General features: G+C 40.3%; 52 protein-coding genes and 2 tRNA genes (1 of these 54 running past the window's edge). 32 read left to right on the top strand and 22 right to left on the bottom strand.

The window, feature by feature from the left end; genetic code table 11:
* Positions 1 to 212, top strand: the end of a protein-coding gene (locus B879_RS03245) for an O-methyltransferase (RefSeq protein ID WP_040400186.1). Its footprint begins 571 nt before the window's first position; only the last 212 of its 783 coding nucleotides appear in the window; its start codon lies off the left edge, out of view; its stop codon occupies positions 210 to 212.
* On the opposite strand, the gene B879_RS03240 is transcribed toward B879_RS03245, so the two are convergent.
* Positions 205 to 789: a methyltransferase domain-containing protein gene (locus tag B879_RS03240; RefSeq protein ID WP_009183709.1), complete on the bottom strand. Its 585-nt coding sequence runs from the start codon at positions 787 to 789 to the stop codon at positions 205 to 207. The two genes, B879_RS03245 and B879_RS03240, sit on opposite strands and share 8 nt — an antisense overlap.
* A gap of 45 nt (positions 790 to 834) precedes the next feature.
* Between B879_RS03240 and B879_RS03235 the strand changes: the two genes are divergently transcribed.
* The 4 genes from B879_RS03235 (at position 835) to rplI (ending at position 2979) form a co-directional block, all read left to right on the top strand.
* The gene (locus B879_RS03235; RefSeq protein WP_009183708.1) at positions 835 to 1752 is read left to right on the top strand and encodes a DUF8428 domain-containing protein; all 918 of its coding nucleotides are present in this window, start codon (positions 835 to 837) and stop codon (positions 1750 to 1752) included.
* Between the two features lie 121 nt (positions 1753 to 1873).
* Complete coding sequence (rpsF, locus tag B879_RS03230) at positions 1874 to 2242, top strand: 30S ribosomal protein S6 (RefSeq protein ID WP_009183707.1); 369 nt, start codon at positions 1874 to 1876, stop codon at positions 2240 to 2242.
* Entirely contained in the window at positions 2242 to 2493 is a 252-nt protein-coding gene (rpsR, locus tag B879_RS03225; RefSeq protein WP_009035688.1) for a 30S ribosomal protein S18, read from the top strand. Before rpsF ends, rpsR begins: the two co-directional genes overlap by 1 nt.
* A gap of 42 nt (positions 2494 to 2535) precedes the next feature.
* Positions 2536 to 2979, top strand: a complete 444-nt coding sequence (rplI, locus tag B879_RS03220) for a 50S ribosomal protein L9 (RefSeq protein ID WP_009183706.1) — start codon at positions 2536 to 2538, stop codon at positions 2977 to 2979.
* Between the two features lie 73 nt (positions 2980 to 3052).
* Here the strand turns inward: rplI and B879_RS03215 are convergent, their stop codons facing one another.
* The gene (locus tag B879_RS03215) at positions 3053 to 3301 is read right to left on the bottom strand and encodes a hypothetical protein (protein WP_009183705.1); all 249 of its coding nucleotides are present in this window, start codon (positions 3299 to 3301) and stop codon (positions 3053 to 3055) included.
* A 190-nt stretch (positions 3302 to 3491) separates the two neighbouring features.
* Here B879_RS03215 and trhA point away from each other — a divergent pair, with 190 nt between their 5' ends.
* Both trhA and B879_RS03205 read left to right on the top strand, forming a co-directional pair.
* A complete protein-coding gene (gene trhA / locus B879_RS03210) occupies positions 3492 to 4136 on the top strand; it encodes a PAQR family membrane homeostasis protein TrhA (RefSeq protein ID WP_009183704.1) in 645 nt (214 codons plus the stop codon).
* A gap of 122 nt (positions 4137 to 4258) precedes the next feature.
* A tRNA-Gln gene (locus B879_RS03205) sits at positions 4259 to 4331 on the top strand.
* A gap of 83 nt (positions 4332 to 4414) precedes the next feature.
* Here B879_RS03205 and B879_RS03200 read toward each other — a convergent pair.
* Positions 4415 to 4702, bottom strand: a complete 288-nt coding sequence (locus B879_RS03200; protein ID WP_009183703.1) for an InlB B-repeat-containing protein — start codon at positions 4700 to 4702, stop codon at positions 4415 to 4417.
* Between the two features lie 483 nt (positions 4703 to 5185).
* Between B879_RS03200 and B879_RS03195 the strand changes: the two genes are divergently transcribed.
* From B879_RS03195 to B879_RS03160, 8 genes are all read left to right on the top strand, one after another.
* Positions 5186 to 9676, top strand: coding sequence for a T9SS-dependent choice-of-anchor J family protein (locus B879_RS03195; protein ID WP_009183702.1), 4491 nt, complete (start codon positions 5186 to 5188; stop codon positions 9674 to 9676).
* A 93-nt stretch (positions 9677 to 9769) separates the two neighbouring features.
* Positions 9770 to 10918 (top strand): 1-acyl-sn-glycerol-3-phosphate acyltransferase, encoded by a 1149-nt coding sequence (locus B879_RS03190; protein WP_009183701.1) that lies wholly within the window; start codon positions 9770 to 9772, stop codon positions 10916 to 10918.
* 90 nt (positions 10919 to 11008) lie between these two features.
* Positions 11009 to 13039, top strand: coding sequence for an ATP-binding protein (locus B879_RS21725; protein ID WP_009183700.1), 2031 nt, complete (start codon positions 11009 to 11011; stop codon positions 13037 to 13039).
* Positions 13040 to 13045: 6 nt separating this feature from the next.
* The gene (locus B879_RS03180) at positions 13046 to 15031 is read left to right on the top strand and encodes an ATP-binding protein (RefSeq protein ID WP_009183699.1); all 1986 of its coding nucleotides are present in this window, start codon (positions 13046 to 13048) and stop codon (positions 15029 to 15031) included.
* Between the two features lie 181 nt (positions 15032 to 15212).
* The gene (locus tag B879_RS03175; RefSeq protein ID WP_009183698.1) at positions 15213 to 16238 is read left to right on the top strand and encodes a PAS domain S-box protein; all 1026 of its coding nucleotides are present in this window, start codon (positions 15213 to 15215) and stop codon (positions 16236 to 16238) included.
* Positions 16228 to 16644 carry a response regulator gene (locus B879_RS03170; RefSeq protein ID WP_009183697.1) on the top strand — a complete coding sequence of 139 codons (417 nt, stop codon included), beginning with the start codon at positions 16228 to 16230 and terminating at the stop codon, positions 16642 to 16644. The genes B879_RS03175 and B879_RS03170 overlap by 11 nt, the downstream gene beginning before the upstream one ends.
* Before the next feature lie 32 nt (positions 16645 to 16676).
* Positions 16677 to 17267 carry a peptidylprolyl isomerase gene (locus tag B879_RS03165; RefSeq protein ID WP_009183696.1) on the top strand — a complete coding sequence of 197 codons (591 nt, stop codon included), beginning with the start codon at positions 16677 to 16679 and terminating at the stop codon, positions 17265 to 17267.
* Position 17268: 1 nt separating this feature from the next.
* On the top strand, positions 17269 to 18339 hold the full coding sequence (locus B879_RS03160; protein WP_009183695.1) for a Gfo/Idh/MocA family protein: 1071 nt from the start codon (positions 17269 to 17271) through the stop codon (positions 18337 to 18339).
* A 104-nt stretch (positions 18340 to 18443) separates the two neighbouring features.
* On the opposite strand, the gene B879_RS22570 is transcribed toward B879_RS03160, so the two are convergent.
* Entirely contained in the window at positions 18444 to 18602 is a 159-nt protein-coding gene (locus tag B879_RS22570; RefSeq protein ID WP_009183694.1) for a hypothetical protein, read from the bottom strand.
* A gap of 377 nt (positions 18603 to 18979) precedes the next feature.
* Between B879_RS22570 and B879_RS23130 the strand changes: the two genes are divergently transcribed.
* Both B879_RS23130 and B879_RS03145 read left to right on the top strand, forming a co-directional pair.
* Positions 18980 to 21379 (top strand): T9SS type B sorting domain-containing protein, encoded by a 2400-nt coding sequence (locus tag B879_RS23130; RefSeq protein WP_009183693.1) that lies wholly within the window; start codon positions 18980 to 18982, stop codon positions 21377 to 21379.
* Between the two features lies 1 nt (position 21380).
* Positions 21381 to 22421: a PorP/SprF family type IX secretion system membrane protein gene (locus tag B879_RS03145; protein ID WP_009183692.1), complete on the top strand. Its 1041-nt coding sequence runs from the start codon at positions 21381 to 21383 to the stop codon at positions 22419 to 22421.
* 100 nt (positions 22422 to 22521) lie between these two features.
* On the opposite strand, the gene B879_RS03140 is transcribed toward B879_RS03145, so the two are convergent.
* Positions 22522 to 23397, bottom strand: a complete 876-nt coding sequence (locus tag B879_RS03140) for an AraC family transcriptional regulator (protein WP_009183691.1) — start codon at positions 23395 to 23397, stop codon at positions 22522 to 22524.
* 310 nt (positions 23398 to 23707) lie between these two features.
* Here B879_RS03140 and B879_RS03135 point away from each other — a divergent pair, with 310 nt between their 5' ends.
* Genes B879_RS03135 through B879_RS03120 form a run of 4 tightly spaced genes read left to right on the top strand, consistent with a single transcriptional unit; the run spans position 23708 to position 27014 of the window.
* Entirely contained in the window at positions 23708 to 24469 is a 762-nt protein-coding gene (locus B879_RS03135; protein WP_009183690.1) for an SDR family NAD(P)-dependent oxidoreductase, read from the top strand.
* Positions 24470 to 24516: 47 nt separating this feature from the next.
* A complete protein-coding gene (locus B879_RS03130; RefSeq protein WP_009183689.1) occupies positions 24517 to 25374 on the top strand; it encodes a fumarylacetoacetate hydrolase family protein in 858 nt (285 codons plus the stop codon).
* Positions 25375 to 25383: 9 nt separating this feature from the next.
* Positions 25384 to 26214 carry an amidohydrolase family protein gene (locus tag B879_RS03125; protein WP_009183688.1) on the top strand — a complete coding sequence of 277 codons (831 nt, stop codon included), beginning with the start codon at positions 25384 to 25386 and terminating at the stop codon, positions 26212 to 26214.
* An 11-nt stretch (positions 26215 to 26225) separates the two neighbouring features.
* Entirely contained in the window at positions 26226 to 27014 is a 789-nt protein-coding gene (locus tag B879_RS03120; RefSeq protein ID WP_009183687.1) for an L-fucose dehydrogenase, read from the top strand.
* Positions 27015 to 27017: 3 nt separating this feature from the next.
* Here B879_RS03120 and B879_RS03115 read toward each other — a convergent pair whose 3' ends face one another.
* Both B879_RS03115 and B879_RS03110 read right to left on the bottom strand, forming a co-directional pair.
* The gene (locus B879_RS03115; protein ID WP_009183686.1) at positions 27018 to 28040 is read right to left on the bottom strand and encodes a DUF21 domain-containing protein; all 1023 of its coding nucleotides are present in this window, start codon (positions 28038 to 28040) and stop codon (positions 27018 to 27020) included.
* A 51-nt stretch (positions 28041 to 28091) separates the two neighbouring features.
* Positions 28092 to 29483: an MATE family efflux transporter gene (locus B879_RS03110; protein WP_009183685.1), complete on the bottom strand. Its 1392-nt coding sequence runs from the start codon at positions 29481 to 29483 to the stop codon at positions 28092 to 28094.
* A gap of 284 nt (positions 29484 to 29767) precedes the next feature.
* On the opposite strand from B879_RS03110, the gene B879_RS03100 reads away from it, so the two are divergent.
* Genes B879_RS03100 through B879_RS03090 form a run of 3 tightly spaced genes read left to right on the top strand, consistent with a single transcriptional unit; the run spans position 29768 to position 31746 of the window.
* The gene (locus B879_RS03100; protein ID WP_009183684.1) at positions 29768 to 30100 is read left to right on the top strand and encodes an arsenosugar biosynthesis-associated peroxidase-like protein; all 333 of its coding nucleotides are present in this window, start codon (positions 29768 to 29770) and stop codon (positions 30098 to 30100) included.
* On the top strand, positions 30100 to 31143 hold the full coding sequence (arsS, locus tag B879_RS03095) for an arsenosugar biosynthesis radical SAM (seleno)protein ArsS (protein WP_009183683.1): 1044 nt from the start codon (positions 30100 to 30102) through the stop codon (positions 31141 to 31143). Before B879_RS03100 ends, arsS begins: the two co-directional genes overlap by 1 nt.
* The gene (locus B879_RS03090; protein ID WP_040400169.1) at positions 31144 to 31746 is read left to right on the top strand and encodes a TIGR04282 family arsenosugar biosynthesis glycosyltransferase; all 603 of its coding nucleotides are present in this window, start codon (positions 31144 to 31146) and stop codon (positions 31744 to 31746) included.
* Positions 31747 to 31761: 15 nt separating this feature from the next.
* On the opposite strand, the gene B879_RS03085 is transcribed toward B879_RS03090, so the two are convergent.
* Positions 31762 to 31995, bottom strand: coding sequence for a hypothetical protein (locus tag B879_RS03085; RefSeq protein WP_157231506.1), 234 nt, complete (start codon positions 31993 to 31995; stop codon positions 31762 to 31764).
* 261 nt (positions 31996 to 32256) lie between these two features.
* Positions 32257 to 32330, bottom strand: a tRNA-Pro gene (locus B879_RS03080).
* Positions 32331 to 32606: 276 nt separating this feature from the next.
* Between B879_RS03080 and B879_RS03070 the strand changes: the two genes are divergently transcribed.
* Positions 32607 to 33023: a CBS domain-containing protein gene (locus B879_RS03070; protein WP_009183680.1), complete on the top strand. Its 417-nt coding sequence runs from the start codon at positions 32607 to 32609 to the stop codon at positions 33021 to 33023.
* Between the two features lie 407 nt (positions 33024 to 33430).
* Here the strand turns inward: B879_RS03070 and B879_RS03060 are convergent, their stop codons facing one another.
* The 8 genes from B879_RS03060 to B879_RS03020 all read right to left on the bottom strand — a co-directional run bounded on the left by B879_RS03060 (position 33431) and on the right by B879_RS03020 (position 42879).
* Positions 33431 to 33835 (bottom strand): DUF4174 domain-containing protein, encoded by a 405-nt coding sequence (locus B879_RS03060; protein ID WP_202949577.1) that lies wholly within the window; start codon positions 33833 to 33835, stop codon positions 33431 to 33433.
* Between the two features lie 69 nt (positions 33836 to 33904).
* Positions 33905 to 35158, bottom strand: a complete 1254-nt coding sequence (locus B879_RS03055) for a metallophosphoesterase (protein ID WP_009183677.1) — start codon at positions 35156 to 35158, stop codon at positions 33905 to 33907.
* A 491-nt stretch (positions 35159 to 35649) separates the two neighbouring features.
* Positions 35650 to 36489, bottom strand: a complete 840-nt coding sequence (locus B879_RS03050) for a transglutaminase family protein (protein WP_009183676.1) — start codon at positions 36487 to 36489, stop codon at positions 35650 to 35652.
* A complete protein-coding gene (locus tag B879_RS03045) occupies positions 36486 to 37229 on the bottom strand; it encodes a proteasome-type protease (RefSeq protein ID WP_009183675.1) in 744 nt (247 codons plus the stop codon). The genes B879_RS03050 and B879_RS03045 overlap by 4 nt, the downstream gene beginning before the upstream one ends.
* A complete protein-coding gene (locus tag B879_RS03040) occupies positions 37229 to 38209 on the bottom strand; it encodes an alpha-E domain-containing protein (RefSeq protein WP_009183674.1) in 981 nt (326 codons plus the stop codon). Before B879_RS03040 ends, B879_RS03045 begins: the two co-directional genes overlap by 1 nt.
* 25 nt (positions 38210 to 38234) lie before the next feature.
* A complete protein-coding gene (locus tag B879_RS03035; protein ID WP_009183673.1) occupies positions 38235 to 39662 on the bottom strand; it encodes a circularly permuted type 2 ATP-grasp protein in 1428 nt (475 codons plus the stop codon).
* 485 nt (positions 39663 to 40147) lie between these two features.
* Complete coding sequence (gene metG, locus B879_RS03025; protein ID WP_009183672.1) at positions 40148 to 42208, bottom strand: methionine--tRNA ligase; 2061 nt, start codon at positions 42206 to 42208, stop codon at positions 40148 to 40150.
* A gap of 38 nt (positions 42209 to 42246) precedes the next feature.
* The gene (locus B879_RS03020) at positions 42247 to 42879 is read right to left on the bottom strand and encodes a TetR/AcrR family transcriptional regulator (RefSeq protein ID WP_009183671.1); all 633 of its coding nucleotides are present in this window, start codon (positions 42877 to 42879) and stop codon (positions 42247 to 42249) included.
* A gap of 145 nt (positions 42880 to 43024) precedes the next feature.
* Between B879_RS03020 and ligA the strand changes: the two genes are divergently transcribed.
* The 6 genes from ligA to B879_RS02990 all read left to right on the top strand — a co-directional run bounded on the left by ligA (position 43025) and on the right by B879_RS02990 (position 49161).
* Complete coding sequence (gene ligA / locus B879_RS03015) at positions 43025 to 45481, top strand: NAD-dependent DNA ligase LigA (RefSeq protein WP_009183670.1); 2457 nt, start codon at positions 43025 to 43027, stop codon at positions 45479 to 45481.
* 3 nt (positions 45482 to 45484) lie between these two features.
* Entirely contained in the window at positions 45485 to 45997 is a 513-nt protein-coding gene (locus tag B879_RS03010) for a DUF6913 domain-containing protein (RefSeq protein WP_009183669.1), read from the top strand.
* Positions 45991 to 46845: a 4-hydroxy-tetrahydrodipicolinate synthase gene (dapA, locus tag B879_RS03005; RefSeq protein ID WP_009183668.1), complete on the top strand. Its 855-nt coding sequence runs from the start codon at positions 45991 to 45993 to the stop codon at positions 46843 to 46845. Before B879_RS03010 ends, dapA begins: the two co-directional genes overlap by 7 nt.
* A gap of 65 nt (positions 46846 to 46910) precedes the next feature.
* A complete protein-coding gene (gene xseA / locus B879_RS03000; protein WP_009183667.1) occupies positions 46911 to 48227 on the top strand; it encodes an exodeoxyribonuclease VII large subunit in 1317 nt (438 codons plus the stop codon).
* Complete coding sequence (gene xseB / locus B879_RS02995; RefSeq protein WP_009183666.1) at positions 48217 to 48417, top strand: exodeoxyribonuclease VII small subunit; 201 nt, start codon at positions 48217 to 48219, stop codon at positions 48415 to 48417. The genes xseA and xseB overlap by 11 nt, the downstream gene beginning before the upstream one ends.
* A gap of 27 nt (positions 48418 to 48444) precedes the next feature.
* Positions 48445 to 49161 (top strand): hypothetical protein, encoded by a 717-nt coding sequence (locus tag B879_RS02990; RefSeq protein WP_009183665.1) that lies wholly within the window; start codon positions 48445 to 48447, stop codon positions 49159 to 49161.
* 8 nt (positions 49162 to 49169) lie between these two features.
* On the opposite strand, the gene B879_RS02985 is transcribed toward B879_RS02990, so the two are convergent.
* From B879_RS02985 to B879_RS02965, 5 genes are all read right to left on the bottom strand, one after another.
* The gene (locus B879_RS02985) at positions 49170 to 49670 is read right to left on the bottom strand and encodes a UpxY family transcription antiterminator (RefSeq protein WP_009183664.1); all 501 of its coding nucleotides are present in this window, start codon (positions 49668 to 49670) and stop codon (positions 49170 to 49172) included.
* A gap of 175 nt (positions 49671 to 49845) precedes the next feature.
* Entirely contained in the window at positions 49846 to 53253 is a 3408-nt protein-coding gene (locus B879_RS02980; protein WP_009183663.1) for an efflux RND transporter permease subunit, read from the bottom strand.
* A gap of 7 nt (positions 53254 to 53260) precedes the next feature.
* Positions 53261 to 54388 (bottom strand): efflux RND transporter periplasmic adaptor subunit, encoded by a 1128-nt coding sequence (locus B879_RS02975; RefSeq protein ID WP_009183662.1) that lies wholly within the window; start codon positions 54386 to 54388, stop codon positions 53261 to 53263.
* Positions 54389 to 54414: 26 nt separating this feature from the next.
* A complete protein-coding gene (locus B879_RS02970; RefSeq protein ID WP_009183661.1) occupies positions 54415 to 55773 on the bottom strand; it encodes a TolC family protein in 1359 nt (452 codons plus the stop codon).
* Positions 55757 to 56377: a TetR/AcrR family transcriptional regulator gene (locus B879_RS02965; protein ID WP_009183660.1), complete on the bottom strand. Its 621-nt coding sequence runs from the start codon at positions 56375 to 56377 to the stop codon at positions 55757 to 55759. The genes B879_RS02970 and B879_RS02965 overlap by 17 nt, the downstream gene beginning before the upstream one ends.
* 230 nt (positions 56378 to 56607) lie before the next feature.
* On the opposite strand from B879_RS02965, the gene B879_RS02960 reads away from it, so the two are divergent.
* Positions 56608 to 57429: an alpha/beta fold hydrolase gene (locus tag B879_RS02960; protein WP_009183659.1), complete on the top strand. Its 822-nt coding sequence runs from the start codon at positions 56608 to 56610 to the stop codon at positions 57427 to 57429.
* Positions 57430 to 57671 lie beyond the last annotated feature (242 nt).

Below are 57671 nucleotides of genomic sequence, written 5' to 3'. Positions count from 1 at the left end.
GGACCATCACCTATTTAAAGATGGTCATGCCCTACCTTCATGACCAAAGTGTGGTGGCCATAGGGGACATACATTGGTCAAAAGAAATGGAAAAGGCTTGGGAGGAAATAGCTCAACAACCACAAGTAAGTTTAAGTCTTGATTTCTTTGAATGCGGAATATTATTTTTCCGAAAAGGACTTGCCAAAAGCCAGCATATTCTTTCTATATAGGCTTCTTCAACTGAAAAAACAATTCATTTCCCATCCTCGGAGCAATAGAGTTATAGCACGGCTCCAAGGTTAAAACCTCAAATTTTGGTTCAAAATATTGTAAGTAGGCTTCCTTAGTACCCCCAAAAGGAGGGCCCTGATGTTCAAACTCCCTGGAAAAAAGTACGCCTGCAACTTTACCTCCTGGAACCAATAAGTCATACATTTTATCAACATAGGCATGCCTCAAAGCTGGATCAAGGGCACAGAAAAACGTTTGTTCCAGGATAAGATCATATTTTCCTTGGTGATCAAAAAAATTTTCCTGAATTATTTGAGCTAATGGAAATTCAGGGTAAATTTCTTTGAATTGGTTCAAAGGAACCGGAGAAAAGTCAAGAATATGTACTTGTTGGAAGCCAGATTCAAAAGCGTAAGCAGCTTCATAAGCATTGCCTGCACCTGGAATTAATATCTTCAACTGCCTTTGAAAAATTTGGTCTAAATATTGCTTCAAAGGCTGAGAAGGGTATCCAATGTCCCATCCGGTTGATTTTTCTTTATACCGGTTGGTCCAATAAGCTTCATCTAAGTACATATACAGTGAATTTAATATTCGTGCAAAATTATTTATTTATACGCAATGGAATCAAATTTTCAAGAAAAACCGAAGAAATCCGAGAACAGTAAAAACATACTCATTATCGTTTTAGCTATTTTAGTAGTCATAAGTGGTATCAAATTGTACACAGATTATTTGGACAAAACCAAAAAGTCGGAGGAGATTTTGATTTTATCCGAAGAGAACAACGACCTGAACAGAAGAATTGACTCAATGACTTTTCAATTGGATCTAAGGATACAGGAAATAGAAAAATTAGGAGGAGATGTACAGGCTTTAGAAGAAATCAAAGAGCAATTACTGGCTGAAAGAAATACAGAAAGAAAGCGTACAGCCGAGGAAATTGCCTCCCTTAACAGGAGAATTAGTAGCTACGCAGGAACGCTTCGGGAAAAGGATGATGAAATTTTACGCCTAAGAGAGGTAAACCAACAGCTTTATGCGGAAAATCAGGATTTAAGGTCGACACAGGCTGAAATAGAAGAGCAAGTTGTCCAACTCAATATACGTAGGCAGGAATTAGAAGAAAAGGTAAATATTGCCGCTGTTTTGAAAGCTGAAAATATTTCTGTAGCTGCAGTCAACTCAAGAGGAAGGGAACGTGAAGATGGTTTTAGAAGCAGACAAATTGAAAAAATAAAAGTCTCTTTTAATTTGGCTGATAACAAAGTGGCTGAAAAAGGTCATAAAGACATTTATATACAATTGATTGCGCCAAACAATCAGCCTATCTTTGATGTAGCAAAAGGCAGCGGAACTTTTACGATCGATGGAAGAGAGGAGTTTTACACCGCACATCAAGATTTGTTCTTTGACAATACACTGCAATCCTTGACATACTTCTATGAAAAAGGTAGCAGATACACGCCCGGAATCTATGAAGTAAGGGTCTTTGCAGAAGGTTATCAGATTGGCAATAAAACCTTCGAGGTAAAATAATCAGGAAAAATAAATATTTAAAGGCAGGAAACCCCTTGATTTTCCAAGCTGGATTTGGAAATCAAGGGGTATTGTTATAATTTTGCGGTCTGTTAAAAATTACAGTTTAATCTATACAAACATGTTCCAAAAAAGTTACGAGACGGTATTCATATTAACTCCCGTTTTGTCTGAAGTTCAGATGAAGGATACCGTAGACAAGTTTGTTAACTTGTTAAAAGAAGAGGGGGCAGATGTTATCAATGTTGAAAATTGGGGTCTTAAAAAACTGGCTTATCCAATTCAGAAAAAAAGCACCGGTTTCTACGTTTTGGTAGAATTCAAATCAGAACCAGCCATGATCAAAAAATTAGAGGTTGAGTTCAGGAGAGATGAGAAAGTAATGAGATTCTTGACTACCCTATTAGACAAGCATGCCATTACTTACGCTGAAAGAAGAAGAAAAGGTGAATTTAACAAAAAAGCAGAAGCTAAGGAGGAGCAAGCCTAATGACACTTAGAAACGAACCTATCAACAGAGTTGAGAACAGAAAAAAATATTGCCGCTTCAAAAAGCATGGCATCAAGTATATTGATTATAAAGATCCTAACTTCCTTTTGAAGTTTGTAAACGAGCAGGGCAAAATCCTTCCAAGGAGATTGACCGGTAACTCTGCAAAGTACCAGAGAAAAGTGGCAAATGCTATCAAAAAAGCAAGACACTTGGCTTTATTGCCATTCGTTACTGACGGTTTGAAATAAGCCGTCCTTGTTCGCATCATTCATCATTTAAATTGCACAACAATGGAAGTTATTCTTAAAACAGATATCAAGGATTTAGGATATAAAAATGACTTGGTAGAAGTGAAACCGGGTTATGGTAGAAATTACCTCATCCCTCAGGGCTATGCAGTATTAGCTACTGTATCAAATAAAAAAATATTAGCTGAAAACATCAAGCAAGCTGCGCATAAAGCAGAGAAACTTAAAACTGAAGCTGAAGCACTTGCGGAAAAACTTGCTGGTATTACCTTAGAAATCAAAGCGAAAATCGGAGAATCCGGTAAAATTTTCGGTAAGGTAACCACCCTTCAAATTTCTGATGCACTTGCTGAGAAGGACATCAACATTGACAGGAAAAAAATCTCCATTAACGTACCTGTTCAGGGTGCAGGGGAATTTGAAGCTGAGGTTGACCTTCACAGAGAAGTGAAAAGCAATGTAAAATTCGTAGTTGTAGGAGAATAATACTTCCCTACCCTATACAAAAAGCCATCCCTTACAGGATGGCTTTTTCTTTTTCCTTGAATGAATTTTCTGATTAATTGAGCACAATTTTTTCTAAATCATCCACCAACTTCTTGGCAACAGCCCTGCTGTTTTCTTCACGCTTTGCTTTGAACAATGCTAACGCCTCTTTACTCTTTTCAATAACGCCTACTGGATTGTTATCAAATTTGTAACTGTTCCAGCACCAGGACAACTCAGCATGCAGCCTTTCATCCAACTTTAACTTGTCCAGTTTTTCCAAAGTGGACACAATGGTTTTTTCTGAAATTTTTACTGACATAAGAATATAAATTTTAACTAATTGGTTAAATCCTTTTCAATTTTTTAACAAAACAAGGTTTTTATTTTCATAAATACAAAAAATAAAATTCATTATTAACTGATTTTCAGTACACAATCGATTTCGAAGACCCGTTGAAAGGAAACTTTTTCTTCAAATAGTACTTATCTTCGTCTATACTTAAATGATCATGGAAAGAAAACAAAGTTTACAGGAAGAATTTGCCAACAGCATCACCCATGGGTTTGGTATTTTGTTCAGTATCATCTCCATATCCCTTTTGGTAACCTTTTCCATGTTAAATGGAACTGCCATCCATATTGTCAGCTGTAGCATCTTTGGAGCATCTATTTTACTCTTATATACCTTCTCCACCCTTTACCATGCCTTTCAAGAAGAGAAAATAAAATCCTGGCTCAGAACTTTTGACCACATAGGCATTTATTTCCTGATTGCAGGAACTTATACTCCCTTTCTTTTATTGGCGGTGGGAGGACTTTGGGGTTGGATATTTTTTGGTATTATTTGGGGACTAACTTTATTCGGGGTGGTTTTCAAAATATTCTATACCCATAGGTTTAAAAGAGCTTCATTAATTTTATATCTCGGCATGGGATGGATGGCGATATTTCTAATCAAACCTTTGCTTGAAAACCTTTCCCTGACCGTTTTGACTTTAATTGCTGCCGGCGGATTGAGCTATACCTTAGGGACTATATTTTATGCAAGACCACAGCAGAGATTTGCCCACACCATATGGCACCTTTTTGTTTTATCTGGGACAATTCTCCACTTTGTTGCCATATTATTTATGCTTACCGAAATTAATATCTAATTTTTATTATTGAATTTAAGAAGGTTAGATAGAATACTTAAAAAAACTTATTTATCAGATTTGCATAAAAAGTTAAGACATCATACCTTTGTGACACCTTAAAGAAAAGGGCCTTAGTAAACTGACCGATGGTGTAACTGGCAACACGTCTGATTTTGGTTCAGAAGAGTCTAGGTTCGAGCCCTAGTCGGTCAACAAAAAAAATCCACTGATCTTTCAGTGGATTTTCTTTTTTTGGCTGTTTATAGAATTGTTTTTTACCAGTAAGCTTTTCCGCATCATTTTCTAGTGAACACAGCAACAAGAGAAATATCTCTAGCAGGCATGGTGAAGGTGTAACTTTGCTCCCTACTAACTATATCCCCATCCTTCAACCAATGTGAAAATTCAAAACCGGATTCAGGTTCTGCCAATACCTCTACCCTACTCCCTTCCTTCAATTCTTTAGTTTCTACCCTTTGTGCTTGGGTGTTCACTTCTTCCATGTCAATGAGATCTATGCCACAGGAAGTCATCAAAATCATTAATGACAGGCATAGCATGGCTATCCATCTGCTACTTTTCATTTTTTAATACTTTCGGTCTATTCGGTAATCGATAAATGATTTGGCAGCAGTATCCAAAAACCAGGCCAAAACGAGACCTAAAAATTTGATAAACAATAACTTACTATATTGAAAATAATCTAAAAAACATCCAGATTACCTGTAAACAGCAGATAATACCAGAATATGAGAGTTTTTACCAGAAAATGTAAACGCTAATTACTTAAAAGAAGTAGAAAAAAATTTCACAATTTCGCCTATTTCTCCAGCCACTATCAAGCTGAAATCATATGTAAATAAAACACTAAAAATGAGGTGTATACCCATACTTCAGCGTGTATGAATTTTACAAAAACTCCTATCTTTTTTACATACTTTTTCAAGATATAATTTTACCATAGCCTAATTTTAACAATTAAATAACAATTTTATTTGGGCCAATACTTTCAGTTCATATACTTTTAAGGGCATATTATTATCCTTATTCAATTTCGAAAACTACGCATGAAAAAAATTTTACTTAAAATCCAATTTCTTTTGTTATTATCATTGGGCCTCTTTTTTTCAATTGAAGCCCAAATAATTGCATCATGGAATTTTGCAGATGAGCCCGGTAATCAAGAATTTACACCAGGTTCAGGGTCCGATGGAATTTCCGCCCTGAATTTTACCAGAGGTACAGACCTGAGCCCCAACGCAGGTGCTGGTTCAATGAATTCTTCTCAATGGTTAGGTGAGGGAGAACGTTACCTTTCCTTTGGTTTTGTGATAGAGGAAGGGAGGTCATTGAACCTATCCAGTCTTTCTATTGCATCCCGTTCTTCCAATACAGGACCCTCGACACTCGCCTTAAGGGCTAGTGTGGATAATTTTACCTCAGATCTAGCCACTTGGACACAAAGTGGCACTGCTAACACCGTCCAGACCATTGATCTTATTGGACTGACCGGGCTGAAAGGAACCGTCGAATTCAGAATTTTCAATACGAATGAAGTGTCTGCCAATGGAGGAACCCTTGCATCAGGAGGCACTTTCCGTGTTTTCAACCATAGTAGTGGCTCTGTTAATTTTGTGGGGGAAATTACTGACCCTGACTCTTCGGGAGAATCACCAACACTTGCGTTCTGGGATTTCGCGGGTGAACCGGGAAATCAGGATTTTACTACAGGAACTGGATCAAATAACGCCATTGCGCTTAATTTCACAAGAGGTTCAGGCATCACTCCCACCTCAGCAGCTAATTCCATATCGGGTTCAAATTGGGCAGTGGAAGCAAATCGCTATTTTAGCTTCGGTTTAGAAATTGAAGAAGGCTTTGAAGCTGATTTAAAAGATTTAGTGATATCCTCTAGGTCATCCGGAACTGGACCTGGAAATCTTGTACTCAGATATAGCATAGATGATTTCACCTCAGATCTAGCTACCTGGTCCCAAAGTGGCACCAGTTTCAATAATCAAATTATAGACCTGAGTAGCCTTATTGGTCTCCAAGGAAGAGTAGAATTTAGAATTTTTGTTTTGAATACCACATCTGCCGGGGGTGGTACCTTGGCATCCGGTGGCACTTTCCGGGTGGGTAATTTTTTAAATGATGGCATCTTTACACCGGTAAGTATCAGAGGTGAATTGCAGGAAACCCAACCGGCAGTACCTGTTGTTGTGGCCAATTGGAATTTTGCCGGGGAGCCTGGCAACCAAGAATCGACAGCTGGAAGCACAGATGCAGAGGGCATTCAAGTACAGGATTTTGCCAGGGGCGCAGACATCAATCCTGCTTCTGCAAGCAATTCTATAAGTTCGAATGGTTGGAATGCAGGAGAAGACCGCTTCTTTACTTTTGGATTTACAGTGGCACAGGACAAACTGGTTGACCTGAATGCACTACAAATTGGTACAAGATCTTCTAATACCGGTCCAAGAGACATGGCCCTTCGCTATAGTGGAGACGGCTTTACCAGTAATTTGGCTACCTGGACCAGCGAAAATGTATTCCTCAATCAGGTAATTGATTTAAGCTCACTTCAAAACCTAACAGGGGAAGTAGAATTTAGAATTGTTACCATAAGCGATGTCTCTGCTAATGAAGGGACCATTGCTTCGGGTGGCACTTTCCGGGCAACCAATTTCTTCCCTGATAATCTTGGCACCCGTTTCATCGGAATAGTTAAGGAAGCTGAGGGGGTTATCGTTCCAAACTTTAATTTTGATATTGAGGAACTTGATTTCGGTATCGTCAGCGTCCGGGAAGAAAAACCAATCCTCTCCTACCAACTTTCGGCCAGTAACCTCTCTGGCCCAGTGACGGTGAACACTTCGGCACCTTTAAGCTTGTCAAAAGATGGAAATGATTTTGCAGCTAGTATCGTGTTCACTACAGAAGAATTGAATGGTGCACAGTCTGTTTTTGTAAAACTGGATAATGAGTCTTCAGGCAATCTAAATCTGTCTATCTCACATGAAACCAATGGTACGACACCAGTTTCTCTTCCCGTTAAGGCTGCTGTTCTTGACCCATTCAATATTCAAGAAGACTTTAATAACTCCTGTCCTGAGGGTTTACCTTCTGGCTGGATAGGATTTTCAGTTGAAGGACCACAGGAATGGGAGTGTACGAATTTTGGAAGAGCAGGAACCACTTCTACTGCCAATGCACCATTTGGTCTACAGATGAACGGCTTTGCGGGGGGAACACAGGTACTCAATGAAGATTGGTTGATTACTCCTGCTTACGACCTGACGGAGTTTGATTTCCCATTGCTTTCTTTCTGGTCAAGAGCAGCTTTTGAAGGCCCAAGGTTGAGGCTTTTAGTATCTACTGATTATGAGGAAGGCGATCCACGAGCAGCAACTTGGAACGAGCTGCCTGATAGGTTTGCTACTCAAAATATTTGGACCTTCTCAGAAGAGATAAACCTTGATGTGTTTAAATCTGCCAATGTAAGAATTGCATTTGTTTATAATTCTTCCATAGAAACGGGTGCCACACGCTGGACTTTGGATGATTTTGCGCTGAGAAATTCCAGCACCCCTCCAGCTCCATTCTTGGTCAATGACATTGGCAATGTTGATTATTGGCATTTTGGAATTCAGCCTGTAGGCACAGTTTCAACAGAAAGCAGAGACTTCCGATTCTCCTTATCTGATGCCGTAGCACCATTAACAATAGAAGCGATAGAAGGCTTTGAATTCTCCAAAAATGGAACTGATTTCTTCGCTTCCCTAAGCTATACGCCTGAAGAAGCTGGATTAAATAATCTGGTCACTATCAGGTTTGCACCACAGACTGAAGGTGCTTTCAGTGGGCCTATCAAATTCACGAGTGGAGACCTTTCTATGATGAGAGGCTTCCTAACAGGTGCTACCCTTGAAAGGAAAAATACATTTGATGTTGTCACCTGGAACATTGAATGGTTTGGATCAACCCAAAACAACCAAGGCCCAAGCAATGTGGAATTGCAACTTCAAAATGTAAAGAAGGTTATTGAAGATCTTCAGGCAGACGTCTATGCTTTCCAGGAAATTACAAACCTCGAAAAATTTAATGAATTGGTAAGCAGCCTGGAAGGTTACGAAGGCATAGTTTCGCCAGCTGTCTCACAGGGACCCGATTCTTTTGAAACTGGGCAGAAATTGACTTTCCTTTATAAAACAGCTACAGTTGAGAAAGTCACTTCCAGGGTATTACTTGAAGGTGTGCAACCGGAAGACTTGGTAGGTTACCCGTCTACTCCAGATAGATTCTGGGCCAGCGGCAGGTTGCCTTTCCTGATGGAGGTAAAAACCAATATCAATGGGGTCAGACAAAACATCAATCTTATCAATGTACACACGAGGTCCAATGGAGGAGGCGAGAGCGCAGCGAATCCAAGATATGCCATGAGAAGATATGATGTAAACGTCCTTAAAGATTCATTAGACACCTATTACGCTAATGTGCCATTGATCATTTTAGGTGATTTTAATGATGACCTTGATGAAACTGTGGCTGATCAGACGGCCCCTACCGTAAATACATCAGAAACCTCGTTCATCAATTACATCAACGACCCAGAAAATTATATTCCAGTGACATTAAGTCTAAGCCAGGCGGGTTTAAGAACCTTCCCTACCTTTGAAAATGTGATTGACCACATGATCATTACCGATGAGTTAAGAGAAAATTGGCTTGTCAATTCAGAACGTGTAGTAGCACCATTTGAACTGATCCCTAACTACCTGAGCACTACTTCTGATCATATTCCTGTCAAAACCCGGTTCACCTTAACCTGTGACTTAGAGTTGGGTAATATTGTGGGTATTGACGAGGTCTGCGCAGGAAACAATGAAATACTGCTGATCCTGGTAGGTGGGAATTACAGTATAATTAATGGTTGGGAATTTTCAGAAGATAATGGCGAAAATTGGCATCCTATCGCCTCATCTGCTGGACTTTCAGAAATTATTGTAAATGACTTGAGCACCAACACTTTATTTAGGGCAATACTAAGTACTGACATATGTGGTCCAGAGCCAACAATGGCTTTCGAGGTAAAGGTCAATCGGCTCCCTGAGCCTATTATATTCTTTGAAGAAAGTTTCCTGATAACCATTGAAGGGAATTATACTTACAATTGGTTCAAAGATGGTGCATTAGTTGCTACTACACAGGAAAATAGGTTAAGGATTCAGGGAAGAGGGAATTATGAAGTCGAAATAGTGAATGAAAAGGGGTGCAATGCCTTATCTGAATCCTTTGCATTTCCACAGCAAAGACAGGCTTCTCAGGTTTTAATCTCTCCAAATCCAACCAACTACTTGGTAAACATCACACTTAAAAATGGTGAAGGCCTTCAAAATGTAGTTTTGATGTCTACTTATGGCCTCCAGATAGACCAAATATTAACAGAGGAAGGTTTTGCCACATTCGATGTATCAAATCTTGCCAAGGGTGTTTACCTAATTATGGTAACCGATCAATTTGGCAACAAAACCATCGATCGTCTACTCGTAAATTAAAGCCTTCGAAACCTAAAATTAAAAAGCTGCCTCCATAAAGGGCAGCTTTTTTATTAAAAAGTGCTTTCTTTGTATTGCACTAAACCAGCACAAATGTCACCCTTTGAAGATATCAGACCTTACTACGATACGGAAGTCAATCAAGCCATTAAGGAAATTATTGATCATCCCATGCTGAAGGCCATGATGAACTTTACTTTTCCTGACTTGGAAGACAGATATTGGAAAGATCTCATGCTTCATTGCCATTCCATTAGGGATTTTCAAATCAATTTTATTTATCCAGGGGTAAAAAAAGTATTGGAAAAAAGTTCAGAGGGCTTAACAACTTCGGGTTTTGAAAAGCTTGAACAAGACACATCGTATCTTTTCATTTCCAACCACAGGGACATTATCCTGGATACCTCGCTCTTGAATGCCTGTTTATATGAAAACGGATTATTCATGACCACCTCTGCTATCGGTGACAATCTGGTACAAAAAACCTTTCTAAAACATTTATCCAGACTGACCCGGAATTTCACCATCAAAAGAGGACTTCCAGCAAGGGAATTATTAGAAAGCTCAAAATTAGTTTCTGCCTATATACGCCATTCTCTGCTGAGGGAAAACAGATCGGTTTGGATCGCTCAAAGAGAAGGAAGAACTAAAGACGGCAACGACATGACCCACAAAGGTGTGCTTAAAATGATTTCCATGGCCTCTGATCAAGGGGAGCATTTTTTAGATTATTTTATGCGGCTCAATGTCGTACCCATCAGTATATCTTATGAATACGACCCAACAGATGTATTAAAGATGCCGGAGCTTTTGGCTAAGGCCAATCAGGAAACCTACATCAAAGCAGAAAATGAGGATTTTAGAACCCTTTTGAGTGGTATCATAGGCCAAAAGAGGCGGATACATATTCATGTGGGCGACGTACTTAACGATGAAATAGATCAAATAAAAAGAACTGTATCCGGGAATGTAAAGCAAATGCAGGCCTTGGCAGACCTGATAGATTTTCAGATCATTTCCGGTTACAAGCTGTGGCCTACCAAATACATTGCCTGTGACCTGTTGACAGGCACCGACCAATACGCCTCTTGGTATACAGCTGAGGAAAAGGCGCTGTTTGAAGCCAGGTTTAGAAGAGGAGTAGATCAAAATAATCCACTGGCAGTAAAAAGCTTTTTATCCATGTATGCCAATCCCGTGATCAACCAGAAACAAGTTTTGGAAAATATCAAATCAGCATAAAAGCATCAACTTTTAGTTTATGATTTTTTACCGATTCTTCTAATTGATGGGATAATTCAGTAAATTTTGTCCTGATTATTTTCAAATTCGATGGAAAACGAAGCGAAAGCGAATATTGCGGCAATTTTAGAACATCTACCCTTAGGTTTGGCCGTGAATCATATGGATTCAGGCGAAGCCTTATTTGTCAATGAGCGCTTTTCAGAAATTTATGGATGGCCGGTTGCGGACTTGATTGATATTGATTCTTTTTTTGAAAAGGTTTACCCTGACCCTGCTTACAGAGAAAATATCAAAAAAAAAATATTATCAGATATCCAATCCGGTATCCCGGAAAGAATGGCCTGGAAAAATATTCAAATAGCTACCAAATCCGGTAGGAAAAAGATCATATCCGCCAAGAACATTCCCTTGTATCAGCATCGATTGATGATTTCCACGGTTTGGGATAATACAGAAGACAGCATAAAAATCAAGCATCTTTTTGAGGAAAGAAACTTACTTAAGACATTGGTCGATATTCTGCCTGACTACATCTACATCAAAGATTCAAAAGGAAAGTTTCTCGTTAACAACAAAGCAAATGTAGTTTTACTTGGAGATCAGACAGAAGAACAATCCCTTGGAAAAACGGTATTCGATTACTTTCCTGAAGATCTTGCCAGGCAATACAACGAAGACGATCTCCAGGTAGTCGATAAAGCATCTTCTCTTTGGAATAAAGAAGAAAAAATTACCGATGCCCATGGAAATATAAAATGGGTCAATACAACCAAAGTTCCTTTATATAACCATGATGACCAGGTCGTTGGGCTGGTTGGAATTTCAAGAGACATCACAGAAGAAAAAATACGGGAACAAACGCTCACCTATAGAAGCAAACTTTTAGGGGCAATAACGGAAATTTCCCAAAGCTTATTTGCCAATGAAGAATGGGGAAGCGTTTTACCCTTCTGCTTAGAAAAAATCGGACAAACCATTCAAGCCGACCGGGTTTACTACTTTGAAAACTTCCAAAACCCCGAATTACCTGAAAAATTATTTTCCCGACAAATCTCAGAATGGACCAATGGAAGAGTCAGTGTACAGCTCGAAAATCAAGAATTCCAAGCGCTTGAACTTAGGCAACACCCTGAATTTTGGAATTTGGCTATTAACCAAAAACCATTTTTTTGCTTGACAAAAGAACTTACAGGTGCAACCAAAGAAATTTTTGCGGAACAGGACATTTTATCCTTCATAGTCATTCCTATTTTTCTAAAGGGAAAATTCATTGGGTTTGTAGGATGCGATGCCTGCCATGAGGAGCGCATATGGACAGAAGAAGAAATCGCTTTCTTACAGTCCATAGCCTCCAATATTTCTATTGCCGCGCAGCGGAAAGCCCACTTGGATGAACTAATGTCTGTCAATGGTCGGTTAAATAAAACCATAGCTGACCTAAGTTTTTCCAATCAGGAACTGGAACAATTTGCCTATGTGGCCTCCCACGATCTTCAGGAACCTTTGAGAATGATTTCCAGTTTTTTGACCTTGCTAGAGAAAAAATACACGCCCCTTTTGGATGAGAAAGGAAGGCAGTACATTTATTATGCTGTAGATGGTGCCAAAAGAATGAAATCCATCATTATGGATTTATTGGAATATTCAAGGGCTGGTAGACATGAAATCCCAAAGGAAAAGGTTGATTTAAATGTACTGATGGAAGAAATTCATACACTTTTGGGAAAAACAATAGAAGAAAGTGAAGCGGAGGTCAAACATGAGGAATTACCCACCTTAAACCTTCAAAAAATACCCATAAGACAAGTTTTTCTCAACCTAGTAGGGAATGGCATCAAATACAAAAAGAAAAGCGTACCACCAAAAATCCATATTCGGGCGCTGGAGAAAGACCAACATTGGGAATTCATCGTCTCCGATAATGGAATGGGAATTGCTAAAGCATACCATAATAAAGTATTCAACCTTTTCCAGAGGTTACATCCTAGAGAAGAAATTGAAGGGTCGGGCATGGGCTTAAGCCTTTGCAAAAAGATAATTGAAAACCTTGGGGGAAAGATTTGGATAAATTCTGAAAAGAATGAGGGAACTCAAGTTCACTTTACCATTCCCAAATAATCAGAAATGCTAAAACCAATTTTCAAAATATTTTACAGGTTTCCAAAAATCACTGGTGTTCTAGGGTTTTTAATCACTTTTCTATTAACGCAATTTATCACCCTAAAGGATTATCAATTAATCCTTTCCAAAGAAGAAATAGAAACCAGAGAAATCCTGAATACTGTTGAAAGGAACATCAGTTCTGGCCTTAACTATGCATTTGCCGCAACACGTACACTGGCCTTTTTGGAAGAAAATTATGGTACTTTAAACAACTTCGATGAGATTGGGAAGGAGATGCTAAAAAACCAACCTTATATTGATGCCATACAGCTTTTGGAACAGGGTGTGATTGTAGCTGTTTATCCTTTTGAAGGTAATGAGGTGGTCTTGGGAATGGACATCATGCAGACTGTGGGAAGGCAGGAAGCATTAATCGCCAAAACCAAAGATAACATCCATTTTGCAGGCCCCTTAGAGTTGACACAAGGGGGGCGGGGAATAGTAGGGAGATACCCCATTACAAAAGCAGGAGAGTTCTGGGGATATGCTGCCTCTATCATCCGAATGGAAAAATTTGAAGAAATGATGGGCATCACAGAAGATATGGACAAAAAGTTTCATTTTCAATTATCCAAAATCAAGCCCGATAGCGCCGAAGAGGAAAAGTTTTTACCCAGGTCAAATGAAACTTACTCTGGCGATAGCGAATCAGTTTTAATGGATATAGGGGACTGGACACTATCCGTGCAACTCAAAAAAAGTAAAGCCTTCGAAACAGTTTACCTGGCTGCAATTCTACGTCTGGTCTTAGCTACAATTTTAGGCTTTATAGCTTGGTACTTGGCCCACTTACCATCCCTTCTACGCAAAAAAATAAATAGACAAACCAGAAAACTCAGAAAAAGCAACGAGCGCTTTTATTATGCGACGCTGGCAACATCAGATGCCTTATGGGATTGGAATTTGAACACGGGTTTTGTTTACAGATCGGAAAATTTTGAAAAACTTTTCGGCCACTCAAGGAATAAATATACAGATAACAATGATTTTTGGAACGAACATATTCACCCGGAAGACTTAGACGATGTTCTGAAAAAATTAAAAACTTTGCTTGAATCGGATAACAATTATTGGAAAAATCAATTCCGCTTTAAAAAAAGTGATGGAACCTACGCCTATGTATTGGATAAAGGGGTAGTAATCCGTGATAAAAATGGCAAGGCAGTGCGATTGATTGGGGCCGGACAGGATGTTACCGAAACGGTTATGGCCCGTAAAAATCTGGAAAAAATGGGGCAAGAGCTTGAAAAGAGAGCACGGGATTTGGAAATTTCCAACGCAGAATTAGAACAATTTGCCTTCAAAGCCTCTCAGGATCTACAGGAACCTTTGAGGATGATAAGAAGTTTTTTAAAACTTATTGAGCGTAAGTATGAAAACTTGCTGGATGCAAAAGGCAAACAGTACATACATTATGCCATTAAAGGTTCCGAACAACTCAAACAAATCATATTGGATTTGTTGGAATACAGCAAGGCAGAAAATATGGGTCACAAAGAGCGATTTTCCCTCAATGAAACACTGAAAGAAGTTAAATTCCTTCTTAAAGCAGAAATCAGGGAATCAAATGCCAAAATACTTTACAGCGCTCTTCCTGAAATTTTTGCTGCACAAGTATCCATTCGTCAACTATTTCAAAATCTCATCAGCAATGCCATCAAATACAAATCAGAACTTGAAACGCCAATTATACACATAAACTGGCACGAGGATGAGGATTACTGGTTTTTCAATGTGTCTGACAACGGTATAGGCATTCCAAAAGAGTTTCATGACAAAGTCTTTCAGGTTTTTGAAAGACTTTATTCTCAGGATAAGTCTTCAGGAACAGGCTTAGGTTTGTCAATTTGTAAAAAGATAGTGGAAAACCATGAGGGCACAATCTCCCTTTCTTCGGAACCCAAGCAAGGGACATGCTTTAGTTTTAGCATAAAAAAACCAACTTGAAATCTTCCATCAGGCATTTTGAAAGATCAGATCAACTTAAAACATAAAAATAATTTATGTTAATTATTAACATTTTTTAAATTACAGATCCAAAAATAACGTATTCAAAAAAATTATTGAGAAAATTATCATTTCAAATTTAAAACTATTAAATTCTCTGCCCTTTAAGGAATAAATTAAAATGATTAAAGACACCACTCCCTATTCCATTTTACTGATTGAAGATAATGGAGGAGACCGGCTACTCATCACTACTTATCTAGAAGAATCTATCCTGCTTCCCAAGATCAAGGAAGCTTGTGATTTTTCTGAAGCCCTTCTTGCCTTGGAGGGTAAGCAAAGCCTTTATGATGTAATACTTTTGGACTTATCCCTTCCTGAAAAAAAAGGGAAGGAACTCCTAGAAGCCATCATGGAAAAAGCTGGAGATGTTCCTGTCATTATTCTAACAGGTTATTCAGACATTGAATTTAGCCGATTATCTGCCCAATTGGGTACTGCTGACTACCTTTTAAAAGATGATCTGACTCCTTCCATCTTATATAAAAGCATTGTCTACAGTATTGAAAGGAAAAAAGTATATAAGCAATTGGAAGATTCGGAAAAGAGATACAGAAACCTTTTCCAGCTTTCGCCAGTACCCAAATGGGTGTATGACCCAGATACTTTAAAATTTTTGGATGTCAATGAAGCTGCTATACTTCAGTACGGATATACCTATGATGAATTCATGAAGTTGACCTTAAGGGACATTCGACCGGAAGAAGACCTAGAAATATTGCAAAAGGAACTTGCTTTAAGGGAAAGGAAAAAAGGAATTTATAGTACTGGAACAACCTTTAGACATCAAAAGAAATCCGGTGAGATCATATTTGTGGAAATCAGATACAGCTATTTGGAATATAAGGGAAAGGGCGCTTTTTTAGTTTTGGCAAATGACATCACTTTTAGAAAACGTTATACAGATGCTATTGAAAAACAAAATGTCAAGTTAAAAGAAATTGCCTGGATTCAATCTCACATCGTGAGGGCCCCCCTTGCTAGACTAATGGGTCTGATCCATCTGATAGAATCTGGAGAACACGAAGAATTGCCATTAGAGGCTTCCGAGTTGAATCAATTGATATTATCTTCAGCCAATGAACTGGATAACATCATCAGGGAAATTACGCTTAAAACTGAACAGATCAATTTAGATGAGATTTGAAGTACTGATAGTTGATGATGAGGAAATCCTATTGATGATCTACCAAAGGTTGACGATTAAATCAGGATTAAACCCCAAGCCCTCTATTTTCACCAAGCCAAGTGAAGCTTTGGATTATATTTTTTCTATCAATCAGGAACCTGCAGCATTCTTGATTTTACTTGATATCCACATGCCTGAAATCAACGCCTGGAAATTTATGGATAAACTGAGGAGTAGCGGTAAAAATATTGATTTTTATGTTGCAATTATCACTTCATCTATCAACCAATTTGACAAAAACAAAGCCGCCGAATATCGGGAGGTGATCAAGTTCCTAGAAAAACCGGTAGATGAAAGCAGCTTTAAGTCCATTTTGAAATTAAAAAAAATTGAAGACCTGGTATCCCAATCAAAAAATTTTTAATTTCAACTGATCTCTCATCAGGCAAAAATCAAATGATCAGTTTAACCTTATTACATTTTGTATTGGCTTTTTTTCAAATTGATTTCAATTCGAAAGGAGATAAAATACCTGTAGGCCTAATTGAAACACCAATGGGCAATATCTACATCGAATTACATGAGGAAACTCCTCAGCATAAAAATAGTTTTATTGAATTAGCTGCTGCAGGTTACTGGGACTCCCTCACCTTTAACAGGGTAATCCCAAACTTTGTAGCGCAAGGTGGATGCCCTGACACAGAGGAAGGTTTTACAGATCCGGAATATTTATTGAAACCGGAATTCCATCCAAACCTCAAACATGTTTATGGTGCTGTTGGTGCTGGAAGGGATGATAACCCAGATAAGCTTTCTGCCAGATGTCAATTTTATATTGTTCAAAATCCTGAAGGCCTCCACCGTTTGGATGGGGATTATACAGTCTTTGGGCAGGTAATCAAAGGGATGGATATTGTCGATAGAATAGTTGCTGTAGGCAGAGATCAAAAAGATGCCCCTCATAATCCCATAACTTTGAAGGTTTCCATTATTTATATGGATCAAAAAGAATTTGAAGAATTCACCTATAGTTTAAATAGAAATTAACATGAAAAAAATCCGGGTATTGGTTATTGGTTGTGGCAACATGGGAGCATCTCACGCAGCGGCCTACCATCAAATTCCTGACTTTGAAATTTGCGGGCTAGTCTCAAGAGGAGACAGCAAAAATAAACTTAATGAAAAGCTGAATGCAAGCTATCCTTTGTTTGAGGACTACATTAAGGCCCTTGAGGATACCAAACCGGATGCCGTATGCATTTCTACTTACCCAGATACGCATGAGGAAATAGCGCTGCAATCATTAGCGATGGGCTGTCATATTTTTATAGAAAAGCCCCTTGCTGATACTGTTTCAGGCTCAGAAAAAATCATTTCCAAGGCCCAAGAGACGGGAAAAAAGGTAGTTGTAGGTTATATTTTAAGGCACCACCCTTCCTGGGAAAAATTTATTGAAGAAGCCCAAAAATTAGGTAAGCCATTGGTTATGCGGATGAACCTGAACCAACAAAGCCATGGTTTCATGTGGGATGTGCACCGCAATTTAATGAAAAGCCTTAGCCCGATTGTAGACTGTGGTGTACATTACATAGATGTCATGTGTCAAATGACAAGGTCCAAGCCATTGAGCGTTTCAGCCATTGGTGCAAGATTGACTGAAGAAATTTCTGAGAATAACTACAACTATGGACAGTTACAAATCCGCTTTGAGGATGGCTCAGTGGGCTGGTATGAAGCAGGCTGGGGCCCGATGATTTCTGATAATGCCTTTTTTATCAAGGATGTTTTTGGACCAAAAGGGGCTGTCTCTATCGTGGCAAAATCTGCCGGTGCGGCCGGTAAATCAGATGATGTAGATTCCCATACCAAAACTGAAAGCATAAAAGTTCATTATGCTGATCTGGACGATAAAAACAATTTTTCTAAAGAAGATCTTTGGATAGATATGACAGATGAGCCTGATCATCAGGAATTATGTAACCGAGAGCAAAGGTATTTTTTGAAAGCCATAAAAGAAGATCTTGACCTGACAGATCATTTGGAAGATGCACTGAATAGTTTAAAAATAGCTTTCGCCTGTGATGAATCCGTCAAAACTGGAAAAACGGTGAAACTGTAATCACAGAAAAACGAACATCCCATCTTGAATCAAATCAAGATGGGAGGTTTGATCATTTTGCTGCGGTAAATTGAGGAGCAGGAACATTAGAAGGTGGACGAATATCAAAAGGTTCTGATGAAGAACTTGGAACAGGCAAATTTGAAAACAGCATCCCCATTGTTTACAGAATCCAACTGCTCATCATCAGCGCTATCAGACAAACAACTGCCTAAAAGTACAACTACCAATAAGCTTAATAAACCATATCTTTTTCTAAACATATCCAAAATAAAGTTTTGTATTCATATGGGTATGAAAGGACAATTTAAATGCCAGATTAAACATTTGACGATAAAAAAGTTCACCTTTTTGTAAAGCTTACAACCTAACCAGAGTCACCATTAATCTTCCAAACATCAAACAAATCGCTGTTTTTGTATGATTTGAAGAAAAAACTTAAAAAATTTCAAAAATTTGTGCACATTTTTTTTTGCATTTCGTCACCAAAAAAAATTAAATCATAGAATATTCTTTGGTTTTTCAACATTATGACAAAAATTTATTTTTTGTTTGTTGATTTTTTTTGAGAATTTTACCACAGCTACTTACATCAACAACAACGGTTTTCCATTAGATCCTTTAAAAAATGAAAGACTTTATGTATCAATATATTCGGGGTTTTACACTCTGTCTAATTATTTTTCTGGTTTCCAGCAATGGATTGTATTCTTTTGGAATAGACCGAAGTTATTTTTTGACTTTTTCCAATGAGGCTGGACTGAGCAACCTTCAACTTAATGAAGGTAGGTTGGAGCCAAGGTTTAACCCTAATGTGACTACATATAGGGTTAACCTTGACTTCCATACTTTTTATATCAATTTGACTCCTTTTGCATCTGATCCCAATTCTAGGATTTTTATCAACGGTAAAAACGTTGCAAGCGGATCTGCAACTGGAAAAATATTTTTAAACCCGGGAGAGAATAAACTATCTGTGGAAGTTAGAAATCAAACTGGCTCAGAGATCGTTTATCAAATTTTTGTTACCAGAAACAAACCGACTGGTGAAAATTACCGGACATCCAACTGGGATATTCCAGAGTGCGATGAAAGCAGTCCACTTTTTGATGAAGATGCTTGTGCCGCAGCCCTCAGGGATGACGATGGCGATGGGGTTCCAAATTACTTAGATTTTTGTCCTGGAACCCCTCCCGGCACAATCGTAGATGAATTTGGTTGTCCCTTAGAAGATGAGCAACCTGAAAACCCAAGTGATGGTGATGATGATGGATCTGATGACGGCTCAGAGGATGGAGGTAATGGAAATGACGATGGGTCTGATGATGGCGATACTGAGGATGACGGCGACAATGGAGACAGTGACGGCTCAGAGGATGGAGATAATGGAAATGATGATGGGTCTGATGATGGTGATACTGGGGATGATGGAGACAATGGAGACAGTGACGGCTCAGAGGATGGAGATAATGGAAATGACGATGGGGCTGATGATGGTGATACTGGGGATGATGGAGACAATGGAGACAGTGACGGCTCAGAGGATGGAGATAATGGAAATGACGATGGGGCTGATGATAGCGATACTGGGGATGACGGCGACAATGGAGACAGTGACGGCTCAGAGGATGGAGATAATGGAAATGACGATGGGTCTGATGATAGCGATACTGGGGATGATGATAATAATGAATCTGAACCTTTAGATTCTGATGGGGATGGGGTACCAGATGAATTTGATCAATGTCCCGATACTCCTGAAGGGGAAGAGGTAGACGAAAATGGCTGCTCAAGAGACCAGATAGATACGGATGGGGATGGCGTACCTGATTACCTCGACCAGTGTCCCGATACACCTGAAGGAGAAGAAGTGGATGAAAATGGCTGCTCAAGAGACCAGATAGATACGGACGGGGATGGCGTACCTGATTACCTGGACCAGTGCCCGGATACACCTGAAGGAGAAGAAGTGGATGAAAATGGCTGCTCAAGAGACCAGATAGATACGGACGGGGATGGCATACCTGATTACCTCGACCAGTGTCCGGATACACCTGAAGGTGAAGAGGTTGACGAAAACGGTTGTTCTAAAGACCAGATAGATACTGATGGAGACGGTGTTCCAGACCACCTAGACTTATGTCCGAACACTCCGGAGGGAGAAGAAGTAGATGAATATGGTTGTTCTGTCAACGAACTGGAACCAACTTTAGTCGTGGATTTCATTGATTTCGACATGATCGAAGTTCCTTGGGGAACAACATTTGACCAAATCGGTCTACCGACTGAAATTGTGGTAATTACTGAAAGTGGTGAAACTTTCACCTTCCCGATAATTTGGAGCCAAGAAGGCTATGACCCTTATCAAAGCGGTCCTTACATACTTACTGGCACGGTACAACTCCCTCAAAGTTGGGAGGCAGTCTTTGAAAACCTGCCAACTATTACAGTATTGGTACTTCCAAAAGACCCACCACTGGACTTGATATTAAGTAATGATTTCTTCAATCAAAATGATAGCAGTACACCTATCCTGATTGGTGACTTTACAGTAATTGACCCACTAGATGATGTGCATATTTTGGAATTAGCGCCGGGAGTGGCAGACAATGACCTCTTCACCATCATCGACGGGCAGTTGTACTGGAACAACAATGAGTTGATTCCTGGTAAAAATGAGTTTACGATTGTGGTTACAGTCATTGACAGAGAAGGAAATATTTTCACCAAGGAATTTATCATCAGCAGAAGACTGACCAATCTTTTAATGGAAATGGAGATACCCAATACCTTTACCCCTGATGGGGATAATATCAATGACGATTGGGGTTTGCCGGTTTTACAAATATTCAACGCTGTAAGACTACACATTTACGAGCGAGGTGGCTTAAGGGTGTTTTTTACTGAAGACCCAAGCAAACGATGGGATGGAACATATTTGGGAAAACCTCTCCCAATTGATTCCTACTACTATGTAATAGAAGTAGATGACAATGAAGCATCTAGAAAAGGGATTTTGAACCTACTAAGACGGCAGTAAGATGAAATGGTTTACAAATAGTATTGTGGGTAAAACAGTGGAGAAGAAATCAAGATGCTTATTCTCCAATATACCTTTTGGTAAAAATGTGATTGGCTTGTACCTTACTGTTTTTCTTTTCTTATTTACTGCAGGCGGGTCTCTGGCTCAAACCAGAAAATATTTTGGTCAATTTAACCAACTGCAAAGTTATTTCAACCCTGCGCTAACAGGCTATGAAGGATCAGTAGTTCGAGGACTCGTAAGAAATCAGTGGACAGGCTTTGAAGGAGCTCCCCAGTCATTTTTTCTATCAGCGGAATTAGACCCTATGGAGATCAATGCAGTGGAAAATGCTGCTTTACTGGGAAATACAGCAGCAGGTTTGCATGTGATCCAGGATAATTTTGGACCATTTCGACAAACAGAAATGTTGGCAAGCTATGGGGCCAGGGTTAGGATTTCCCGAAGCACGAATTTGCGTCTGGGTATTGCCGCCAATTATCATCACATTAGACTTGACGGCAACAATCTCACCACGGAACAGGCCAATGATCCAACGGTCAATGCTTACCTGAATCAATTTGCCACCTTGCAGGTGATGGACTTTAACGCAGGCATGGCTTTCACCCATCAAAATTATTACTTCTCCTATGGCCTTCAGAATATAGCCAGAGGAAGGGTATACAGAGGTGATGCCTTCATTAAAGAAAGGCCGTTTGTAAGCATTTTTCAGACTGGTTTCAGACAAGCCCTTTCTTCAAAGATCACAGTACTTACCAACATGATGTATAGAATACAACATGATTTACCTTATAATTTAGAAATGAATGTCAAATTAATGGCAATGGATAAATTCTGGTTGGGCGTTGGGCATAGGGCCAATTATGCCAATAGCTACCATTTTGGGTTCTTAATGTCCAATATCAGGTTTGGGTATGCTTATGAAATACCTGTCACAAGTTCATACCTGATTCCTAATCCTACCCATGAATTTATGGTCTCCTTCTTTCTATTCAGAAAGGGAGGGGTTAACAGTGAGGCCGGTACTTTAATCTGGTAAAATTTTTGAAGTAATTTTTCGGAGCAGGCAATCTTCCATGTAGCTAACATTTTTTCAACTGCAATTCAATTTGTTGATGTAGTGAAGATTCCTGCTCCTTTTATATCTTATTCCTTTCGTGCTTTTTCAAATACATGCTTGGCGAAATGCCCGTCAAACTTTTAAACTGCCTATTGAAGTTGGACAGGTTATTAAATCCCGACTCGTAACCTACCTCCGATATGTTTAATTTTTCTTCCAGCAAGAGTTTGCAGGCATAACCAATCCTGATTTCATTGAGAAACCGAGAGTAATTTTTATTGGTGTGCTTTTTAAAAAACCGACAAAATGCAGTTGGATTCAAGTTGGCTACATCAGCGACTTCTTCTAAACTGATATTCTTTCTGAAATTAGAAAAAGTAAAGGAATAAACCTTGTCAATGCGTAAATCTCCGCTTCGTTCTTTTGGATGCACAAAGCCATTGGAACTGATTGGTATATAATCTTTCCTTGTAGCCAAATCATGAAGTAAGTCCAAAAACAACATCAGCCTGGAGAAACCCTCCATTCGATGAATGGCAAACATTTTCTCCTTAACTTTTTCTGCTACTGCATGAGGAAATAAAATCCCCTGATCTGCTTTTTGGAACAAATCTTGGACAGCCTTCATTTCGGGCATTTCCAAGAAGAATACGCCTGCAAAATCCTTTTTGAAATGCAGGGTAATGGCTTCAGCCCGCAAACCTGCTCCCTTTTCAAAATATGCTGGATCATTCTGCCAAAGATGGGGTAATTTCTCCCCTATCATAACCAATTGACCAGGTTCAAATGGAGCAATACTGTCTCCAATAAACCTTGTACCCTGAGAACTGACAATATATACCAGTTCAATCTCAGGGTGATAATGCCATATGTTTAGGAAATGAGGAAATGTATGAATCGCTGATACAAAGGATTTATCAAAAGGGTTTCTTCTTTCCAGTAACTTTGCTTTCATACCTAATTTTGCAGAATTTTAATTTTTATTGAACAATAATGCTAAAATAATATGTAAAATACATTAAATGTAGGTAGAAAGCAGTAACATTTTTCAGGAAATTGCGATCTATACAAGATTCGAGGATGACCCTATATCAGTCATAGATGATGCAGAGGAGGAAAGTTTTCACCACAATAGAAAAGCTTCAACGATCATATAGAAATCAAAAAAACTGATGGACCAAATTATTATTAATGAGAAAAGTTGATGAAATTTTAATTAGATTCGATACGACTAAACCAAAAGCAATAAAACAAAAAATGAAGGCATGAAAAAAGAAAAAACAGTGGTTATCACAGGTGGTGCCAGCGGGATAGGCTTGGCTATCACGCAACTTTTTGCCAAAAAAGGCCATCAAACCATTTTTTTAGATTATAATTCAAATGCCGGGAATGATGTAGCTTCCACATTGAAAAAAGACGGTGGCAACATACAGTTTATCCAAACCGATGTATCAGATTTCAACAGTGTTAGAACGGCTTTCGATCAGATCCCTGACAAAATAGACACACTGATAAACAATGCAGGCATTTCCCATGTGGGTAATTTGGAGGAAACTTCCGAAGACGATTTTGAACGCCTCTTTCAAGTTAATGTCAAAGGAATCTACACCTGTTCAAATGCTGCCATCAAAAAGCTAAAAACCAATGGTGGAGGAAGTATTATTAATATGTGCTCTGTAGCTGCCACTATGGGACTTGCTGATAGATTTGCTTATTCCATGACCAAAGGCGCAGTACTTTCTATGACCCTCTCCATTGCAAGAGATTATGTTTCAGAACATATTCGCTGCAACTGTATTTCACCTGGAAGGGTACATACGCCTTTTGTTGATGGATTTTTAGCCAAAAACTATCCTGGGCAGGAAAAAGAAATGTTTGCCAAATTGGCTGCTACCCAACCCATTGGGAGAATGGGGAAACCGGAAGAAATAGCTGCCATGGTATATTACCTTGCATCAGACGATGCAAGCTTTATAACAGGAAGTAATTTCAATATTGACGGTGGCTTCTTAGGCCTTAAAGCATAGGGCTTCAAACATAGATTCATAAAATTTAAAAAATTAAGTCTGTAAAAATGAAATTAATAAGATTTGGAAAACAAGGAAAGGAAAAACCAGGGGTAGAAATCAGCGGAAAACGTTTGGATTGCTCCAGCTTTGGAGAAGACTGGTCTGAGGAGTTTTTTGGATCAGGAGGCATCACCAAGTTAGCAAAGTGGCTGCAGCAGGAAGCCCCTCAACTTCCTGAAATCCCAAACTCAATCCGGTTGGGTTCCCCCATAAAAAGGCCTTCAAAAATCATTTGTGTAGGCTTAAACTATTCCTTGCATGCCAAAGAGAGTAATATGCCTCTCCCTGAAGTTCCCATACTCTTCATGAAAGCTACATCTTCCCTTTGTGGCCCCAATGACCCCATCATCATTCCCAAAAATTCCACCAAAACGGATTGGGAAGTCGAATTGGCTGTAGTCATAGGAGAAAAGGCAAGTTATGTTGAAAAAGAAAATGCTATGGATCACGTAGCAGGTTATTGCCTACACAATGACGTCAGTGAAAGAGACTTTCAATTGCACCATGGAGGACAATGGGTAAAAGGGAAAAGTGCTGATCATTTTGCTCCTTTGGGACCCTATTTAGTGACTAAAGATGAAATCGGAGACCCACATGAGCTTAGACTTTGGCTTAAAATCAACGGGCAAATGATGCAGGATAGCAATACCTCTGACCTGGTTTTTGATATTCCAACCTTGGTGTCCTATATCAGCCAATACATGACTTTGCTTCCGGGAGACATCATATCCACCGGTACGCCTTCTGGCGTGGGGCTGGGCCTGAAGCCACCAAAATACCTGCAACACGGCGATGTGGTAGAATTGGGAATTGATGGCCTGGGTGAAGCCCGGCAAGAAGCCAAAAACTTTGAAAAACTTTAATAGGAGTGTATGAGGATTGATGCCCATCAGCATTTTTGGAAATTTGACCCTATTAGAGATGCTTGGATAAATGATGGTATGCAGGTCATTAGAAAGGATTTTCTTCCCCAAGACCTTAAACCAGAACTGGACAAAAAACAAATTGATGGCTGTATTGCCGTACAGGCAGATCAATCCCCACATGAGACCCGGTATCTTCTGGAACTAGCAGAACAGAATCCCTGGATAAAGAAAGTAGTGGGTTGGGTAGATTTGAATGCAGAGGATATTGATGCACAATTGGAATTATATGCATCCGAAAAGAAATTGGCCGGCTTTAGAAAAATCCTTCAAACCTTACCACCCGAAGCCATGGACGATCCAAGATTTCTTAGAGGAATCGGGAAATTGTCCAAATATGGATTCACCTATGATGTCTTAATATACCCTGAGCATTTGGAAAAAGCCTATGAAATGATCGTCAGGTTTCCAGACCAACCATTCATTATCGATCACCTCGCCAAGCCTAATATCAAAAACGGTGAATTTGAAAAATGGTCGGAAGGCATCCAAAAAATTGCTGAATTGGAACAAGTATATTGCAAAGTTTCGGGTATGGTAACAGAAGCAGATTGGAAAAATTGGAAGCAAGCTGATTTTATCCCCTGCCTAGACACTGTTACCGAAGTCTTTGGAACCAAAAGACTGGTTTATGGAAGCGATTGGCCGGTATGCTTGCTAGCAGGCAGTTATAATGAAGTTTTCGACTTGGTGTACAATTACTACAGTGAATTTCCCCATTCAGAGCAAGTAGGCATTTTCGGAGCAAATGCACAAAGGTTTTATGGCATTGGAGAATAATTACTAAAGACATGGATTTGAATTTGAAGGACAAGGTATTTTTGGTTTCCGGAGGAAGCAAAGGCATAGGTGCCGCTATTAGCAAAACCATTGCAGAAGAAGGCGGCATCCCAGTTATGATCGATCCTTCCTTAACAGAAGCTGTTAACCTGCTGGATGAATTAGATAAAAAAAAGCAAAAGGCCTTCCACTTTCCCCAAAGATTGACTGAATCAGAACATGCTAAAGCAGCTGTCGCATTTGCCATTGATCAATGTGGCAAGATTGATGGCATCGTAAACAATGCAGGGGCCAATGATGGTGTAGGGCTTGAAAAAGGAAACCCTGAAGATTTTAGAAAATCCCTGTTAAGCAATTTAGGGCATTATTATGACCTTGTCCATTATGCACTACCCTACCTTAAAAAAAGCAAAGGAAGTATTGTCAATATCAGTAGCAAAACTGCAGTAACCGGTCAGGGCAATACAAGTGGCTATACTGCTGCCAAAGGGGCCCAACTATCGCTCACCAGAGAATGGGCAGTAGAACTCCTCCCCTATGGTATCCGTGTGAATGCCGTCATCCCGGCAGAGGTCATGACGCCACTTTACCGAAAATGGCTGGACAGCTTTGAGAACCCTCAGGCCCAACTCCAAAAAATCACTTCCAGGATTCCTTTGGAAAACAGAATGACAAGTGCTGAAGAGATCGCTCATATGGTGGTTTTTCTACTTTCTGAAAAATCTTCCCATACCACAGGGCAATGGATTTTTGTAGACGGAGGATATACGCATTTGGACAGGGCCATCGGTAATTCTTGATTTTCATCTAACCTCTTGGGCAATTTTACGCATAAGCCTTCCCAAAATATCAGAGCCTGAAATGATTCTCTTGTGTTGTTCTGTCCAAAGTAAAGCAATATCCTCATCAATAACATCATCTTCCGGCCCCTCAGGTTTGACCTCCCAACTCTCTAAAATCTTTCCCAGAGGCAATTCCTCATCAGTAGAAACCAAGGGAATATGACAGTAATCCCAAGGATTCACATCCTTATCCCAAAGAAGAAAAGCATTGATAAAAGCTGGAATATTGATGACTTTCTTTGGAAAACCGGTCTCTTCCTCAAGTATAATACCCCATTTTTTACCCGAAGCACCCAATTGCCTCAAAAAAGGATCTTTTGAACTCTTTTTAATTACAGGGAAGATGGGCTTTGTTCCATTGAAAGGTAATGTTATGATGCTGAGCAGATCAATTTCTTCCCCCTCTTCCTTGGCTGGCAAATCGTCCAATCTCAAAAAATTAACTGCTCCCCTAGCCTCCAAACGACTCAACTCTGTAGTGGCAGTCTTCGCTTGATATTTCAATAAATTTTCCAGTTCGTTTTCCCGCATCCAGGGGATTGGTTCCTGGCCAACCAGTTTATCCAATAACCAACCAGAAGGTTTGGCTACCGGCCAAAAGACTAACTTGTAAAACTTTAATAATGGAGCCAAAGCAGCACCAATTTTTAGTGCATTCCTGGTAAAATAGGCTTGTGGAAAGATCTCTCCGGCAAAAGTGATGACAATGGTAGAAAATAAAAATGCCCCAAGTCCTAACAAAACAGATTCGGCCAACAGGGTCAGTAATACGTTGATGCTGACATTGCCCCATAAAATAGTGGCTAGCGTGTAATTGGCATCTCTTCTCAGATCAAGTACATTAACAGCCAACATATCGCCATCGTCAGCGGCTACTTCCAAACGAAGCCGGCTAAGACTAAACAAGGCTATATTAAGTCCCGAAAAAGTGGCAGATTGGGAAATACAGAACAAAATACCCAGCCAAATCCAAATTGATTCCATAAGATGCTTTTATGGAAAGATAAAATCAAAAAATAAGACTTCCCAATCTTTTTACACCTGTACCAGTTTCCATTTTCCCCTTTTAAATACCAAGGTACTGACCACAGCGTGTAGAGAATGGCTAATGGCAATGGCAATGAAGACTCCCACGGCACCCATTTCCCAATAATTGGCCAGAAGGTAAGCCAAGGGAATCTGAAATCCCCACAAAACAGCCAAGTTAATGATGGTAGGGGTTCGGGTATCTCCAGCCCCATTCAATGACTGACTCATGACCATGCCATAGGCGAAGAAAACATAACCCAAACAAATGATGGTAAGGCCAAGGGTCCCAATTTCTACCACGCCCTGATCTTCATTGAAGATTCCAATAAAAAACCCTGCTCCCGCAATAAAGACGATAGAACAAAAACCCAAGAATACAGCAGTAATATGTGCTGCCAACCAAGCTGAACGCTCCGCCCTTCCCGGCTGCAAAGCTCCTAAATTCTGACCAACCAAAGTCGCTGCTGCATTGGACAATCCCCAACCAGGAAGTAGAGCAAAGATGATGAGCCGAACAGCAATGGTATACCCTGCCAAAGCTACTGAACCTGATTCGGATATGATGCGCATCAAAAAAATCCATGAGGCCGACTCAATCAAAAATTGCCCCATTCCTCCTGAGGCTACTTTGAGAATGGTCCAAACCGTCTTGGCATTCATGGTTAAATTTCTCCAATAGAATTTGATTAAGGATTTGCCATTTAACAAGATGTAAAATTGATAGAGGACACCTATTCCCCGACCCGTGGTGGTAGCCCAAGCCGCCCCTTCCAAACCCATGGCGGGGATAGGTCCCAACCCAAATATCAAGATGGGATCCAAAATTATATTGAATCCATTGGCAATCCAAAGTGCCCTCATGGCGACGGCCGCATTTCCGGCACCACGGAAAATTCCATTGATCAGAAATAGCAACATCACGCAAACATTCCCACCAAAAATAATCTGGGTATAACGGTAACCTGATGCTATCAACTCGGCTTCACCCCCCATTACTTTCAATAAGTCTTTGGCATAGATTACCCCAAGAACCGCCACAGCTATGGCAAAAAAGGAACAGACCACAATGGCCTGAAAAGCGGCAGCTGATGCTGCAGCAGGCTTCTTTTCTCCGATCCTTCGCGCGACGATGGCCGTTGCTGCCATACTTAAACCAATAGCAATGGAATAAATGATAGTCAGTACCGATTCTGTCAAGCCAACCGTTGCCACCGCATAAATCCCCAATTTACCGACAAAGAAAATATCCACCACTGCAAAAAGAGATTCCATGACCATCTCTAGAATCATGGGAACAGAAAGGTAAAAAATAGCTTTTCTAATACTGATACTCGTAAACTCAGCTTCAAGACCTAGGACAGCTCTTCTGAAATGTTGAATGAAATTTTTGAAAGTCATGAGCAATTATTATCAATAAGGGTTAATTGATACCAATTCAAAAGCTCTTAAAAGAACTTGAAATGCCGGGCGTAAAAATTCATGACTTCATAACAGGACAAATTTGGCAAAAAAATCCAAATTCTACTAACCTTAAGCTGTTGATTACAATTAATTTACCAAAGTGAAAGAAAAATAATCTTTCGTTTGGACATTGAAACGCTTGGCAGAAAACGAAAAAAATGAAAACAATTTCCTTATCTTGAAATTTAAAACATACGATTAAACCTGAAACATTGAATAGCATGAAGACTTACTACGATCCGGAAGATTTGAAAAAGTTTGGAAAAATTGGAGAATTCCAAAAATCCATGGCGGATAAATTCTTTGATTATTATGGCGAAGTATTCAAAGAGGGCGCCTTAACAGCAAGAGAAAAGTCCCTCATTGCTCTGGCTGTAGCACATGCTGTACAATGTCCTTACTGCATAGATGCTTACACCGTCGACAGCATGGAAAAAGGATGCGATGAAGAGCAGATGATGGAGGCGGTTCATGTTGCTGCTGCCATCAGAGGTGGGGCTTCACTGGTGCACAGCACCCAAATGATGAACAAAGTCAAAGAAATTTCCATGTAATGAAATCTTTAAAAGCTCAAAACCACCCCCTTTCGAACAGCCGTTACGAGTTAGACTTACTGGAATCCCCGGAAACGGGAATCCCTTTCTCGGAAAAACTGACCGAATCGGGGCTTTATCCACTTAAACCTACACAAATAGAAATTCTGCAACTCAATTTGGGTAAGATGTGTAACCAAGTGTGCAAACACTGCCATGTGGATGCTGGGCCGGACAGAAAGGAAATCATGAGCAGAGAAATCATGCAGGATTGTCTGGAAGTCTTGAAAAACCAGGAAATAACTACCATTGATCTCACAGGAGGAGCACCGGAAATGAATCCTGATTTCCGTTGGTTGGTAGAGGCAATCAGAAAAATCAAACCGCAGGCCAAGATTATTGTGCGTTGTAACCTGACGATCATATTGGCCAACCCGAAATTCCATGACTTACCAGAATTTTTCAAGAAACACAACATTGAGGTAGTGTCTTCTCTTCCCTACTTCACTGCCATGAAAACAGATGCACAACGGGGTGATGGTGTTTTTGAAAAATCAATCAAAGCACTCAAAATGCTGAACGAAGTGGGCTATGGGCAAGAAAATTCAGGATTAATCCTCAACTTGGTTTACAATCCTGCAGGAGCATTCTTGCCCGGATCGCAAGAAGGCCTGGAAGCAGAGTTCAAAAAGCGTTTGGCCAATCCATACGGAATCGTCTTTAACTCACTTTTCACCATCACCAACCTGCCCATCAGCAGATTTTTGGAGTACTTGATCAGAAGTGGCAACTATGAGGTCTATATGGAGAAACTGATTGAAGCCTACAACCCTTCTGCTGCTGCCAATGTGATGTGCAGGAATACCATTTCCGTAGGTTGGGATGGCTATCTGTATGATTGTGATTTCAACCAAATGCTCGAACTCAAGGTATCCTGCCGCGAAAGTCAGCACATCAGAGACTGGAATCAGCAAAAGCTGAACAATAGAGAAATTGTCATCAACCAACACTGCTACGGCTGTACAGCTGGGGCAGGATCGAGTTGCGGAGGAGCCACTGCCTAAATGAAACCATCAAAAAACGCCATTATTGTCTTCCAAAAAAATGCAGTAAAAGGCAAGGTGAAAACCAGGATTGCGACTGATTTGGGAGAGGAGAGAGCGCTAGAGATTTACCAATTTCTGGTAAAAAGCACCCACAAAGTTTTATCTCAGCTCAAGGGACAAGATGTTTTTTTGTTTTTCTCGGACTTCATAGAAACAGTCAATTGGCTCCCTTTAGAAGGTGGTTTACAGCTACGTCTGCAACAGGGAAAGGATTTGGGAGAAAAAATGCGCTTGGCTTTTAAGGAGGTATTTAGGGAAGGTTATAACAAAGTTTTAATTATTGGCACTGATTGTCCGGATATCTGTACAAAAATCCTGAATGAAGCCATGGAAAAGCTGGAAGAACATGAAGTGGTTTTTGGTCCGGCTCAAGATGGTGGATATTACCTCTTGGGCTTTAAAAAAATCCATGAAGGGCTTTTTGATGGAATTCCCTGGAGTACTGAAAAAGTATTGGCATTATCCCTGGATTACCTGAATTCAAAACAAATATCATACGAATTAATAACAATACTATCAGACATTGATACTGCCGAAGATTGGGAAAACTATCTCCGCTAAATAACACTTTTTAAATTAAAAATCAGAAAAACCTACATAATACAGGTCGAAACCTTCCTTTCCACCGGGTCTATCGGAAGAAAAAGTAAGTACCAGGTTATCATCCATGATATACCACCTGGAAATATCTGAATTGATGTCATCAAAAATTGAATTGACGGCATCAAAAGCCACTGGATCGGAAGGGTAATAAGCTTCAGAAAACCTATCTCTTGTCCAGCAAGAAGCCATTAATAGAGTCAATAGCACAAAAATGAAATTTTTCATCATAAAATAACCTAGGATACAAAATATAATTCCAAGACGAGTAAAAACTAAAAACGTTGACAATAAAATAAAAAAAGCCCACATTTCTGTGAGCTCGATTTATGTCGGCGTGACTGGATTCGAATCTACCTGGCGGCAGACAGGCCAGCGACCCTCCTGACACCCCTCGGGATACGCTATCAGGCTGCGCAGTGCTATGAAAAAAAAGGCTGCCTCCGATAAAGAGACAACCTTTTAATCTTGTCGGAGTGACTGGATTCGAACCAGCGACCCCTTGCACCCCATGCAAGTACGCTACCAGGCTGCGCTACACCCCGAATTGTGGACGAAATTAAGAAGCTTAAACCTTTTTATCAAACTTATGGCTTGCTATTTCAAAGCAGAGGCACAGTTCTGATTTTTATCTCCCTGATTTACAATAGTAAAATGTTTATTGTTTTCCGCACTAAAGAGTACAACTTTAAAAGTTTAACGCCTACTGGGGAATTATTTTCTTATAAAACCAAAAATCAACCCCTGAAATGATTTTTATCAGGGTTTTAGTCATTGTTTTGAAATAATTTCGAGTAAGAAAATAACCAAACCCTTTTGCCATGAAAAAGAGAGAGCCTGTAAGCAATATCATGACCAACAAAGTGTACTCCGTACAAGAAAATGCCCCATTACAAGAGGTGGTCGCTTTATTTAGGAAACACAAAATCAGACATATCCCTGTTCTGGACGGCAATAAAGTATCTGGAATCATAAGCCGGACAGATATCAACCGATTGACCTTTGGAGCCCTTTTTGAAAATCAAGAAGGAGCAGATGAAGCAGTTTTGGAAATCCTTACTGTGCCCCAAGTGATGACCGGCAAACCCAAAATGGTAAATTCCAATGATTCGATCAGGGATGTGGCGGAGATATTTGCCAATGAAGAGTTTCATGCCCTTCCGGTAGTTGACGGTGAGGAACTTAAGGGTATTGTGACCACAACTGATATAATCAAATACATGTTGGAGCAATATTAATCACTTACTTCATTCATAGGAGAATGACGGTAGGTCATACCTTTAAGCCCTAGAGGTTACAGCAATGAGCACATAAAGAGGCATTTGGATGAGCATGTATGGATTTTTTCAATGCCTCTTTTGAATTTTTAAAAAGTCCAATGTACTCCCTGTTTTCCAAACTGGGAAGGTATGCACATTCTCTTTCGTGTATTTCAAACATATTATTTTTGTCGGCTTGGGTGGAAATATAAAAGAATCTCATAACTATTAACTTATTCTTTCAAAAATACACCAAGGCTTAATGCAAAAAAATACCCAGTACAGGGTATTTTTTACCTAAAATTGAAGATTTTTGAACCCCTCTCTTGACTTAAAAATCTACCGAGCCTCTATCTTAAGCCATCAAAATAAATCAACTACCTGATTCAAAGCTTACCTCTTCTCCTTATCTCCGATTGACGCATAGGCATAGCATCGATAGTTTTGAAAACAAGGTCCCAACCTAAAACATCTTCCTTTCTCATTTTCACACCACCATCCAGACCTATCAGGACCCAACAGGGACCCTTGGCTCCCATAGCGTATTTTTTTTGCAGACTTATAATATATTCTTTAGAAAAATCCAATTCTTGGTTACTGATCAAACTGTCTGTAAATACCAAATAAACCAATTTTCTTTCATTTATCTCTTCCGCCAAATTATCTTCAATATTCCAGCCTTTTTCAATCTCCTGCCCAAAATAAAGTAAAAGACGATTTTTCCAACGAAAATCCTCAAGGGTCTTAGGTTTTTCTTTTGGCCAAAAAGCAAATAGAACAAAAATCAACATGAAATACGGCATACTATCATAACGGGGATGGGATAATTTTTGTTATTTAAAATACATTCATTCAGCGCCTTACACCTTCCTCCTCAATTCAATGACGGTAATCTCAGGCCAAATACCTACCCTACCCGAAAAGGCATGGAAACCAAATCCTCTGTTCACATAAAGGTACCTGCCTTCATATGCTGCAAGCCCTGCCCAATTGGGATATCGGTACTGAACGGGACTCCACCGGATGATTGGTGTCTCTATACCAAATTGCATCCCATGGGTATGTCCTGATAAGGTCAAATGAATGGTATTCTCATGCTTTTTTACCTGTTGGTCCCAGTGGGAAGGGTCATGGGAAAGCAGGATTTTAAAATCATCGATATCGGTTTGCGCCAAAGCCTGCTCCAAATCGCCCCTTGCCCCAAAACCAACTCCCCAGTTTTCAACACCCAACAATTGTAAAAACTGCCCGTCTTTTTCTATCCTGACACTTTCATCCCGTAGCAGCCTCCAACCCATTTTCTCATGTTTGGCAACAAATAATTCAAAGTTGGCTTCCTTTTCTTCTTTACTTGGCCAGGGAATATAATCCCCATAATCATGGTTGCCAATAATGGAAAATTGCCCATATGGAGCTTTGATGCTTGAAAACTGCGCAATGAAGGGCTCTATCTCATCAGCACGATGGTTGACCAGATCACCTGTAAATACGAAAAGATCAGACTTCTGCTCCAGCACCAGATCTATACCCTTTTGCACGTGATTGGGATTCTTGAAACTTCCAATATGGATATCGGAAATCTGGGTAAGGGTGAACCCGTCAAACGCTTCCGGCAAATCTTCAAAATAAAGTACCTCTTTATGTACTTTGAAGTTGTGTTTTCCAAATGCCATTCCATATAAAAATCCAAAAAAGGGAATCATGGCAATGTACAAAGCCAGTCCACTGACCCAAAGCTTTCTGTTGGGAAATATAAAATTTCCTGATCCTTCTCTTAGATAGGTGATCCCTGCGAAGATATTTCTGTAAATATCCTCTGAAAAAAGAAAAACCACACAAGTCATTTGCGTTACCACTACAGTAAGAAACACATTTAAAAGGGTTTGTGTAGAAAATGTAAACTCTCCTGTGATAAAGACTTTTAAAAAAGTGGCCACATACCAAAGGGAAATGCCACCAAAAATCAACCAATACACCACATGGATGACATTTCTATTTTTTTCAATACTTAAGGATTGAGAAAGGGTTTTTACTGCCTGAAAAACATACCAATTTAAGAAAGTAGAAAAAAGCAATATGGCAATGATAAAAATCGAAGCCCCCAATAAATTCATAGCTGTTTTATTTGTTCCCATTAAATACAGGATTGCCTCAAAAAATGTTCAATAAAAAGGGAGTCTTTTTAAAATTGTTTCACTTCCTTAAACCTTTTTCCTTCCAACTTTCTCCAATTTCATTTAAGTGCCCTTTATATGTTTGGTGGTTTAAATGGATAAAGCCCGCACTGACCCTTTCGGGGAGTCTCTTATTTTTTTGGTAGATTCTTTGTATTTGATTTCTAGTACAATAACCTCAAAACCTACGAAATCCGCCATACCATTTCGCCTTTATCTCTAAACTCTCGCTTCTCGTCTCTCGCTTCTCTCCTCGCCCCACCCCCTCATTGAATCCCTAAATCCCTTAAATCCTCAATGGTTCAATGTCAAAAGTTGAAGTACCTTACATGATTCGTAAAACACTGAACCCCTGAACTCTGAACTTTTAACACGCATTCCTCACTCTTAATTCATCATTCTACATTTCACCCGCCTTTCACCTATACCCTTTAACAATGTCTGATCCACACTTCTGTCTTCAACTCAGAAGTCCCCACCCCGCCAAAACTTCCCTGAACGGGAGCTACCAAATCAGGATGATATCCAGAAGCCAATGGAATGTACAGGTTGTCGGTAAACAACCCCAAACTAGGATCAAGCCCAATCCAGCCCGCTCCCGGCAAATAAACCTCCACCCAAGCATGTAATTCATGCCCTTCAGTAAGTTCTGGATTAAAAGCATAGCCACTTACAAATCTGGAAGCCAATCCTATATTTCTCAACATATGGACAAGCATCCAACTCAGATCCCTACAGGACCCTCTTTGTTGCTGAAAAGTAAAGTACGGAGACCAAAGGTTATGTTCATGCCGGATGATATGTGCCCAGTTGCCGTGGATACTTTCTGTTAGGGAAAAAAGAAAAGACACCAAATCTTTAGATTTACTGACAAAATGGGTCACATATTGGGTCAACTCCTGACTTTTTTCTGTCTGCAGAAAGGGCTGAAGAAATAAAGACCTTTCTGGACTGTATTCAAAAAAAGAAAACGGATAAGCAATAAATTCTGTAAACAAAAAACCAAAAGGGTTAAATGTATGGAGTTCAATAATGTAATCAACCTCAATGGAAAGGCTTTTTGTTTCTCCTTGAAACCAACTCTGAAAATGGGCGTTACCCAGCATATCTATCCTCTCATGGACCGCATCTGCCTCTGGAAAAAACTGAATCCTGGATTTTTCTATAGTGTAATAGCTGCGTTGCTGAGGGATCAAAAACAATAAATGGGGATTTAAAACCACCTTTTCCGAATAACGATACTGTGTAAAATGTTGGATTTCAAGTTTCATTGACTTTCGGGTGCAAATGAAATGTCCTGAAAGGCCTTGGCCAGGACATCGGCCGGCAATTCCTTTATGGCTTCTTTGATTCTTTGATTCCAAAAACTCGAAATATGTTCCAGTTCCTTTTGCTCAAACCTCCTTTCAATGGTATGGTATTGGTCATTTTCCAATACCACCGTATCAATAGGATAATCCACATCATTGGCTGAAATCCTGGTGGCATCAAAAGCCAGAAAAGCACATTTCATGGCGTAATCTAAGGAATCTTCATACTGTAATGACCTGCGCAATACAGGGTTACCGGCACCTGTATTACCTATTGAAACAAAAGGCGTACCCCTCCTGATTTCAATCCAGTTGCCCTGAGGGTATAGCAAATACAATTTGGGTGTCTTGTCCTCTTCCAACTGCCCGCCAATGATGGAAAACAAATTGAAATTCAGACCTGCCTCCTCCAAGTTTGCTTTATCTTCCAATGCTACCCGCTTTACCTGATGCCCAAATTCATTGACCGCCTTGTAAAGTTTCGTGAAATCTTCGTCCTGATCTTCAATAACTTCTGTAAAATAAGTAATGGCTTTGTCCCTTACCGACCTTAAACCAGAAGTCATGATGAAAAAGGAATGCTTCTCCCTATTGACGGTAAAAACTTTTTTAGAAGTTGTAGTTTCTGTTCCTGAAGTAATCCGGGTATCTGAAAGTCCCACTATACCGTACTTGGTTTTGATTCCTAAACAAAAGGTCATTATTCCTGCATGCTGTTTTGTTGGCTAAAGTTATCCTTAATTTGGAAGAAGTTGCTATGGATTTTGTTAGAAACCTGATTTATTTTCAACTGCAGGACATCAATATACTCATGAAGCCCTGTATCGATGATTTCTGAAACATCTGTAAACTCCAAGTTAGACCTTAATTCTCCAATAGCCTTCTCCGCAGTATTCCTGTATCCTGTATCTGCATTACCCGAAATTTTATGCAGACAGTTCTCTGCTTCCCTTAGACAATAAAAAACGGATCTTGGAAAATACTTATTCAACAACAAAAACTCCACAACTTTGGAGGGCTCAATGTTTCCATAAAGCCTTCTGTAGGTGTTGAATGCAGTTACGGATTTCAATAACGCCGTCCAATGCAAAAAATCCAGTGGAGTCCCCACCCAGTTGGGAGATGGTAGCAGAATATGGTATTTCACGTCCACTATCCTACTGGTTTTATCTGCCCTTTCTAAAAAAAGCCCCAATTGCCGGAAGTACCAACCCTCAGTCCTTGCCACTGTACTGTCTGCCAGACCATAGAGCAACAAAATCTGATTTTTAACTCCATCAAAAAATGCCCTAGGGTCTTCCTTGGTCCATTCCTTTTTATCGGCACTTTTCTGCACAAAATGATACAGGCCATTCAGCTTTTCCCATGTTTCCTTGGTCAGATTTTCTCTGATTACCCTGGCATTTTCCCTGGCAAAATTGATGCTGGATACGATGGAGTTAGGGTTTTCTGTATCAAATGCAAGAAAATGCACCACATCCCTCCTATCAAAAGCTTGGTGCTTTTGCAAATACAGCTCCTGATCTCCGGTAGCATAGACCAAAGGTTCCCATTGAGCCTTCAAATCAGGAGGCAGGTCCAGCATCAGGTTATAATTTACATCAATAAACCGGGCATAATTTTCAGCACGCTCCAAATACCTGCCCAACCAATAAATAGAATCCGCAACCCTACTTAGCATATTTTATCTTTTCTAACATTCAACATTAATTGTACAAAACCCAGGTATCCTTACTGCCTCCACCCTGTGAGCTATTGACTACCAAAGAGCCTTTTTTTAAAGCTACCCTAGTTAGGGCACCGGGTATCACCTCAATTTCTTCCCCGTAAAGGATGTACGGCCTCAGGTCAACATGTCTTCCCTGTAAACCATCTTCTGTCCAGGTAGGCACGGTGGACAAGGACAAGGTGGGCTGGGCAATATAATTGGTAGGATTACCTTTGATTAATTCGCGAAACTTTGTGTGCTCTGATTTAGTGGCCTTTGGTCCAATAAGCATACCATATCCCCCGGCAGCATTGGTCTCTTTCACCACAAGTTCTTCGATATGATCCAACACATACTGTCTGTCTTTTTCTTCTCGACAGAGATAGGTAGGGACATTATGTAAAATAGGTTCTTCGCCCAAATAATACTTGATCAGTTTGGGCACATAAGCATATACTGCTTTGTCATCCGCCACACCTGTACCGGGAGCATTGGCCAAAGCAATATTACCAGCTTTGTAGGCTTCAAAAATCCCAGGCACACCTAACAAAGAATGGGGATTAAAGGTAAGGGGATCCAAAAAGGTGTCATCTATCCTTCGGTAAAGCACATCAATCTGCTCCAGCCCTTTGGTGGTCTGCATGTATACCTTCTTTCCTTTGGTGATCAGGTCCACACCGGACACCAGCTCCACGCCCATTTGCAAAGCCAAGTAAGAATGTTCAAAATACGCAGAATTATAAATCCCCGGAGTCAATACCCCTACTACCGGCTTTTCTTTGTTAGAAATAAACTGCAGCATTTTCAACAACTTCACCGGATAATCAGAAACGGGCATCACCCCTAACTGATTAAACAAATCAGGATAGGCCCGCTTGATGATTTCCCTACTTTCCAACATGTAGGATACCCCAGATGGACAGCGCAGGTTATCCTCCAAAATATAATAATTGCCGTCTTTGTTACGCACCAGATCAGTCCCGGTAATATGGCACCAAATGCCTTTTGGTGGATTCAGTCCAATACATGGTTTCAGGTAATCCTTACTTCCCAACACCAAATCTTCAGGAACAATCTTATCCTTTAGGGCTTTTTGATCATTATATATATCATGGATAAATAAATTCAAAGCATAAATCCGCTGCTTCAACCCAGCTTCCAAGTGCTTCCATTCCTGATTTGCAATGATGCGGGGAACGATATCCAAATGCAGGATTTTTTCGATGCCCTGATTGTCATGATAGACATTGAAAGTCATGCCCATGGCTACCTGATTCTTATTGGCAGCATGCTGAAGATGAGATATCTTTTTTGGACTTGTTTTTTTTAAATGTTTGAGAAATTCAGAGTAATGGGCCCTACATTTACCCTCTTCTGTAAACATTTCATCAAAATTATCCCCAACCTGGTAATTTTTAGTATCCATTTTTCAAAAATCAATAAATAAATATAGCCTATCAAGCTAAGATTTTTTCCTTGAAAATCAAAAAAAGAAGAGAGTGTTAGTTCATGGAAATATTAATGAGTAGACAGATAGGAGGAAGCGTCACCCTGAGAATTTAACATTTAGGGGAATACCCAGAAAAAGAAATGACAGTTTTTGAATCGTCATGCTGAGTTTTTAAATTTGGCATTTACAGAAAGGCAATGACACCAAGGTAACCCCAATTCGGCCTCGGCAAGCTCGGCCACCGGTATCTTCTTTTTGGGAGGAGGGGGAATGGAAAGCGGCTGTGCCGCTTTCCATTCCCCCTCCTTAATAACCAATATTCTCCGTTCCCCGAGCTTGCCGAGGGGCAATTCATAAATCTGTCAATGGTAACATAGTGAAGCATCTTCTCTACTATGGGAGAATCTTCGCTTCACTCAGAGTGACGTACATTTCTGTCAATGGTGACCAGGAAAAAACCATCAAGAAATCGTAGCCCCATTAAAAACTGTTTGATGCGGCTGAAGCAATTTCAGACTTCCGTCTCTGTCTTCAGCCATCAGGATCATACCTTCTGAATCGATACCCATCATCTTCCTAGGTGCCAAGTTGATCAGCATCACAACCTGCTTACCGATCAATTCTTCCGGTTTGAAATGCTCTGCCACACCGGAAAGTACCGTACGCTGCCCCAGTCCGGTATCCACCGTCAGCTTTAACAATTTCTTGGATTTTGGCATAGGTTCAACGGTTAAGACTTTTACTACCCGCATATCCAACTTAGCAAAATCATCATAAGTGATAATGTCCTTCATAGGTGCTGCCTGAGCATTTTCCATTTCATTTTTTTTCTTGGCTTCCAATAATTTATTGACCTGTGCTTCCACCACCTGATCTTCGATTTTGTCAAATAGTAATGTGGCTTGCTGAATGCTGATACCTGACTTCAGCAAATCAGCACTTCCAGCCTTTTCCCATCGAAGACCTTCCAACCCAAGCATACCATACATTTTCCCAGCAGTAAAAGGAAGGAAGGGCTCGGCTACTAAGGCCAGATTGGCAGCGATGTTTAAGGCAATATTTAACACTGTACCTGTTCTTTCAGGATCGGTCTTGATGGCTTTCCAAGGTTCTGTATCGGCCAGGTATTTATTTCCCATACGGGCAAAATCCATCACAAAAGAAAGGGCCTCTCTGAATCGGTATCTTTCAATCGAACTGGCAATTTTCTCTGGAAAAGCAGCCATTTCCTCCAAAACACCCTTGTCAATCTGCTCCAATTGACCAAGTGCTGGAACCTTCCCTTCAAAAAACTTGTGTGTCAGGACAACGGCCCTATTTACAAAATTCCCAAATATGGCCACCAATTCAGAATTATTCCTGGATTGAAAATCTTTCCAGGTAAAATCATTGTCCTTGGTTTCAGGAGCATTGGCAGTCAAGACATAGCGTAGAACATCTTGTTTTCCAGGGAAATCCTGCAAGTATTCATGTAACCACACCGCCCAATTCCTGGAAGTAGATATCTTATCTCCTTCCAGATTCAAGAACTCATTGGCGGGTACATTATCAGGGAGCACATAGCCTCCATGGGTTTTTAAAATGGCCGGAAAAATGATACAATGGAAGACGATATTGTCCTTGCCTATAAAGTGCACCAGTTTGGTATCTTCATCTTTCCAATAAGGCTCCCAATCAATTCCTTTCTCCGCAGCCCATTCCTTCGTAGAGGAAATGTAGCCAATCGGGGCATCAAACCAAACGTACAAAACCTTTCCTTCTGCCCCTTCCACAGGTACCGGAATACCCCAATCCATATCCCTTGTCATGGACCTGGCCTGTAGCCCATCGCCGGCCTCCAACCAGGAGCGGCATTGTCCCAATACATTGTTTTTCCAATCAGAAGCATGATCTACCAAAATCCAATTTTTCAGAAATTCAGTGTACCTGGCCAAATCCAAAAACCAATGCTTGGTCTCCTTCAGCACAGGTGTGCTGCCAGAGAGCTTAGATTTTGGATTAATAAGTTCTGTTGGGCTGAGCGAAGAACCACATTTTTCGCACTGATCGCCATAGGCCCCATCGTGCCCGCATTTCGGGCATGTCCCTTCGATGTAACGATCAGCCAAAAACTGCCCTGCCTCTTCATCGAAATATTGTTGGGTGGTTTGTTCTAAGAATTCTCCTTTTTGGTACAGGTCTTTGAAAAATTCAGAGGCCGTTTCATGATGAATCTTTGCGGATGTTCTGGAGTAGTGATCAAAACTGATCCCAAACTCCCTGAAACTTTCCTTCATCATTTCATGATAGCGGTCTACTACTTCCTGTGGGCTGACACCTTCTTTCTTAGCCTTGATGGTGATGGCTACCCCATGTTCGTCAGAACCACAAACATAGGCTACGTCACGTTCTCTGGAACGCAGGTAACGGACATAAATATCGGATGGGATATAACAGCCTGCCAAGTGGCCTATATGAAGTGGGCCATTGGCATAAGGCAAAGCTGATGTAACAGTATATCTTTTAAATGCTTTATTTTTCATGGGTTGCAAAGATAGGGATTTGCGGGATTGAAAAGGGATCAAACTTTCTTGAATTCCTGCTTAGCTTCATCAGTCAAAATTCCGTGGTAAATAACCTGAACTACCTGATCATAAATTTCAGCAGTATTGAGTTCCAATTTATTTTTCATCTCAGCAGGAAACTGGGATAAAAACTTAGGGTCAATAAGATTTTGTATGGCTGAAGCATACATCAAAACGGCTAAACTTACATTGATATTGGGTGATACAAAACCTTTATCCACTCCTTCTTGTATGAGTTTTTGAAAACGCAGGTAGGCTGATTCACGGATATATTCCTGCAGCTCTTTCCATATGGCGGGAGCATGTTCTCTTAGGTCTTCCAGAAGTTCGGGGTTAATTTGTGCCAGATCCTCAGCTACCACAGTAAGCATGGACTTGAGTTTGGCTGTATAAGAAATATATGGATTTTCCACTAAGGTCTGAACTTTAATGGAGAGCCTGTTTTTCAGAATCTCAAATGAGGCAGCCAAGAGCTCCATTTTCCCCGGAAAATACTTGTATAAAGTTTTTTTACTCATGGACAGGGATTGGGCAATGTCGTCCATGGTGGTGTTTTTATAGCCTTGATCCAGGAAAAGCTTATAGGCTGAATCCAGAATTTTTACTTCGATATCTACTTTTTTACTCATCATAGGTTAATAGGCCTCAAATATAGTCAATCCTAAAGATTTCCATAGCCATCAAATAAAAAGCAGGGTAGATCATGTATTCCTTGGTGATTCTTTGGACATCAGTTAATTTTGGACCCACAGCCTTAATTTTATTTTGAAGCGTATGAATCCAGAGCAGGCCAAATCGAGAATAGAAGAACTGACCCAGCAAATCAATTACCATAACCACTTGTATTACCAAGAGGACAGAATTGAAATTTCAGATTTTGAATTTGATCAATTGCTCGAGGAACTGATAAAATTGGAAACAGCCTTTCCTGAATTACTGGACCCTGATAGTCCCAGTCAGCGCGTAGGTGGCACCATCACCAAAGTTTTTGAAACTGCCCAGCATGAATACCGCATGCTTTCTTTGGGCAACACCTATTCTCCCGAAGAACTGCAGGCCTTTGACGACAGAGTGGCCAAAGGATTGGGACATCGGAATTATGAATATTTTTGCGAACTGAAATTTGATGGAGTAGCCATAAGCCTGGTGTATGAAAATGGACGCTTGGTAAGGGCCGTTACCCGTGGAGATGGCACCAAAGGAGATGTGGTCACGGAAAATATCAGGACCATTAAAAACATCCCCCTCCATATCAAAGGAAGCAACATACCGGCAAAACTGGAAGTTCGGGGAGAAATCTTCCTTCCAAGAAAAGAATTTGATAAAATCAATGCGGAAAGAGAGGCCAATGGAGAGGCCCTTTTGGCCAATCCCAGAAATGCCGCATCGGGCACGGTCAAAATGCAGGACAGTGCCATTGTAGCCAAGAGAAGGCTTAATTGTTATTTTTATCAACTTTTAGGAGAGGATATCGGGGTGAGTCAGCACGATGAAGCCATTCACCTGATTGAAAGCTGGGGATTCAACGTCTCCCCCACCTACACCAAATGTAAGACTATCAAAGAGGTATTTGAATACATCGAAAATTGGAAAAACAAACGCTTTGAACTGCCGCTGGATACAGATGGCGTGGTTTTGAAAGTCAATGATTATGAACAAAGAGAAGAGCTCGGTTTTACCGCCAAAATACCCCGTTGGGCTATAGCTTATAAATACCAGGCAGAAAGTGCTGAAAGTGAGTTGCTATCCATAACCTATCAGGTAGGGAGAACCGGCGCCATTACGCCTGTGGCCAACCTAACTCCTGTGCAACTAGCAGGAACCACCGTGAAAAGAGCCTCCCTGCACAATGCCAACGAAATACAAAGGTTAGGACTACACGAAGGAGATACGGTCTTCGTTGAGAAAGGCGGAGAAATCATTCCAAAGATTACGGCAGTATCTCTGGATAAAAGAAAAGCAGGGGCAACAGCCATCAAATACATAGACCACTGCCCTGAATGTGAGACCCCTTTACAGAGAAAAGAAGGCGAGGCCAAGCATTTTTGCCCCAATGCCAAAAGCTGTCCGCCCCAGGTACTCGGAAGAATTGAACACTTTGTCCACAAGCGTGCCATGGACATTGATTCCTTGGGTACTGAAAGGATCAAAACGCTCATAGATCAAGGCTATATTCAAAACTTTGCTGACCTTTATGAGTTGGAAAGCCAAGCTGAGCAGCTCCTGGGGCTGGAAATGAGTCAGGATCAATACCAAAAATCGGATGATGGCTTCCTGTTTATTTCGCTGCCCAAAGCCTTTTTTGCCCTGACAGAGGGAATTTCCTTATCAGCCATTCAAAAATTTACCGAAAGACATGCTGAACAACCATTGAAAGAAGTTTTGTCCAGCTTCGAATTGTTTATCCGAACCTCCAACAAAAAAGTAGCGCAAAACATCGGAACCATCAAAAAGCTAGAGGAAACCCTGTCCTCAGGCCACCTCCCCCAAATGGAAGACTATCTGCCAGTGGCGGCAGTGCTGCATGTACTTGTAGGCAATTGGATTTCGATGGAAAAATTGACATCAGCATGCATGCATGAAAATACCGTGCACGGCATCCTCTTGAAATTGAACCTGCCCCTGAGCAGTGAGCAGGAAGACCGGATTAAAAAAATGAAGGCAAACACTTTTCAGGAAGGTGTCATATCCAACATGCTGGAGGGCATCAAAGCTTCCATGAATCAGCCATTTGAAAAAGTACTTTTTGCTTTGGGCATAAGGAATATTGGGGAAAATACAGCACAGGTACTGGCCAGGCATTTCAAAAACATTGATGCCCTGGCTGCTGCAGGCACTGAGGATCTTTTGGCCATTAATGGTGTAGGAGAAATTTTGGTGCACAGCACTCAGGAATATTTCAAAGACCCTGAGAACAGAGCCATAATAGAGCGCCTGAAAAGCCATGGTTTGAAATTTGAGACAGAAGCCTCTACCCAAACTTTAGAAAGTGAAATCCTTAAAGGCATGAAAATATTGGCTTCAGGAAAATTGAACCATTTCAAGAGGGATGAGATTATTCAATTTATTGAAGCCAATGGAGGGCAGTACCTTAAGGCGGTTTCCAAGTCCTTGGATTTCATCATTGAAGGAGAAGATATGGGCCCCAGTAAAAAAGAAAAAGCTGAAAAACTCGGTGTGAAATTGCTATCAGAAGCCGAATTCCTTGAAATGGTCGGAATGAAATCCTAAAGTATGAAGTGGTTGAAAAAGAAGATGGTCCAGAAACAAGTGGACGCCAAACTTAAAAAACTAGGAAAAAGAACTGCTCAACTTCCGGAGCAGATCAAATCCATTGGACTCCTTGCAGCTTCGGAAACGGACTTTGAGCAAACGAAGGAATACCTTCGAAACTTATGGGGATATAAAGTAAGTATTTCTGGTTTTTTCTTCGAGGAGGAAAAAAACCAATCGGTACCACAGGTATCAGCCGTATCAGCCCATCATTTCACAATTTTGGGTGGACATAAAAGCCATTTGGACGCCTTTGTCAACGAAAAATTGGATATCATATTGGTTCCCTCTTTACACCTAAACCCCTATTTGCGTTATTTGCTGCTCTCAAATCCAACAGGCTTTAAATTGGGCTTCTATTCGGAAGAAAACAGCCCATTTCTGGATCTTATGTTGGCGCAGGATTCTGATGACTTGAATGAAAATATCCAACATTTAATTAATTACCTCAATAAAATAAAAGAAGCATGCTAAAATTCAATGGTACAGGCGTAGCCCTTATCACCCCTTTTCACGATGACTTTTCCATTGATTTTGAAGGTCTAAAAAAGGTAATCGACCATGTCATAGCCGGTGGGGCGGATTACTTGGTTGTCCAGGGAACCACAGGAGAAACTGCCACCCTAACAAAAGAGGAAAAAAGGGAAGTACTCAAAGCGGTTTTAAAATACAATGCAGAAAAACTACCCATCGTATATGGACTTGGAGGAAACAACACCCAAGGCCTGATAGATGAAATCCAGGCAACCGATTTCAGCGGAATAGATGCCATACTTTCTGTAAGCCCATATTACAACAAGCCCTCACAGGCTGGCATCATATCCCATTACAGGGCTTTGGCCGATGCCTGTCCTGTTCCTGTAATCCTTTACAATGTCCCAGGCAGGACCATGTCCAATATCAGCTTCGAGACTACCCTGGAACTCTCCAAGCACCCTAATATCATCGGTATCAAAGAAGCAAGCGGTGACCTTTCCCAATGCATGCGCATTGCTGCCAAAATGCCGGAAGATTTTCTGTTGATTTCAGGAGACGATATCCTTACCCCATCTATGCGTGTCATTGGTGGACATGGGGTCATTTCCGTATTGGCCAATGCCTACCCGGATATTTTCAGGGATATCTGTCACGCCGACCTGGAAACCGCCAAGAAGGCTGCATTTAAACTACTGGATATCAACCCTATGATGTATGAAGAAAGTAATCCTGTAGGCTTAAAATACCTGATGAAAGAACTGGGTATTTGCGGTGATGCTGTGCGATTGCCTTTGGTTAAAGGTTCAGATGGTCTAAAAGAAAGAATCAGGAAATATAAAATTTGATGAAAACCAATTAAATTAGAAGTTGACTGAGTAATCGGTCAACTTCTTAAAAAAATAATTTTTACATGAAACAGGCCCTTTCACTTTTAGAATTGAACCTTTTGGTCAAAGACACACTGGAAAACCAGTTGGATCCTGTGTATTGGGTGATTGCAGAAATTGCCGAACTCAATCAGGGAAGACAGGGGCATGCCTATCTGGACCTGGTGGAAAAACAAGGGCAGCAAATTGCTGCAAAAATGAGGGCCAATATCTGGGCTTATACCTTCAGGGGGATAGCTTCAAAGTTTCAATCCATTACCTGTCAACCCTTAAAAAGCGGAATGAGGGTATTGGCACAGGTTTCCATAACTTTCCATGAGGTATATGGCCTTAGTTTAAATATCCGGGATATAGATCCTGATTTCACCTTGGGTGAAAGGGCAAGGGTCCGACAGGAAATTATAGAAAAACTATCCAAGGAAGGCTTATTGGTGAAAAACAAAGCCCTGAAATTATCAAAAGTGCCCCAAAAAGTAGCTGTGATTTCCTCAGCCACAGCTGCCGGATATGGAGACTTTGTCAAACAGCTACAAAATAACCGATATGGCTATCAGGTGCAGCATCATCTATTCCAAGCTACACTACAGGGCAATGAAGCAGTAAATAGCCTGATTGCTGCCCTTCAAGCGGTTTATAGCCAACACATGACTAAATCTTTCGATGCCTTGGTACTGATCAGAGGAGGAGGGGCCCAATTGGACCTTGACTGTTTTGATGATGAGGATCTAGCCCGTGAATTGGCAAAAAGCCCAATCCCTGTAATCACAGGAATCGGTCACGAACGAGATGAAACCATCGCTGATTTAGTGGCCCATACCAAAATGAAAACACCTACAGCAACCGCTGAATTTCTAATTTCAGGTTTTTTGGAGTTTGAAGAGCAATTGGAGTGGCACTGGAAACAGATTCAGCGCTATGCGGAACAAGTGCTGTTTTCGGAAGAAAGAAAACTTAGGGACCTGGAACACAGGATGAGACAGCAAGCCACCTTCAACCTTCAAAAGGGAAGGGAAATGTTGCATTATACCTTAAAGCAGATCAGGACTTTAGCCGCCCAACCTCTTCAATTAAGCCGGATCAGATTGAATAACCTGAACCTTAACCTGGAAAAAAGCAGTTTGCTCCGTATCCAAAGAGGTAAAGAACACCTGGATACCATGGAAAAAGACCTGCAAAGACTGAACCCACAGCGTTTCTTGGAAATGGGGTACACCAGGACAGAAATTAAAGGTATCCCCATCCATCAGGCACAGGTCAAGGAAGGAGATGAAATAGAAACTTTTGGCCTCAAACAGAAAATAAGAAGTAAAGTAATAAAATTGGAAAACTATGGAAAATAATACTTTCAGCTACGACAAAGCCATACATAGAATTGAAGAAATTGTAAGCCTTCTGGAATCAGGAGAAAAAGGCATGGACGAACTTTCAGAGCTGGTAAAAGAAGCCTCACAACTTGTCAAAAAATGTAAAAATAAGTTGAGGATGACCGAAGAAGAAATCATTCAGGCTTTAAAGGACACAGAAGAATAAGTCATGGGAAATAAAAAAACAAAGTCCATGATGTTAAATCAACCGAATACAGGAAAATTTAGTATTGTAATAGCCTTAATTTTCTGTTTAATTGTAAATTTGAATGGTTATGCACAGGGCTTTTATCAGGAAAAGCAACCCCGTAACGAAACCTTGGCCCTTGGCATAGGCCCATCTTTTATTTATGCAGACAATGGTGGGCAATACAGCATTTATAATTTTAAGTGGAACCCTGTTTTTTCTCTGATCTATGAAAAAAGGTTAGCAGATCATTTCAGCTTTCGGGCCACTTCAGGCATACAGTGGATCGAAAGCGGAGGCAACCCCACCCCATCTTTGGTGGACCGATGGCTGGAAAAAGAGCAAGCGGTAAGTTTTAATGGTGTTTCCTATTATGTAGATTTTATGCCCATGATAAACCTTGCACCGGTTTTTCACCACATGGTAAGACCAGACTTCAATCTGTATCTGGGCATTGGATTTGGCGCATTATATGCAGTTACCCAGCAAACCTTTAGCCTGGAGCCAACAGCAGTTTCACGCAGGGCCACTGTGTTGACACCCACCCTAACTTTTAGAAGTGGCATAAGTTATACTTTAAATGAATATTGGGATCTTGCCCTGGAAGGAAGCATGATTTTTACATTTTCAGATAAGATTGATGGCAATAACGTCACACAAAACAGAAATGATCATTTGATGCAGGCACAATTGGTCATTCGTAAATACCTCAGCCCGAGATAAAACCACCTTTACCCTACGACTTCCAAATATTTTCGGGGAATATTGACCATCATATTTTGGCTGATTCCGGGAATTCGGATGATGAAATAATCTTTATTGCCTTTCTGTATACACTCCCCTTCCATATCTTGCAGCGGTCCGCCAAGAATTTTGACTATCTGGCCAGCTTCTATTTCAGAATTATCCGTCTCAACCGCCACACCTGTTTCTAGGATCCTTTTGATCGTTTCTATCTCTTTTTCAGGAACTGTGGCGTGCTCTCCTGCAAAATGCACAAACTTAACCGCACCGGGTACCTGAAGTGCCTGCCATAGATTAGGCCTACTGGTTTTGACAAATAAATACCCGTTAAAAAGTGCCTTCTGCACTTTCTTTTTCCTATCGGACCATTGACGCAATTCTTCAATCAAGGGAAGATATACTTCTAGCCCTTGCTCAATTAGCCGCTGTGCAACTTTCTTTTCTGCTCTGGAACTGGTATACAAGACATACCATTTCAAATCGGTCATAAAAAATTACTTTTCCACTTATTTTTCAAAGTTAACAATAATCAATCTCAAAAAATTATACCAAGCATGAATTTTTAAAAAAGTGTTTTTAATGTCATAATAAAAGAAAAAAACCCTTGAGATAACATCCCAAGGGTTTACACATTTAAAAACCACCAACCTTTATTTAATCATGCTATTTTATTCTACGAATCACCATATTGAGTTTATCCGCCAATAAATACATGACAGGTACGATTACTAACGTCAAAAAGGTGGCAAAGGTTAGACCAAAAATTACGGTCCAAGCCATTGGCCCCCAAAAATCAGCATTATCGCCTCCCACGAAGAACTGCGGATCAAAAGAGCTTAACAAAGAACCAAAGTTTATGTTCATACCAATCGCCAATGGTATAAGTCCTAAAACAGTAGTGATAGCGGTTAGCAGTACCGGTCTAAGCCTGGTTTTCCCCCCCTGAATGATGCTACTCAATAATTCATCATAGGGTAGAAATTCATCTTCTGGCGTATTCAATTCCTCTCTTCTTCTTTCTCTGACCAAATTGGTATAATCAATCAATACAATGGCGTTGTTTACCACTACCCCGGCCAGGGAGATGATTCCAATCCCGGTCATTATCACCACAAAATCCATATTGAAAATCACCAACCCAAGGAATACCCCAATGGTACTCAAAACGACTGAGGCCATGATAATAAAGGGTGTAGTCACAGAGTTAAACTGGGCAACAATGATCAAAAAGATCACAGAAACAGCTGTAAATAGGGCTCTGGTCAAAAAGGCAGTAGATTTCGCCTGTTCTTCTTGTTCACCCGTAAATCTCACCGTAATTCCTTCCGGCACATCATATTCAGCTACCAAAGCCTTTAACTGATTATTGATTTCAGTTGGGTTATAACCATCTGTAACATTTGAAAATATGGTGATTACTTTTTCCAAGTCTTTTCGCTTAACCGCCCCATAAGTGGACCCATATTGTACATCGGCCACAGCTGATATGGGCACTTCCTTTTTATTGCCGAATTTATCCCTGAAGTTGATTTTTTTATTGATCAAAGCATTAATGTCATACCTGTACTCATCTTTTAATCTGAGTTGTATTGGATAATCATCCTCTCCTTCCTTGAACTTGGAAACTTCCAATCCAAATAAAGCTGTCCTCAACTCGTTGGCAATGGTCACTGTGGATAAGCCAAAGCGCCTCGCTGTCTCCCGATTGATATTCAATACCACCTCCGGACTTCCAAGTTCCAAATCAGATTTGAGCTCTTCAATACCGGGGATATTGGATGAGGACAGATAATCCCTGAAATTGGTTACATAAGCAATCAATTCTTCAAAGTTCTCGCCACTGACTTCAATATTGATGGGTTTGCCTACCGGAGGGCCAGCAGTTTGCTTATTGACGGTCATCAATACACCTGGATACCTATCCGCCAGCTCTCTGATTTCCTCCATCACCCTGTTGGTATTCACACCATTCCTAAACTGGTATTCAACAAAACTGATCGTTACTTTAGCTTTATGTGGTGTGTTGGCTAAGCTAGGGCCAGCTGATTGGTCACCTGTCCCCTCACCTACCTGGGTGATGACAGCTTCAATGATGTCTTCATATGGATCCAGCACAGCCAACAAATCCTCTTCCATAGAAAGCATAAAGGTATTTGTTGCTTCTGTATCCGTACCAATAGGTTTTTCAATGAAAACATTCACCAAGGAAGGCTGATTATCCGGAAAAAACAGAATTTGTGGCGACCTTACCCCTAAAAGCACTACAGAAAGTACCAATAAGAGTACCGTTCCCCCAAAAAACAGGTAAGGCATTTTACCTCTTAAAGCAAAGCCCAATGTTTTTTCATAGAGGTTTTCCAAAAATACCAAAAAAACATTTTGAAACCACCGGATGGCTGAACGAAGTACAAAAACATTAAATACAGTCAACAAAGCTACCAACATAAAAAGATTACCGAAAACAATCCATTCCGCTATATAGCTGATGATGGCCATTACGGCAAAAACTAAAGCAACCATCAAGTTCTTTTTCTTTGGCTTGTCCATGTTGACATCCTGTACTTTCATATACAATGAAGTCAAAACAGGGTTGACCACTAAGGCTACAAAAAGAGAAGAAGAAAGCACGATGATCAGTGTAATGGGCAGGTACTTCATAAATTCCCCGATGATATCATCCCAAAATGCCAAAGGCATAAATGCCGCCAAGGTAGTAGCTGTCGAAGTAATGATTGGCCAAGCCACCTCTCCTACTCCTTCTTTGGCCGCCCGGACAGGACTTTTCCCCTCCTGCATCAAGCGGTAAATATTCTCAACCACCACAATACCATTGTCTACCAACATCCCTAAAGCCAATATCAGGGCAAAAAGCACCATCAAATTGAGCGTGATACCTAGTGAATTTAGAATGAGAAAAGAAATGAACATGGAAAGCGGAATGGCTATCCCGACAAAAAGCGCATTCCTAAAACCAAGGAAAAACATCAAAACCAAAACTACCAAAATTACCCCGAAAATGATGCTGTTCTCCAAATCGTTGACCTGTGAACGGGTGGTTTTGGACTGGTCATTGGTAATGCTCACTTCCAGATCCTGAGGAAACCTATCCCTTTTCGCCCTTTCGATAATGGCCTTGATTTTATCAGACGCATCCAGTAGGTTCTCCCCAGAACGTTTGACCACGTTGACTGTTACCACGGGAAGTTTATTGCTTCTGGCATAACTAGTCCGCTCTTTATAGGTATCTGTTACTTCGGCCACATCAGACAGGTAAACAATCTTACTGTTTTCTGTTTTGATGATGATTTCATTCAACTCATAAGGACTTTCAAACTCACCGGTAATCCTAAGGGCTTTCCTGAAATCACCAGTAAGTAAATTACCTCCGGAAATGGTAACATTCTCTTGAGAGACAGCATCAGAAATATCACTGAAGGAAACGCCCATCGCCTCCATCTTAAAAATGTCAGCATCAATTCTGATTTCTCTCTCCACGGTACCCCTTAATTCCGCCTTGGAAATTTCCGGAAGTTTTTCAATCTCATCCTCCAAATACTCACCGAATTTTTTGAGCTCTTCTTCTGTGTAATTGCCCGAGAGGTTGACATTCATGATCGGAAAATCAGAAGTATTGACTTCAATCACATCAGGTTCCCTATCCAAGTCAGATGGCAGCTCACTTTTGGATTTATCTACTGCATCTTTTACATCTTGTATGGCTTTTGAAATCTCTACACCCGGATTAAATTCAATAACCACAGATGAAAAATCCTGAACTGAAGTTGATTTGATATTTTTGACGTTGTTAATCGACTTCAATTCTTTTTCAATGGGCCGGGTAATCAAATTCTCCATGTCCACAGGAGAGTTTCCGGGATAAGAAGTCCCAACATAAACTGTAGGAATGACAATTTCCGGAAAACTCTCTTTCGGCATGGTCCTGTAAGCCAGTAAACCCAATACTGTTATAATAACCACTAAAATAACCACAGAGGTCTGGTTATTGACCGACAGGGAACTTATACCAAACTCCCTGATAAGCCCTTTCTTTTTCTCTTCCATTTCTGCCATAAAAAAATTATTCTACAATGGTTACGTTGAAATTATCTCCTACTTCTCTAAACCCCTTATCCACCAAGGTCTCTGTTCCTTCTAAACCCGACAGGATTTCAGCACGGTCCTTATAAACCCTACCCCTTTTGATATAGCGTTTTTTGCTAACATTATCCTCTACGGTGAAAACATAGTCACCCTGATTGTCTTGCAGGATCAGGTAATTGGGAATGATTACTGCATCCGAATTTTCATAGTCCTTGATTTTCAAAATAGAAACCATATTTGGTTTCACATTTGGAATTCGGGGAAGAAAAACCTCCACTTTGAAAGTCCTGTTGTTGGGATTGACGATGGATCCTACAGCCGATACTTTAGTTTTTAACAGCTGCTGTATGGAAGGAAAGGAAATCTCCACTGAGTCACCTTGTGTCACAATGCCAACAAAGCGCTCAGAGACATCGGCCTCTACAAACAAATCACTTTCTCCAACAAACTGGAACATAGGCGTTCCTGGTTGTACAAGTTCTCCCAAGCGAACCAATACAGATTCCACCGTACCATTGAAAGGGGCACGGACCACAGTTCTTGATTCCTGGGTTTTCAGAGATGCCAGGTTTTTCTCCAGAGATTCTTTCCTGTTCTTTGCTTCTAAATATTGGATTTCAGTACCAATCTGCTGGTTCCATAGTCGCTCCTGTTTCTCAAAAAGAATACTTGCCAATTCCAATTGCTTCTCTACTTCATCAATATTTCTCAAAATGGCTTCCGCATCAATTCTGGCCAAAACCTCCCCTTGTCGGACGCGCATTCCCTCCACTGCTTTGATCTCCTGTATTCTTCCGGAAACTTCACCACTAATGGATACATTTTTTTTGGACAATACCGAACCAGACACCTCTACAAAATGCTCAAAATGGGTCCTTTCCGGCTTTAGGGTAGAAATTAAAATCGATCTACGGTTCTGTCTTCCGAATTCCGGATCAAGGCTGGCAATTTCTTTTTCTAAATTTTCAATGGCAGCCCGAAGTGCCGTGGCCTCCTTTTTCAATTTGGACAGTTCTTCTTTCTTTTGGCCCAACTCATCTTTTTCCCCACAGGAAAAAGTCAAAATGATCAGGGAAAGGAAAAGATATATGTATGTTGTTTTCATATGATTTGCTGATTTTTTCTTGTTCTTTAAAGGATTCCTAAGGCTTTTTCCAAATCGACTTTTGCGATCAGGGCGTCGTAAAGGGCAGAAAAATAATTGGTTTCGGCTTCCTTTAGGGCTGAATCTGCTTCAATCACTTCCAAATTTGAGCCTACACCTTCTTCATATTTGATTTTGGCCATTCTGAACACTTCTCTTGCCAATTCCATATTTTCAGATTGAACATCTAGGGCCGAAAGGCTATTTTTTAAATTGGCTTTGGCTTGAAATTTTTCTAATTCAATATTGTATTCTAGAAATTTCTCCTGGTTTTCCAATTGCCTTATTTGAACCCTATTTTGTTGTATCCTGGCACTTTTGGATAAACCATCAAATATGGGAATAGCTAAAGTCCCACCTATAAATGCACCCGTAAACCAGCGGTCAAGTTGAAATAAGGTTCCAAATTCTTGAGCTGCTGCATTTCTTTGAAAAGTTGCAAAGGCAGAAAGCCTGGGAATATACTGAACCATGTTATTTTTTAGGTCAAGTTTTACGAGATCAATATTGGTTCTTACCTGATCCAATTCAACGCGACGAGCACCTTCAATTTCCATTAAAGAATTCACCTCTATTAAATCCTGAAGCTCTTCAAGGGATTCTTTCAGATATACAAAATGATCAGTGGGCAAGCCAATTTGGATTTTGAATAGTTCTACACTGATTGCCGTCGCAGCAATAACTCTATCTAACTCAGTCTTGATATTGTTCCTTTGTACTTTTATCCGGGACACATCAATTTTTTCTACAAATCCAGCTTCAAATAAGGCAGTGGTTTCCTTAAGCAAAGAATCTAATCTACCCAAATTTGCTTCAACCAATACCCTTCTTTGGTCATTTACCAAAACAGAGAAATAGGCCTTTTTAACTGATTCCTTTACATCTATTTCAGTTTTAACCCTATCGTATTCGGTAAGCATTTTGTAAGTTTTGGCTGCCTGAAGGCCTACAAAATAAGAACCATCAAAAATCATCTGGGTAGCTTGAACGGCTACATTGGCAGATAACGGCACACCAAAACGCAAGGCGACAACATCCAATTCGCTCTCAGGGTTTGCAAAAGGACCTTCATTAGGAAAAAAGACCACAGGAATTGCTGCATTGAATGTGAAATCAACATTCCCATTGATTTGAGGAAGACCCTGTGACCTCCTTTCAATTACGGTAGCCTTAGCTATCAATGTTTCCAATTGTGCATTTTTCGCATCCACATTATTTTCTAAAGCATAGCGAATACTCTCTTCCAAAGACAACTCCACCACATTCTGGGCAGAGAGTTGGAATGGACTAATGAACGCCATTAGGACCAATTGGAGGCCAAGAAGCGTTTTAATTGTGGTTTTCATTGTACTGGTTCTTTTGTTTTAAATAGGCTTCTCTTCCTTTTTCTGTAAAAATTCCATGTAAGAAGTGTTCAAATAGTTCCAATTGTAGATCTACAGCATTGAATTTTGAAGGAGGAAATTTGATGGGATCAAAAATGAACATCATCTGTTCCATGCGCATCAAAGCAATGATCTCTGTATTGATCTCCATCCGGAAATACCCCTCTTCCTTACCTTTTTCTAACAGTTCAATTATTTCCTTCAATACATAATCTTTTTTAAAATCTTCGAATAACTGCCAGCACTGCGGAAAATAGCGCTGTATCTCGTTCATGATCATGGGGTTCATATCCCCAAAACGCTGCCGAATAAAATTGGTAAGCCCCACCAAATGCTCAATTACCCCATCTTTTATCTTTGGCAAATGCTCGAGTCTTATAATATCATCTTGCAAGGCATTCGAGAAAGTATCAAAAACCAATTGGTTTTTATCCGAAAACTCCTGGTAAATGGTCTTTTTTGAAATACCGGCAAGCCTTGCAATGTCATCCATGGTTACCGACCGTACTCCAAAACGCATAAACTGCTCTTTGGCGGTCTCAATGATCTTGTCTCTAGTCTCCAAATTTTCTTGATTTTCAGGACAAAACTCTGGAAACTACTGGAAAGTTCAAAGTTTCCTTAGTTTTTTTTGAAAATTTTATTAACATTATGATATAATAAGGATAACCAGTTTTATAAAAAATTCGGTTTAATTTTATTAAACGAAATTAAATTACTTGTACACACCTCTAAGAGCAATACAAATTGCTCAAATATAGATTTACAAAAGAATCAAAAAAGTCAATTAGTCATATGGAATTTTTGGAAACAGCTTTTGGGCATTTGGCCTACCAAAAATACGGAAATGGTCCCGAGGTTTCCTTACTTTTTCATGGCTTTGGGCAAAACCTTAAGGCATACGATACCTTTATCCCCTTAAGGAAACCCAATGAGACCTTTTTGGTCTTTGACCTTTTCTATCATGGGCAGAGCAGTTGGAAATCCATCAATCAAAAATTGACGAAAGAAATATGGAGATCTATTTTGATACAATTGATGGAAAAAGAAGGATTTGACCGATTTCACCTGATCGGATACAGCATGGGAGGTAAATTTTCATTATTAACGTACGAACTCTTCCCTTGTCATGTCAAGTCTTTGCTTTTAATGGCGCCGGATGGGATCAAAACCGGCTTTTGGTACAACATGGCGACTTTTCCCGGCATTCTAAATCGAATCTTCAAACATGTAGTATTTCACCCCAAAAGGTTTTTCAAGACCATGGAGGTATTAAACAGTCTGGGATTACTTCAGAGCTCCATCATGAAATTCGTTAAATCCCAGATGCATACCAGAACCATGAGGGCACAGGTTTATTTTACCTGGAATGTTTTCAAACCTCTCCAGCCTGATCTGGGAAGTATCATCAAAATAATCCGGTTGAACCAAACCCCTATCACCTTGGTGACGGGAAAATATGACATGATGATCACCACAGCAAACCTTGAAAAATTCAGTTCAAAAATAGCCCATCTCAAAACAGTGGAACTGGAATGTGGGCACAATTCCCTGATCGAAGAAACAGCTGCTTATCTGAAATCCTCCAATGACAGAAATGTACTTCGTTCTGAGTGATGCGAAAGCTTGCCCCGATCCTTTCGGGGGGTCTCCCAAAATAGAGGAGATCCTTCTCCTAATTGGGAAAGTGACCGATAATACAACTTGTCCCATGCATTGGGGATAAATTGGCGACACCCAGCCTTTTTATAACCAGACAGTTGGCTTATGGAAAACTATATATACTATGTTTGGGGTTGAAAAAATCCGCCACATAACGACATAGAAAACATAGCAGGGTAGCAGCAAACCTTTGTTTT

This window comes from Cecembia lonarensis LW9, from assembly GCF_000298295.1.
GTDB classification, from domain to species: domain Bacteria; phylum Bacteroidota; class Bacteroidia; order Cytophagales; family Cyclobacteriaceae; genus Cecembia; species Cecembia lonarensis.
Note: the sequence above shows the minus strand (reverse complement) of the source record. Positions and strands in the feature narration are given on the sequence as shown.

What these genes read in the sequence shown, in the direction of transcription:
- B879_RS03240 (WP_009183709.1), bottom strand. Translation starts at nt 789, where the DNA reads ATGTACTTAGATGAAGCTTATTGGACCAACCGGTATAAAGAAAAATCA.
- B879_RS03235 (WP_009183708.1), top strand. Translation starts at nt 835, where the DNA reads ATGGAATCAAATTTTCAAGAAAAACCGAAGAAATCCGAGAACAGTAAA.
- rpsF (WP_009183707.1), top strand. Translation starts at nt 1,874, where the DNA reads ATGTTCCAAAAAAGTTACGAGACGGTATTCATATTAACTCCCGTTTTG.
- rpsR (WP_009035688.1), top strand. Translation starts at nt 2,242, where the DNA reads ATGACACTTAGAAACGAACCTATCAACAGAGTTGAGAACAGAAAAAAA.
- rplI (WP_009183706.1), top strand. Translation starts at nt 2,536, where the DNA reads ATGGAAGTTATTCTTAAAACAGATATCAAGGATTTAGGATATAAAAAT.
- B879_RS03215 (WP_009183705.1), bottom strand. Translation starts at nt 3,301, where the DNA reads ATGTCAGTAAAAATTTCAGAAAAAACCATTGTGTCCACTTTGGAAAAA.
- trhA (WP_009183704.1), top strand. Translation starts at nt 3,492, where the DNA reads ATGGAAAGAAAACAAAGTTTACAGGAAGAATTTGCCAACAGCATCACC.
- B879_RS03200 (WP_009183703.1), bottom strand. Translation starts at nt 4,702, where the DNA reads ATGAAAAGTAGCAGATGGATAGCCATGCTATGCCTGTCATTAATGATT.
- B879_RS03195 (WP_009183702.1), top strand. Translation starts at nt 5,186, where the DNA reads ATGAAAAAAATTTTACTTAAAATCCAATTTCTTTTGTTATTATCATTG.
- B879_RS03190 (WP_009183701.1), top strand. Translation starts at nt 9,770, where the DNA reads ATGTCACCCTTTGAAGATATCAGACCTTACTACGATACGGAAGTCAAT.
- B879_RS21725 (WP_009183700.1), top strand. Translation starts at nt 11,009, where the DNA reads ATGGAAAACGAAGCGAAAGCGAATATTGCGGCAATTTTAGAACATCTA.
- B879_RS03180 (WP_009183699.1), top strand. Translation starts at nt 13,046, where the DNA reads ATGCTAAAACCAATTTTCAAAATATTTTACAGGTTTCCAAAAATCACT.
- B879_RS03175 (WP_009183698.1), top strand. Translation starts at nt 15,213, where the DNA reads ATGATTAAAGACACCACTCCCTATTCCATTTTACTGATTGAAGATAAT.
- B879_RS03170 (WP_009183697.1), top strand. Translation starts at nt 16,228, where the DNA reads ATGAGATTTGAAGTACTGATAGTTGATGATGAGGAAATCCTATTGATG.
- B879_RS03165 (WP_009183696.1), top strand. Translation starts at nt 16,677, where the DNA reads ATGATCAGTTTAACCTTATTACATTTTGTATTGGCTTTTTTTCAAATT.
- B879_RS03160 (WP_009183695.1), top strand. Translation starts at nt 17,269, where the DNA reads ATGAAAAAAATCCGGGTATTGGTTATTGGTTGTGGCAACATGGGAGCA.
- B879_RS22570 (WP_009183694.1), bottom strand. Translation starts at nt 18,602, where the DNA reads ATGTTTAGAAAAAGATATGGTTTATTAAGCTTATTGGTAGTTGTACTT.
- B879_RS23130 (WP_009183693.1), top strand. Translation starts at nt 18,980, where the DNA reads ATGTATCAATATATTCGGGGTTTTACACTCTGTCTAATTATTTTTCTG.
- B879_RS03145 (WP_009183692.1), top strand. Translation starts at nt 21,381, where the DNA reads ATGAAATGGTTTACAAATAGTATTGTGGGTAAAACAGTGGAGAAGAAA.
- B879_RS03140 (WP_009183691.1), bottom strand. Translation starts at nt 23,397, where the DNA reads ATGAAAGCAAAGTTACTGGAAAGAAGAAACCCTTTTGATAAATCCTTT.
- B879_RS03135 (WP_009183690.1), top strand. Translation starts at nt 23,708, where the DNA reads ATGAAAAAAGAAAAAACAGTGGTTATCACAGGTGGTGCCAGCGGGATA.
- B879_RS03130 (WP_009183689.1), top strand. Translation starts at nt 24,517, where the DNA reads ATGAAATTAATAAGATTTGGAAAACAAGGAAAGGAAAAACCAGGGGTA.
- B879_RS03125 (WP_009183688.1), top strand. Translation starts at nt 25,384, where the DNA reads ATGAGGATTGATGCCCATCAGCATTTTTGGAAATTTGACCCTATTAGA.
- B879_RS03120 (WP_009183687.1), top strand. Translation starts at nt 26,226, where the DNA reads ATGGATTTGAATTTGAAGGACAAGGTATTTTTGGTTTCCGGAGGAAGC.
- B879_RS03115 (WP_009183686.1), bottom strand. Translation starts at nt 28,040, where the DNA reads ATGGAATCAATTTGGATTTGGCTGGGTATTTTGTTCTGTATTTCCCAA.
- B879_RS03110 (WP_009183685.1), bottom strand. Translation starts at nt 29,483, where the DNA reads ATGACTTTCAAAAATTTCATTCAACATTTCAGAAGAGCTGTCCTAGGT.
- B879_RS03100 (WP_009183684.1), top strand. Translation starts at nt 29,768, where the DNA reads ATGAAGACTTACTACGATCCGGAAGATTTGAAAAAGTTTGGAAAAATT.
- arsS (WP_009183683.1), top strand. Translation starts at nt 30,100, where the DNA reads ATGAAATCTTTAAAAGCTCAAAACCACCCCCTTTCGAACAGCCGTTAC.
- B879_RS03090 (WP_040400169.1), top strand. Translation starts at nt 31,144, where the DNA reads ATGAAACCATCAAAAAACGCCATTATTGTCTTCCAAAAAAATGCAGTA.
- B879_RS03070 (WP_009183680.1), top strand. Translation starts at nt 32,607, where the DNA reads ATGAAAAAGAGAGAGCCTGTAAGCAATATCATGACCAACAAAGTGTAC.
- B879_RS03060 (WP_202949577.1), bottom strand. Translation starts at nt 33,835, where the DNA reads ATGTTGATTTTTGTTCTATTTGCTTTTTGGCCAAAAGAAAAACCTAAG.
- B879_RS03055 (WP_009183677.1), bottom strand. Translation starts at nt 35,158, where the DNA reads ATGAATTTATTGGGGGCTTCGATTTTTATCATTGCCATATTGCTTTTT.
- B879_RS03050 (WP_009183676.1), bottom strand. Translation starts at nt 36,489, where the DNA reads ATGAAACTTGAAATCCAACATTTTACACAGTATCGTTATTCGGAAAAG.
- B879_RS03045 (WP_009183675.1), bottom strand. Translation starts at nt 37,229, where the DNA reads ATGACCTTTTGTTTAGGAATCAAAACCAAGTACGGTATAGTGGGACTT.
- B879_RS03040 (WP_009183674.1), bottom strand. Translation starts at nt 38,209, where the DNA reads ATGCTAAGTAGGGTTGCGGATTCTATTTATTGGTTGGGCAGGTATTTG.
- B879_RS03035 (WP_009183673.1), bottom strand. Translation starts at nt 39,662, where the DNA reads ATGGATACTAAAAATTACCAGGTTGGGGATAATTTTGATGAAATGTTT.
- metG (WP_009183672.1), bottom strand. Translation starts at nt 42,208, where the DNA reads ATGAAAAATAAAGCATTTAAAAGATATACTGTTACATCAGCTTTGCCT.
- B879_RS03020 (WP_009183671.1), bottom strand. Translation starts at nt 42,879, where the DNA reads ATGAGTAAAAAAGTAGATATCGAAGTAAAAATTCTGGATTCAGCCTAT.
- ligA (WP_009183670.1), top strand. Translation starts at nt 43,025, where the DNA reads ATGAATCCAGAGCAGGCCAAATCGAGAATAGAAGAACTGACCCAGCAA.
- B879_RS03010 (WP_009183669.1), top strand. Translation starts at nt 45,485, where the DNA reads ATGAAGTGGTTGAAAAAGAAGATGGTCCAGAAACAAGTGGACGCCAAA.
- dapA (WP_009183668.1), top strand. Translation starts at nt 45,991, where the DNA reads ATGCTAAAATTCAATGGTACAGGCGTAGCCCTTATCACCCCTTTTCAC.
- xseA (WP_009183667.1), top strand. Translation starts at nt 46,911, where the DNA reads ATGAAACAGGCCCTTTCACTTTTAGAATTGAACCTTTTGGTCAAAGAC.
- xseB (WP_009183666.1), top strand. Translation starts at nt 48,217, where the DNA reads ATGGAAAATAATACTTTCAGCTACGACAAAGCCATACATAGAATTGAA.
- B879_RS02990 (WP_009183665.1), top strand. Translation starts at nt 48,445, where the DNA reads ATGATGTTAAATCAACCGAATACAGGAAAATTTAGTATTGTAATAGCC.
- B879_RS02985 (WP_009183664.1), bottom strand. Translation starts at nt 49,670, where the DNA reads ATGACCGATTTGAAATGGTATGTCTTGTATACCAGTTCCAGAGCAGAA.
- B879_RS02980 (WP_009183663.1), bottom strand. Translation starts at nt 53,253, where the DNA reads ATGGCAGAAATGGAAGAGAAAAAGAAAGGGCTTATCAGGGAGTTTGGT.
- B879_RS02975 (WP_009183662.1), bottom strand. Translation starts at nt 54,388, where the DNA reads ATGAAAACAACATACATATATCTTTTCCTTTCCCTGATCATTTTGACT.
- B879_RS02970 (WP_009183661.1), bottom strand. Translation starts at nt 55,773, where the DNA reads ATGAAAACCACAATTAAAACGCTTCTTGGCCTCCAATTGGTCCTAATG.
- B879_RS02960 (WP_009183659.1), top strand. Translation starts at nt 56,608, where the DNA reads ATGGAATTTTTGGAAACAGCTTTTGGGCATTTGGCCTACCAAAAATAC.